Source organism: Cupriavidus sp. 05T42, assembly GCF_056396345.1.
Genome location: NZ_JBFTLH010000006.1, coordinates 171,468 through 229,138 on the forward strand (window position 1 = coordinate 171,468; position 57,671 = coordinate 229,138).

Genomic DNA, 57,671 nt, shown 5'->3' on the forward strand with positions numbered 1-57,671 from the left:
ACCGCGCGGCGGGCTGGCAGCAGGCAGTGGGCTCGTCGGGCACGGCACGCGCGCTGGCCGAGCTGATCGAGCTGAACGGCATGAACGACAACCCGGCCGAGCACGGCATCACGCGCGAGGGCCTGGAGCGGCTCAAGCGCGCGCTGATCAAGGCCGAGAACGCCAATCGTGTGAAGCTCGCGGGCCTCAAGGCCGACCGCATCCCGGTGCTGCCGGGCGGCCTGTCGATCATGCTGGGCGTGTTCGCCGAACTCGATGTGGACCGCATGGACGTGACCGACGGCGCGCTGCGGTTGGGCGTGCTGTACGACCTGCTCGGCCGTAGCCACCACGAGGACATGCGCACGGTCACCGTCGACCAGTTCATGCGCCGCTACGCCGTGGACCGCGCGCAGGCGAGCCGGGTAGGGCAGGCCGCGCGCGATCTGCTCGCCCAGTTCCCCGATCCGCCCAACGAGCGCCGCGACGACAACCTCGCGCTACTGGGCTGGGCGGCGAGCCTGCACGAGATCGGCATGTCAATCTCGCATAGCGGCTATCACAAGCATTCGGCCTATATCGCCACACACGCGGACATGCCGGGCTTCTCGAAGACCGACCAGGCGCGGCTGGCGACGCTGCTGCTGGGCCATGCGGGCAAGCTGGGCAAGCTCTCTGGCAGCGGCAAGTTCGTCGACTGGCGCATGCTGTTCAGCCTGCGTCTGGCTTTTGTCCTGTGCCGGCGCCGTGCGGACGTGAAGCTGCCCGAGATCGAGGTCAGCCAGCGGTCGGATGCTCTCGATGAGGGTTTCGAAGTGCGGCTGCCCAAGGTGTGGATCGATGGGAACCCGCTCGTCGAGTACAGCCTGGCGCAGGAGTCCGACGAATGGGAGCGCGTGGGCAAGCGCTACAAGGTGGTGTACGTCTGATTCGGCAGTCTTCCGAGCAGCCAGTAAAAAAGGCGACCCCGTTTCCGGAGTCGCCTTTTTTCATGCCGATGAAATGTGCCGTTTCGATCGGGGAGCCGACAGGCTTCGGTCGCGGACTCAGCCGCGGTTGAGGCCCAGGAAATGGCGGGCGTAGCGCGGGTTCATGTCGCTCACGCGCAGCAGCGTCAGGAAGTCGGCTACGTTGAAGTCGGGATCCCATGCCGGCTCGCCGCAGATCTTCGCGCCCAGGCGCAGATAGCCCTTGATCAGCGCCGGCGGTTCCACGTCGAGCGCCTGGTTCAGGTTTTCCACCGGCAGGCGAGTGCGCGGGAAGGCGTGGTACTCGATCGGTGCCAGGAACTTCTCGGAGAACAGACGATGGAGGCTGGCCGCGTAGTGGCCGCCGTCGCTCATCGGCACGCTGGCGCAGCCGAGCATCGACTCGAGGTTGTAGCGTTGCAGGTATTCGCCCAGCCCGGCCCAGAGCGCCATGATGACGCTGCCCGAGCGGTAGTCKCGGTGCACGCACGAGCGGCCCAGCTCCAGCATCTTGGGGCGCAGGTGCGCCAGGCGCACGAGGTCGAATTCGGATTCGGCGTAGAGGCAGCCGACGCGCTTGGCCTGGTGCGGCGGCAGCACGCGGTAGGTGCCCACCACGCGCAGCGTTTCCTGGTCGCGTACGATCAGGTGGTCGCAATAGGCGTCGAACATGTCGACATCGGTGCCATTGGACGACGACTGGAGCCGTGCGCCCATTTCTTCGGCGAAGACCTTGTAGCGCAGGCGCTGCGCCTCGGCTACTTCGTCCTGGTGACGTGCCCACGCCACACTGAAAGCAGGCGCTGGAGCTTGTGCATGGGTTTGGTGCTGTGCTGGCTGACGAGGAAGACGGCTCCGCGCCGACTGGCCGGAGCGGCCAGTGGGCAAAGCGTCAAACAGCGGCTGGGTAGGCGTCGGAAGGTCGCGCATGTATGTCCTTTCGGTGACGAAACGGCTTCGAAACAATGTAGAGAGGGCTGGTGACAGTGCCGTGAAGCAGTGATGACGCTTCCATGACGTCCCTCTGTTGGGCGGCGCACCGGCGACTCTAGCCAGCGGCCTCCCGTGTTTCCATCGTCGTTATCCGAAAAAAGGACCGGTATTGCAGTTTGAAAACCTTGCCTCGGAATTGAGGCAGATCCGTCGCGAATCTGCCGCATCGTCCTAGAGGAAATCGGGACCCGTGACGGCGCGCAGGACGACCTGGGCCTCGGTGTCGCGCGTGCGTGCGGACAGCCACCAGATGCCGCTCTTCTTCACGCTCCAGCTGATTTCGTGGCCCGCCAGCAACAGGCTGGCCAGGCGGCCGATCCATGGCTGGTGGCCCACGACCACGGTGTGCTCGTGGCCTTGCGGCCAGTCGATGGCGGCGAGGATGGCGCTGACATCGGCGCCGGGCGCGAGGTCGGGCAGGACTTCCACCTTGCTACTGAGTGCGCCAGCGGTCTCGCGCGTGCGCAGGGCCGGGCTGCAGACTACGCGATGATCGGCGGGCAGATGGGCGCGCAACCATGCGGCGGATGCCTCGGCCTGCTTGCGGCCACGCCGCGTGAGGGGGCGTTGCAGGTCAGCGCTGCGCGAGAGGCTGAGGGGGTCAGGCAAGTCCTCGGCTTCGGCGTGGCGCCACAAGATCAGATTCATGTTGGCAGGTATTCGTTGTGCCTTGAGTATGGTAAAGCGGGTAGCCCAAGGCAAGACGCGGGGCGCGCGTCGTCAAACGAATCGCCAGAAACAAAACGGGCCGCCCGAAGGCAGCCCGTCAGTGTCGGCGGGGGCGATGTCAGCCGCGTGACAGCGGCGCTCGCCCGATCGGCGCGAACTCAGGATTTGTGGCGGAAATTGATGCGGCCCTTGGTCAKGTCGTAGGGCGACATTTCGAGGGTCACGCGGTCACCGGCCAGAATGCGGATACGGTGCTTCTGCATCTTGCCCGAGGCGTATGCCCAGATTTCCACGCCGTTTTCCAGCGTGACGCGATAACGGTTGTCGGGCAGGGCTTCCGACACCACGCCGCCAAATTCAATGAGTTCTTCCTTAGCCAATCTGTTTTCCTTTGCGGCAGCCCCGAGAGCTGCGTAAGTTTTTAGGGAATACGTGTGAAGCGCCCGATGGATCATCGGGCTGGACCGTGCCATGGCGCGGTCCTGTGCGTCTCGGGACAGGCGGGCAAGGTGTTTCCGGGTCTGGCCGGCCGCGACATACCCCGAATCTGGGGGTGCGGCGCCGAAAAATCCAGTGTGCCTGGCAGCACGGACCCGGTTACAGGGCATGCTCAGATACCCCGGAACTGACGCGGGATTATAGCACGTTMGGCGGTGCAGCATGCCCTGCGGCCGTCGGCCGGGCGCCATGAAAAAAGGGCCTACGCCGAAGACGTAAGCCCTTGATTCCACCACTTGTTCTACTGCCTAAAACACCTTGCAAAACTGGTCGGAGCGATAGGATTCGAACCTACGACCCTCTGATCCCAAATCAGATGCGCTACCAGGCTGCGCTACGCTCCGAAGCCGGCGATTCTAGCCCGGGACGGCTCGTGCGGTCAATCACGGCGTGCAATAAGCATTCCTGATGCCAAAATGTGACGTCATCGCCGCTGCGCCCAACACCCCGCTTCAGCGGGGCGCTTTAGGCTTGACTTGGTTCCGGGCGCTGACATAATCCGCACACCGCAAAGGTCCGACCGGCGCACGTCGCCGGGTTGCTGTTCCCATCCGGACCCGGTCCCGACTATCACAACAATGGTGCGCCAGCCGCCGCGAGCGACGCGAGCGGCGCGGCAGTGCCTGAGCCACGCCCCACCGGTGCCCTTGCGGCCACCGGCTGCCCAGGGCGCCCGGAACCTGCGGAAACAAAACAGGACGGCCATCGCAGGCCGCAAACAGAAGGTGGTTTCCCAGTGCCGCGCGGAGCACTTGGCGATGCCTTTGTGAACGGGAAGGAAGATGTTTCAGTCGCAGGTGGTAGTGCTGATCGCAGGCCTGTTTGCGCTGCAGATGGCGGTCGTCTGTGCCGTGTTGCGGCGCGCGCCGGGCATGGAGCGCAGCGGGCTGACCTCGTGGGCGCTGGGGGACCTGATTGTCACGCTCGCGGTGGTGCTGCTGGCGGCCCATGCGTGGCGTCCCGAATGGCCACTCCATGGCCTGCCCGAGCTGGCGTTGAGCGTGGGATTGTCGATGATGGTCTACGGTACGCGCCATTTCGTCGGCAAGCCGGGCCGGGGCAGGGTGCTGGCCATCGCCAACCTGCCGGCCCTGGTCGCGGTGGGGGCCCATGCGGCCAGCCACCTCGCGCCGGCCACGCTGCCGGAGTCGGCGGCGTTCGGGGTGTCGCTCTCGCTGGCGGCCGCCTGTATTCAAATACTGTTGTCGATCGAGATCATCCGCATCACGGCGCCGTGCGTGGCGGAGAAGCGGGGCACCGGGCGGCTGGCCGCGCTGTGCCTCTGCTTCGTGGCGCTGGCCTGTGCCGCCCTGGCAGCCATGCAGGCGCTGCCGATGCTGGAGGCGCTGGGCCAGGTTCGCTCGCACGCGCCGGTCGATGCCGATGGCGGCGTCACAGTCTGGTTCGTGTTCGGCGTAGTGGGGTTGTCGGTCAGCTTCGCGCTGATGGCACACGACCGGCTGCGCCGCATGCTGGAGCGCCGTGCGCGGCACGACGACCTGACCGACGTGCTCTCGCGCGGCGCGTTCTGGGAGGAACTCGAGCTGGCCTGCAAGCAGGCGGAACGCACGCGCCAGTCGTTCACCGTGGCGTTCATCGACCTCGATCACTTCAAGGCCATCAACGACCTCTACGGCCATCTGGCCGGCGACAGCGTGCTGCGCCACTTCGCCGGCCTGCTGCGCAAGGCAGCGCCGGCGGGTGCGGTGCTGGGGCGACTGGGCGGCGAGGAGTTCGCCATCGTCCTGCCCGATACCGCGATGGAGGCGGGCCGCGCCGTGAGCCTGCGCCTGAACGCGATCGTGCGCGGCGCGCCGTGCCCCTCGGAACCGGACCCGATTGCCTACACCGTCAGTATTGGCATGGCCGAGCGGCAGGCGGGCGAGAATGCCGATGCCGTCATGCGTCGGGCCGACCGCGCGCTGTACGACGCCAAGCAGATGGGCCGCAACTGCGTGTCGTCGCACGACAGCGGCGAGCCGGTCGGCATGCCGCGCCGGCCCCGTGTGCGCGAACGCGAATCCAACTGATTTCGCGCGCGCGGTGGAGTAGAATGCTGGCCTTGCCGCCACGGCAAGGCTCGTGGCGCCCCGGCCGCCCTTAGCTCAGTTGGATAGAGCACTCGCCTTCTAAGCGAGCGGTCAGAGGTTCGAATCCTCTAGGGCGGGCCAAGTCTTCACGCGGAAGGGTTCACGGCGGCGCCGTGCTTTCCACCTCCAGGGCGGGCATCCAGCTACCGGGTGCCGGCGCCCGCCGTACCGTCCCTCTTACCGTTGCCCGTCGGCCCACCAGTGGCCGCGCCAGCGCGACGCTGATCCCGGTCAATTCCCATACCGTCTGATCGTCCACCTGCAGCACAGCCATGGGGTGGGGCGCATTGCCGATGATCCGAACCTCGCCCGTGAGCGCGATGCGCGCGCCCACCGCCGGAGGCGGCGTCGCCCCGACGCAGGCGGCGAGGCAACCGGCGGCCGCCATCACCAGAAGGCCGCGCTTCGTCACCCCCCTCATTGGATGATCACCGACAGCGCGGTGCCGGGCGGCACGCTCACCCGTTCGCTATAGATCCCATGCATCGCCGGCCGGACGATGGGAATGCTCGCATACGGCTGCAGCTGCGCCGGCACGGTTTGCGTCAGCGCGCGGAGTCCGGCCAGGTTCTGCGGATCGATCACCGGCAGTCGCAGCGCGCCATCGACGCGCGCCGGAAAGCCGTAGCCAGCGGGGCTGTCGGTGGCCCGCATCAGCGACCCGGCGGTCGCCGAGAAGCGGCGAAGCTGCTCGCCGAGTCCCGCGCCGGTAGCTTCGGCCCGGATCGCCGCATCAAGGACTTCCAGTGACTTCTCGCTGCTCACGTCGCGCAACAGCCGCGAGAAGAACCCAGCGCCAAGCTGGCGATTGAGAAACCCGCCCAGCGAGCCCGACACCGAATAGCTCTCGCACGTCTCCCCGAACGGCTCCCACGTGGTCAGGCTGCAGTTGTACATGCCGTTGCGGATCCTGACGTAGTCGCGGAACCGGACATCGCGAATATCGTTGACGGCCGGGTCGATGGCGTGCCCGGCGAAGTCCTCCATCATCATCGCGGTGGCTTCTTCGATCCAGATATCGAACAGATACTTCGGGCCGTGGCCAGCGCCCCGGCGGTAGAAGTTCTGCAAGTGCATGCCTTCGTGGGCCATGGTGCTGGCAGCCTGCTTCAGCGCGGCGTCGCCCGCCGCGTACAGCGATTCCGAATTCAGGAAGAAGCCCACCGCTTCGTTGCTATGAGGGAGTCCGGCGCTGCGCCGGATCACGTCGCGCGAATAGAAGTAGCCCATCAGCCGCGCGGACGGGTTGTCGCTCGTCAGCTTGAGGATGACGATATCGAGCGGCTGGCCGGCACCCGGGATCAACTCCGCATACCCATGCGCGCCCCAGAGCGGCCCGCCGACGTGCGTCAGCAGGTCATAGACCTTGCCCGGCCCCAGGAAACTGGCGGCAAGCGCGTCGATGGTGGCGTCACTGACTTTTGCAGGACCGCGCTCGGCATCCTCGATCCAGAAATTGACGACCGTGCCGTCGCTGGCCTGTGACTGGCGCAACAGCGTCGCCATATGCGGCTGGTCTTCAGCGTCATGCCAGGTGCGGGACTCGTTGAGCACGGCCTGCCGCGGGGCGATCCGAGCTTCCCGCGCCTCCAGCGCCGCCAGCGGACGTGTGGCCGCCAGTCGGGCCCAGCCATGGGCGTTGAATTCGCCGACGCGCCGCATGACGGCGCTGTCCTCTCCATCGAGACGCCACGTCTTGCCGATCGCCGACGCGGATGCCTTGGGCACCAGCGGGAGAGCCGGCATCGCCTGCGGCTCAGCGCCCTGATTGGTGAAAACCAGCGTGACATCGTGCCCGGAGAGCCCGCGGATACTGACCGGCACATCGACCGGCGCGGCGGTGGCGTTCACATGCCGCCAGACCCCCACACTGGTTCCGGCATACGTATTGGCGTCCAGCGCGCCACAGCCGGTGCACGCCACCGACAGCAGGTCAGCCGGGGGGTGGGGCGCCGTCGGGGCAGGTGGGGTGGGTGGGATGGGCGGCGCAGTGGGGTGGTCGGACCCGCCATCACCCCCGCATGCGGCAAGGCCGCCAACCATGCAGCACGCCAAGGCCAGCTTCTTCATCATGACTCCTTTCCTCTTCGTATGGGAAAGGAAGCTTTTTCCATGGACCGCCGGCTAGGCGCTTGATCTGAATCAGCGGGCCGCAGAGATTCGCAATTGTTCTATCCGAAGGCCCCCGCGAGACATTGCGGGTTGGAACATTTCCCACTTTTTCGCCTATTCTTGGGAGGCGCTTGATGCTCCGCATTGATGCCAATGTGACGCCCTATTGGCAGGACTCTCGGCAGGATGATTGGTAGGCAGCAGCGCGCAAGATCAACCCCTCACCCGGTTTCGGCGCTCATGGGTAACAGCCAAAGCCCTCAAATCCTGTGGCAGGACGGCGAGCACGTTTTCTGTCGAGGCCAGCGCCCGGGCAATGACGGCGCCGACATCGTCCTGATCGTCCGGCCCGCCGCCGACTATCCATCGTCCGCCAGTCTCGACCGCCTTGCTCACGAATTCAGGCTGAAGGATGAACTCGACAGCGCGTGGGCGGTGCGGCCCCTGGAGCTTCTGCGCGAGGATGGCCGGACCTCGCTGGTGCTGGAAGACCCGGGCGGCGAGCCGCTCGAGTTGCTGCTCGGCGCACCCATGGAGACGGGCAGGGTCTTGCGCTTCGCTGCCGCCATCGCGGCGGCGCTTGGCCAGTTCCATCAGCGCGGCCTGGTCCATAAGGACTTCAAGCCTGCCCATGTTCTCGTGAATGTCACGGACGGACGCGCGCGACTCACCGGCTTCGGCATCGCCTCGCGGCTGCCGCGCGAGCATCAGGCACCCGAGCCGYCCGAAACGATCGCCGGCACGCTCGCCTACATGGCGCCCGAGCAGACCGGTCGGATGAATCGCTCCATCGATTCGCGCAGCGACCTTTATTCGCTCGGTGTGGTGATCTACCAGATGCTCACCGGTGTCCTGCCGTTTTCGGCGAGCGAGCCGATGGAATGGGTGCACTGCCACATCGCCCGAAAGCCGATGCCGCCCAGCGAGCGCCTGACGTCGATACCGGCCCCGCTTTGCCAGATCGTCATGAAGCTGCTCGCCAAGACGGCGGAAGAGCGCTACCAGACTGCGGCCGGTGTCGAGCAGGATCTGCGACGCTGCCTGGCTGCCTGGGAGAGCCATCGCCAGATCGATGGTTTCCCGCTTGGCGAGCACGACACGCCCGACCGTCTGGTGATTCCCGAGAAGCTGTACGGCAGGGAGCGCGAAGTCAACAGGTTGCTGGCGGCCTTCAACCGCGTGATCACGCGCGGCGCACCGGAACTTGTGCTGGTCTCGGGATACTCCGGCATCGGCAAGACCGCCGTCGTCAACGAGTTGCACAAGGTACTGGTGCCGCCACGGGGGCTCTTTGCCGCAGGCAAGTTCGACCAGTACAAGCGCGACATTCCTTATTCGACCTTGGTGCAGGCGTTCCAGAGTCTGGTGCGGCCGCTGCTTGGTAAGCGGGACGCCGAACTGGCGAGCTGGCGCGCCGCGCTGCTGGAAGCCCTGGAGCCGAATGCACGGCTCATGACCGACCTCATCCCCGAGCTGAAGCTCATCATCGGCGAACAACCGCCGGTGCCGGAGCTTGAGCCGCAGCAGGCGCAACGCCGCTTTCAACTGGTCTTCCGCCGATTCATCGGTGTCTTCGCCCGGCCGGAACACCCGCTGGCACTCTTCCTCGATGATCTGCAATGGCTGGACACGGCAACGCTCGACTTGCTGGAGGATGTGCTGGCGCGGTCGGACTTGCAGCACCTGATGGTGATCGGCGCCTATCGGGACAATGAGGTGGATGCCGCCCATCCCCTGACGCACAAGTTGCAGGCGATCCGGAGCGCTCGCGGAACGGTGGAGGAGATCACCCTGGCGCCGCTTGGCCGTGAACACCTCGGGCAGCTGATTGCCGATGCCGTGTGCTGCGACACGACGCGCGTGGCATCGCTGGCGCAGCTGGTGCATGAGAAGACGGCCGGCAATCCGTTCTTCGTGATTCAGTTTCTCTACGCGCTGGCCGAGGAGCGCTTGTTCCACTTCGACCATGACACGAAGGGCTGGTCCTGGCATCTCGATCGCATTCATGCCAAGGGCTACACCGACAATGTCGTGGATCTGATGGTGGGCAAACTGAGCCGTCTGCCGAGCGAGACACAGCAGGCGTTGCAGCAGCTGGCCTGCCTCGGCAACATCGCCGAGATCACGATGTTGTCCACCGTGCTGGTKATTCCGGAGAAGGAGGTCCATGCGGTGCTCTGGGAGGCCGTCCGCCTGGAACTGGTCGAGCGGCTGGAGGGCGCTTACCGGTTTATCCATGACCGCGTGCAGGAAGCCGCCTATTCGCTGATCCCGAAAGCGATGCGCGCCGAGGTGCATCTGCGGATCGGCCGCTTGCTGGTCGCCCGAACGCCCATCGGGCAGCAGGAGGCCGCGATCTTCGAGATCGTCAATCAGCTCAACCGCGGCGCTGCGCTGATCACGGCGCAAGCGGAGCGGGACCAGCTCGCCGGGCTCAACCTGATGGCGGGGAAGCGTGCCAAGGGTTCTACCGCCTATGCATCGGCGCTCACCTATCTCAATATCGGCGTGGCGCTGTTGGGGGAGGATAGCTGGGAGCGCCAGCACGAGATGCTCTTCGCGCTGGAGCTGAACCGGGCCGAATGCACCTTCCTGACCGGTGAACTCTCGGTTGCGGATGAGGAATTGGCGGCACTGTCAGGTCACGCCGCGACTACGGTCGAACAAGCCATCGTGGCCTGCCTGCACATGGATGTCTGCCTGGTGCTCGATCAGAGCAGCCGCGCGATCAATGTCGGCCTCAATTGCCTCCGACATTTCGGCATCGATTGGTCACCCCATCCGGACGGCGACGAGGTACGGCGCGAATACGGGCGCATCGGGTCGGCGCTTGAGGATCGGGAAATCGAGGCGCTTATCGACATGCCGCTGATGGAGGACCCTGCCTCCCTGGCCACCGTCGATGTGCTGATGAAGCTCTGGACGCCGGCCTTGTACACCGATGAAAACCTGGCTTCGCTGACGATCTGCAAGGCGGTCGGCCTGAGCCTGGAGCACGGCAATTGCGATGCTTCGTGCTTCGCCTACGTCATCCTCATCCGCATTGCAGGGCCGCATTTCGGCGACTACAAGACGGGGTTCCGGTTCGGTCAGCTTGGCTACGACCTCGTGGAGCGGCGCGGGCTTAAGCGCCTCGAGGCGAGAACCTTTGTTTGCTTCGCGCTGTTTGTCGTGCCCTGGATGAAGCACGTGGGGGCTTGCCGTGATCTGCAACGCCGCGCCTTCGATGCGGCAAACCGCGTCGGGGATCTCCAGTATGCAACCTACACGCGCAACGATCTGAACTCGAACCTGATCTTCTCCGGCGATTCGCTGTGCGACGCGCTGGCCGAAGCCGAGCACGGCCTGGCGTTCGCCGAGAAATCGCGGTTCGGTCTCGCCATCGACATCATCGCCACGCAAGTCGCGCTGATGCGCACGCTGCGGGGGCTCACGCCCAAGTTTGGTTGCCTCGACGACGCGCAGTTTGATGAGGCGCGGATCGAGCGGCGTTTCTCGGAGAACCCGGATCTGGCGATTGCGGCGTGCTGGTACTGGATCCGGAAGCTACAGGCGCGCTGTATCGCCGGCGACCACGCGGCGGCCATGGACGCCGCTGCGAAGGCAAAAGGCCTGCTCTGGACCACGGCCTCGTTTTTCGAGGAAGCCGAATACTATTTCTATGGGGCGCTGTCGCACGCCGCCTGCGCCGATGCCACATCCGGCGATGCGCGGCAAGCGCACCTGACGGCGCTGGCTGGGCATCACGGGCAACTGACGGTCTGGGCGGAGCATTGCCCGGAAAATTTCGAGAGTCGCGCCGCGCTGGTGGGCGCGGAGATCGCCCGGATTGAAGGCCGCGAACTTGATGCGATGCGGCTCTACGAACTGGCGATCCGCTCGGCGCGCGCCAACGGTTTCGTGCACGTGGAAGCGCTCGCCAACGAGCTTGCCGCGCGATTCTACGCGGCGCGTGAGTTCGCGGTCATCGCCGAGACCTACTTGCGCCATGCGCACTACAGCTACCTGCGCTGGCGAGCCGATGGGAAGGCGCGGCAACTTGAGCAGATGCACCCGCACCTCAGAACGGAAGCGTTTGCCCCCGGCCCGACGGGCACGATCACGACGCCCGTCGAACACCTTGATCTCTCGACCGTGATCAAGGTGTCGCAGATGGTCTCCGGTGTGATCGTCCTGGAAAAGCTGATCGAGATGGTCATGCGTACGGCGATTGAGCAGGCGGGCGCCGAACGCGGGTTATTGATCCTTCCGGATGCCGGTGAACAGCGGATCACTGCGGAGGCAACGATCGACGGGGAGATGGTCGCCGTGCATCTCCACGACCAGCCCATGACCGATGCGGTGCTGCCGGAGTCTGTTCTCAACTACGTCCTGCGGACGCGGGAGAGCGTCATCCTCGACGATGCCGTGGCGGATCCCACATTTGCGGCCGATCCTTACATCGCACAGCATCGCGCCCGTTCCATTCTCTGCTTGCCGCTGATGAATCAGGCGAGGCTCACTGGCGCGCTCTATCTCGAAAACCATCTCACGACCCATGTGTTCACTCCCGCCCGCATTGCGATCCTGAGGCTGGTGGCCTCGCAGGCCGCGATTGCGTTGGAAAATGCCCATCTCTACCGCGAACTTGTGGAGCGTGAGGCGAAGATTCGGCGCCTTGTCGACGCCGACATCATCGGGATCGTCGTCTGGACTGTGGAAGGCGACGTTCTCGAGGCCAATGATGCGTTTCTTCGCATGGTGGGATACGCGCGTGACGATCTCATCGCAGGTAGCGTGCGCTGGACGGACCTGACACCACCGGAATGGCGCGAGGGCGACGAGCGCGTGCTGCAAGAGATCAGGGAGATGGGAAGCGCGCCGCCGTTCGAGAAGGAGTTTGTCAGGAAGGACGGCAGCCGCGTGCCCGTCTTGATCGGTGCAGCCACCTTCGAAACCGGCCGAAGGGAGGGCGTCGCTTTCGTGCTCGACCTGAGCGAGCGCAAGCAGGCGGAGGAAAGTATCCGGGAGGGCGAGCGACGCTATCGCGAGGCGCAGACGGAACTGGCCCATGCGAACCGCGTTGCCACAATCGGGCATCTCGGGGCCTCGATTGCGCACGAAATCAAGCAGCCGGTCGCTGCGACAGTGACCAATGCGCACGCAGCCGTGCGGTGGCTGAGGGCCGAGCCGCCCAACATCGACGAGGTCAGCGAGATACTGGGTCGCATCATCAAGGATGGCAATCGGGCGGTGGACATCATTGGCCGCATCCGTGAACTGGTGAAGAAGGCGCCGCCCCGGAAGGAGCCGCTGGACATCAACCAGGCGATCCGCGAGGTGGTCGAACTTACCCGTGCCGAAGCACGGAAGCACGACACGCTGGTGCAGACGCATCTCGCGGACCCGTTGCCGCTTGTGCAGGGAGATCGGGTCCAGTTGCAGCAAGTCCTCCTCAATCTGCTCATCAACGCCATGGAAGCGATGAGCGGCGCGAGCGACGGCGCGCGGGACTTGCTGATCAGTACGGAGAAAGCGGAGGGGAACTGCGTGCGCGTGGCGGTGAGTGATTCAGGGCCCGGCTTTGCGCCAGACGACCCCGAGCGCATCTTCGCTCCCTTCTACACGACCAAGTCCGCCGGGCTGGGGATGGGGCTGTCCATCTGCCGTTCGATCATCGACGCCCATGAGGGTCGAATGTGGGCGAGTGCGAACGTGCCCCACGGTGCGGTCTTTCAGTTCACGGTGCCCGCGGAGCCGGGCACGTCATGGTGATCCCCTGAACGGGTATCTCAGGCGATGACCGTCGGCTATGCGGCAGCCTCCTCGCGCAGGCGACGGGCTTCGTCGCGCAGGAATTGCTGGTAGTCGTCCAGATCGCCGTCGAAAGGCTCGACGCCGCCCTTGGTGACCAGCCAGAACTCATCGCATACAGCGCGCAGCAGGGCCCGGTCGTGACTGACCAGCATCACCGTGCCTTCGAATTCGTTGAGCGCCATGCCGAGCGCTTCGCGTGTGGCCAGGTCGAGGTGGTTGGTCGGCTCGTCGAGCAGCAGCAGGTTGGGGCGCTGCCACACGATCATGCACAACACGAGCCGCGCCTTTTCGCCGCCGCTCATCGTGTGCACCGCCTGATGCACCATGTCGCCACTGAAACTGAAGGTGCCGAGGAAGGTGCGCAGGGATTGCTCGGTGCCACTCTGGCCGGGGGCGCGCATGTGCGGCGGCGTGTCCTTGGCAAGGCGGATCATGTGCTCCATCGGCGTGTCGAGCGGGCGCAGCACGTCGAGTTCCTGCTGTGCGAAGTAGCCGATGTTCAGGCCCTTGCCTTCGCTGATTTCACCGGCAACCGGCGCCAGCGCGTGTGCCACCGTCTTCACCAGCGTGGACTTGCCCTKGCCGTTCGCACCGAGAATGCCGATGCGCTGCCCCGCCAGCACGGAACGGTTGATGCCCTTCACGATGACCGTGGGCGGCGTGCCCGGGAGTGCGTCGGTCGGCGCCGGGTAGCCGAAGCTCGCGTCCAGCATCGACAACAGCGGGTTCGGGACGTTGAGAGGCTCCTTGAACTCGAACGTGAATTCCGCATCGGCAAGCACAGGGGCGATCTTCTCCATGCGTTCGAGCGCCTTGACCCGGCTCTGCGCCTGCTTCGCCTTCGAGGCCTTGGCCTTGAAACGGTCGATGAATTTCTGCAGGTGGGCGATCTTGTCGGCCTGCCTGGCCACCGCGGCCTGCTGCAATAGAAGCTGCTCGGCGCGCATGTCTTCGAACTTGCTGTAGTTGCCGCCGTAACGCACGAGCTTGGCGTTGTCGACGTGCACCGTCACCTGCGTCACGGCGTCGAGGAACTCGCGGTCGTGGCTGATCACCACCATGGTGCCCTGATAGCGCTTGAGCCAGGCTTCCAGCCAGACCAGTGCGTCGAGGTCCAAGTGATTGGTCGGTTCGTCGAGCAGCAGCAGGTCGGACGGGCACATCAGCGCGCGCGCCAGTTGCAGGCGCATGCGCCAGCCGCCGGAGAAGCTGTTGACCGGCTGGCTAAGCTGCGCACCACTKAAGCCAAGGCCCAGGATCAGCGCCTGGGCACGTGCGGGGGCATCGTGTGCACCAGCGTCGTGCAGGGCCATATAGGCGTGCGCCATGCGCATGCCATCGTCGCTGGCCTCGGCGGCGTCGACTTCGGCCTGCGCGGCCAACAGCACGGTGTCACCCTCGACGACAAAGTCGGTAGCGCTCTGCTCGGTCTCCGGCATCTCCTGCGCAACCTGGCCCATCCTCCACGCAGCAGGAATCGAGAACTCGCCGCTGTCTTCGTGCAGCGTGCCGTTGAGAAGGGCGAAGAAGGACGACTTGCCGGCGCCATTGCGGCCGACAAGACCGATCTTTTCGCCGGGGTTGAATGTGACGGACGCGCGGTCGAGCACGACATTGACGCCGCGACGCAGCGTGACATTACGAACGGAAATCATGGGGAGCCACTTCGGAGAGGATTGCCATGATAGCCGACCGGGCGTGTGACGGTCGTTATTTGTTGCGGTGCAACAATAGCAATCGGCGGAAAATCGACGATGAACGCCCAAAAAAAAAGCGCCCCAACTGGGGCGCTCTTGATGGCCGCGGGCCGCGCGCCGGGATTACGCCCCCACGCCCCCCGCGCCGACGATGTTGAAGCCACCGTCGACGTAGGTGATCTCGCCCGTCACGCCGCTGGACAGATCGGACAGCAGGAAGGCGGCCACGTTGCCGACTTCGTCGATCGTCACGTTGCGGCGCAGCGGGGCGGCTTCCTCGAAATGCCTGAGGAGCTTGCCGAAGTCCTTGATGCCGGACGCAGCCAGCGTCTTGATCGGGCCTGCCGAGATGCCGTTGGCGCGGATCCCGCGCTCGCCCACGGCTTCGGCCAGGTAGCGCACGCTCGCCTCGAGCGACGCCTTGGCCAGGCCCATCGTGTTGTAGTTCGGAACCACGCGTTCGGCGCCGAGATAGGTCAGCGTGAGCAGCGATGCCTTGTCGGACAGCAGCGGCAGCGCAGCCTTGGCCAGTGCCGGGAAGCTGTAGGCCGAGATGTCATGCGCGATGCGGAAGCCTTCGCGCGACAGCCCGTCCAGGAAATTGCCGGCGATGGCTTCGCGCGGCGCAAAGCCGATCGAATGCACCAAACCGTCGAATTTTTCCCAGCGCTGCCCCAGAGCGGCGAAAGTCGCGGTAATCTGCTCATCGCTGCCCACGTCGCACTCATAGATCATGTCGGAGCCGAATTCCTTGGCGAAGTCGCTGATGCGGTCCTTGAAGCGTTCGCCGACATAGGTGAAAGCCAGCTCGGCGCCCTCGCGCTTGCACGCGGAGGCGATGCCATAGGCGATCGAGCGGTTGGACAGCAAGCCGGTGATCAGGATCCGCTTACCTGCCAGAAATCCCATAAATTCTCCAAGATATGTGAGGGTGGGGCGGGCATGTTTCATGCTCGGCCCCCGGGGCCGGTGCACGACGGGTAAAGTTCCCCGCAGTTTGTTGCGCCGCGCAGAGGGAATGTCCGGATGGCTGGGGGCCACCCGGACGCATGTAAAATTGTCGCACAACTTCGCCCGGCCACAAGACGCCGGGCATGTCCAGGTCAGAGTGGAGGTCTGCAACGGGATGCCTATTCGCGCACGTTGGCCGCTTCAGGCGGCAGGGCAGTGCTTTCGTCGTGGCGCGGTGCTGCAGAAGGTGCGGGGGCTGGCGCCATTGGCGCTTTGGATATGCGTGCTGGCCTCGGGTTTTCCCGCATTGGCGCATGCCGCGCACGGGATTGCCCTGCACGGCGACCTCAAGTATCCGGCCGATTTCAAGCAATTCGACTACGTCAACCCCGATGCGCCCCAGGGCGGCACGCTGACGCTGGCCAACCCGGACCGGCGCACGAGCTTCGACAAGTTCAATCCGTTCACGCTCAAGGGCACCTCGGCGCCCGGCCTGACCGCGCTGATGTTMGAATCGCTGTTGATCAGTAGCGCGGACGAAACCGCCAGCGCCTATGGCCTGCTGGCCGACGACGTCACCGTGGCGCCCGACGCGCTGTCCGTGACCTTCCGCATCCGACCGGAGGCGCGCTTCACCAATGGCGACCCGGTCATGGCCTCGGACGTCAAGTACTCGTACGACATGCTCATGAGCAAGTCGGCCAGCCCCGGCTACCGGAGCATGTGTACCGACGTGAAGGCCGTGGTCGTGACCGGCGAGCGCACCGTCCGCTTCGACTTCAAGCAGCGCAACACGGAATTGCCGCTGATCGTCGGTTCACTGCCCGTGTTCTCGAAGAAATGGACCGCCAAGGTGCCGTTCGACAAGCTGACCTTCGAGGAACCGATCACCAGCGGCCCCTACGTCATCGACCGCTACGACGCCGGTCGCGGCATCATTTTCAAGCGAAACCCGAGCTATTGGGGCAAGGATCTGGCGGTACGGCGCGGCACGTTCAACTTCGGCCGCGTGGTCTACCGGCTCTATAAGGACGAGACGGCCAAGCTGGAGGCGTTCAAGGCCGGCGAATTCGATGCCATTGTCGAATATCGGTCGAAAAACTGGGCGAAGAGCTATGTCGGCACGCGCTTCCGCAAAGGCGAGCTGATCAAGACCGAATTCCCGCACCGCAACGGCGCCGGCATGCAGGGTTTCGTGATGAACATGCGCAAACCGGTGTTCCAGGATGTACGCGTCCGCCGCGCGCTGATCCTGGCGCTGGACTTCGAATGGCTGAACCGCCAGTTGTTCTACGGCGCGTACAAGCGGCTGGACAGCTGGTTCTCGAACAGCGACCTGGCCGCCAGCGCCACGTTCGACAGCCGCCCCGGTCCGGGCGAGATGGCGCTGCTGGAGCCGCTGCGCGCCCAGCTGCCGGCGGAAGTGTTCGGCCTCGATGTGGTGCAGCCCACCACCAACGCACCGCGCTCGCTGCGCGACAACCTGCGCGAAGCCCGCCGCCTGCTGGCCCAGGCCGGCTGGACCTACGAGGACGGCGCGCTGCGCAACGCCAAGCGCGAGCCGCTGGTGTTCGAATTCCTCGATGACGGCGGGGCGATGAGCCGGGTGATCACCACCTATGTGCGCAACCTGGAGAAGCTTGGCATCGAGGTGCATCAGCGCACCACCGACTTTGCGCTGTATCAAAAGCGTCTCGAGGATTTCGACTTCGACATGGTGTCGATCCGCTTCCCGGACTCGCAAAGCCCCGGCAACGAGCTGCGCGACCGCTTCACGACCGAGGCCGCGACCACGCCCGGCTCGGACAACCTGTTCGGCGTGAAATCGCCTGCCATCGACAAGCTCGTGGACCACGTGCTGCACGCGCACACGCGCGACGAACTCGTCACGGCGGGCCGCGCGCTGGACCGCGTGCTGATGCACGGGTACTACATCGTGCCGAACTGGTACAGTGCCTCGCATCGCGTGGCCTATCGCAATACGATGTCCTACCCGACCCGCCTGCCGTACTTCTATACGGCGGAGGGCTGGGTCCTCTCCAACTGGTGGCGGAACGATCTGACGCCGAAGACCCAATGACGGCACTGACGGAACCCGGACGCGCATGATTGCCTACCTGCTCAAACGCATCCTGCTGATGATTCCGACCCTGATCGGGGTCATTACGCTKACTTTCGTCGTGATCCAGTTCGTGCCGGGCGGCCCGGTCGAGCAGATGATGCTCGAACTCAAGGGGCGCGGCGGTGGCGGGGAGGCCAGCGGTGGCGGGGCGGAATACCGCGGCCGGCGCGGCGTGGACCCGGACAAAATCAAGGAAATCCAGGCGCTCTATGGCTTCGACAAGCCGCCAATCGAGCGCTATTTCATGATGCTGAAGCGCTTCGCCCAGTTCGACCTGGGCCAGAGCTACTTCCAGCACCGCAGCGTCTGGGAGCTGGTGAAGTCGAAACTGCCGGTGTCGATCAGCCTCGGGCTCTGGACGTTTTTTCTKACTTATCTGATATCGGTCCCGCTCGGGATCTCGAAAGCGATCCGGGCGGGCAGCCGCTTCGATGTGATCAGCAGCATGATCGTGCTGGTTGGCTACGCGATTCCGGGCTTCGTGCTCGGGGTGCTGCTGCTGGTGCTGTTCGGTGGTGGCACGTTCGTCCAGTGGTTCCCGCTGCGCGGGCTGACGTCCGACAATTGGGACCAGCTCACGCTGATGGGCAAGGTCATGGACTACCTCTGGCACCTGGTGCTGCCGATCACGGCGTCGGTGGTGGGCAGCTTCGCCGTCATCACCATGCTGACCAAGAACGCGTTCCTGGAAGAAATCCGCAAGCAGTACGTGCTGACCGCGCGGGCCAAGGGCCTGGCGGAGCGGCGCGTGCTCTGGAAACACGTGTTCCGCAACGCGCTGATCCCGCTCGTCACCGGCTTCCCGGCGGCGTTCATCGGCGCGTTCTTCACCGGCTCGCTGCTGATCGAGACACTGTTCTCGCTCGACGGGCTGGGCCTGTTGTCCTATGAAGCCGTGCTGCGCCGTGACTACCCGGTCGTGCTCGGCACGCTCTACCTGTTCACGCTGATCGGGCTGGTGACGCGCCTGATTTCGGATGTCTGCTACGTGATGGTCGACCCGCGCATTCACTTCGAGGGCATGCACCGATGAGCATTCTCTCCCACGGCGCGGTGCCCAACGGGCTGCCGCACTCGCCGTCGCCGCGCCAGCGCGCGTGGCAACGCTTCCGCCGCAACCRGCTGGGCTACTGGAGCCTGATCCTGTTCGTGGTGATCTTCGTCCTGAGCCTGTGTGCCGAGGTGCTGTCGAGCGACCGCCCGCTGGTGGTGCGCTACAAGGGCGAGTACTACTTCCCGATCGTCAAGGTCTACCCGGAAACCACGTTCGACGGCGATTTCCCGACCCGTACCGACTACCTCGATCCCTTCATCCGCGAACGGATCACCACGCACGGCAATTTCGCGGTGTTCCCGGTGAATCAGTATTCCTACGATTCGCTGAACTACTTCGCCAAGGAGCCGAATCCGGCGCCCCCCTCGTCCGAGAACTGGCTGGGCACCGACGATCGCGGCCGGGACGTGCTGGCGCGCCTGATCTACGGCTTCCGCGTGTCCGTGCTGTTCGGCATGGCGCTGACGATCATCGGCGTACTGGTCGGCACGCTTACCGGGGCGCTGATGGGCTTTTTTGGTGGGCGTTTCGACCTGTTCTCGCAGCGCGCCATCGAGATCTGGAGCTCGATGCCCGAGCTGTACCTGCTGATTATCTTCGCGTCGATCTTCGAGCCGAGCCTGGCGCTGCTGATCATCCTGCTGTCGCTGTTCGGCTGGATGGGGCTGTCCGATTACGTACGGGCCGAGTTCTACCGCAACCGCTCGCTCGACTATGTGAAGGCGGCGCGCGCGCTGGGCCTGTMCAATGTCCAGATCATGTGGCGCCATATCTTGCCGAACAGCCTGACGCCGGTGATCACCTTCCTGCCGTTCCGTATGAGCGCGGCCATCCTGGCGCTGACCAGCCTCGACTTCCTGGGTCTGGGCGTGCCGCCGACGACGCCGAGCCTGGGCGAGCTGCTGGCGCAGGGCAAGGGCAACCTCGATGCCTGGTGGATTTCGCTGTCCACGTTCGCGGTGCTCGTTATCACGTTGTTGCTGCTGACCTTTATGGGCGACGCGCTGCGGGATGCCTTCGATACGCGCCTGGGGCTGGCCCAGTTGCGTGGTCGTGTGGAGCCTAAGGCGCCTGCGGGAAGTCCCGCTGCGGAGGCCGTGCAATGAGCCTCGCCGCAACGTTTCCTGACGCCGTGGCCCCGCCGGCGCCCGGCACGCAATTGATGTGTGTGGACCGACTGTCGGTGACCTTCGGCGAGGGCGAGCACGCCACGCGCGCCGTGCGCGAGGTCAGCTTCGACCTGCGCGCTGGCGAGCGCTACGCGCTGGTGGGTGAGTCCGGCTCGGGCAAGACCGTGACCGCGCTGGCCATGCTCCGGCTGGTTGGCGACGCCCACTACCAGGGCGCCATTCGCTTCGAAGGCCAGGACCTGCTGCGCGTGTCCGGCMGCGAGATGCGGCGCATCCGCGGGTCCGAGATCGCCATGATCTTCCAGGAACCGATGACGGCCCTGAACCCGCTTTACACCATCGGCAACCAGATCGTGGAGACGCTGGCGCTGCACGAGGGCCTGGACCGCCGCGCCGCGCGCGACCGTGCCATCGCGCTGCTCGAGCGAACCGGCATCAGCGACGCCGCCAACCGTTTCAACAGCTTCCCGCATCAGCTTTCGGGCGGCCAGCGCCAGCGCGCGATGATCGCCATGGCCCTGGCCTGCCGGCCCAAGCTGCTGCTGGCCGACGAGCCGACCACGGCGCTCGACGTGACCATCCGCGCCCAGATCCTGGATCTGCTGCGCGACCTCCAGGCCGAGTTCGGCATGGCGGTGATGCTGATCACCCATGACCTGAACCTCGTGCGGGCGTTCGCGCAGCGTGTGGGGGTGATGGAGAAGGGCGTGCTGGTGGAGTCTGGCGAGACGGCCGAGGTGTTCGGCAATCCGCGCCATCCGTACACGCGCAAGCTGATCGACAGCCGCCCGCGCCGCGAGGTGCTGCCGCTGGTGCCACTGGCGCCGGTGCTGCTGGAGACCGATGCGCTCTGCGTCAACTACGCCAAGAAGCGCGCCGGGTTTGCCGGCTGGTTCTCGAAGGAGCAGTTCGCGGCCGTGAAGGACGTGAACCTGCAATTGCGCGAAGGCGAGACTGTCGGCATCGTCGGCGAGTCCGGCTCCGGCAAGACCACGCTGGCTCACGCCGTGCTGGCGCTCCAGCGCCAGAGCAGCGGGGCGATCCGCTTCCTGGGGCGTGCGTTCGACGCCTGCACGCACAAGGAGCGCAGTGCGCTGCGGTCGCGCATGCAGGTGGTATTCCAGGACCCGTTCGGCTCGCTGTCGCCCCGGATGACCATCGAACAGATCGTGGGGGAGGGCCTCGCCCTCCATCAGCCGGGGCTGTCGCCCGAGGCGATGCGCGAGCGCGTGATCGAGGCCCTGCGGGAGGTCGGGATGGACCGGACGGCGCTGGGCCGTTATCCGCACGAGTTCTCTGGCGGACAGCGGCAACGCATCGCCATCGCGCGAGTTTTGATCCTCAAGCCGCAGGTTCTGGTGCTAGATGAGCCGACTTCTGCACTTGACGTCTCGATCCAGCAACAGGTGCTGGCGCTGCTTTCCCAGCTCCAGCACAAGTACAACCTCAGCTATCTGTTCATCAGCCATGATCTAGCGGTGATTCGTGCGATGGCGCACCGCGTCGTCGTGATGAAAAATGGTGAAGTGGTCGAAGCGGGTGAGACGGAAACCGTACTCGGCGCACCGCAGCATCCGTATACGCGCAAGCTGATGGCGGCCGCACAGTTAGGGGTCGTCTGAATGATGTGCGGCGCAGCACGCATGCCGCACTAGCATGACAGCGCGATGTATCACATCGCCGTTATGCGGAATACGAGAAAAAAGATACGTTTTTCACGCTAGCTCATTGATTTGGCTGCGATTTCGGGCGAATTTGTAACCATCTTTGACACGATAATGACAGTCATTTACTATCCCGCGATACCTATTTTTGGGGGTGGTCTGTCGGTCGCATKCTGACCTTTGGGAAGGTCAACCACGCATGCGAATCGTGCACGGTACGCTGGCATATGTCTTGCGTACATACCGCCCTGATGTCTAGCGTTTGTCCGGCAATGTCTGACATGCCGGTCAGATAAGTCCGATTATCAGGAGAACCAATGCAACGAACGGTACTTCATTCCCTGGCGCGCGCCGCTATTGGAATTGCCATTGCATGCGGTGCGACTGTGTCGAATGGAGTGCTGGCGGATACGGTGTTCAAGGACCCGGACGCCCGGATCGATGCCCGCGCGGAACTGAGCGCGGATGCCCATCCGGAAGGCAAGCGTGGCTTGCTGTCGTCGGTGATGAACTCCACCAGCAACGTTGCCAGCAAGGCTGGCGACCTGGTCATGAACGCGCTGGGCCTGATTGGCGTGCGTTACCGCTTCGGCGGTAACAGCCCCGAATCCGGCCTGGACTGCAGCGGCTTCGTCCGCTACGTGTTCAACGACACCTTCGGCTTCGTGTTGCCGCGTCGCTCTGTCGAAATCAGCAAGGTTGGCACCACTGTGGCGGTCAACGAACTGCGTCCGGGTGACCTGGTGTTCTTCAACACCATGCGTCATACGTTCTCGCACGTCGGCATCTATATTGGCGACAACAAGTTCGTGCACGCGCCGTCCACCGGCAGCAAGATCCGCGTGGACGACATGCGTGCCAGCTACTGGGTGACACGCTACAACGGCGCGCGACGCATCGACGATGCCCAGCGCGGCGACGCCGACAACGGCATGGGCAACATGGTCGAGACGCTCAAGCGCTTCGACCCGGCTGCCCAGGGTCGGTCGCTGTACGGCGGCTGAACCGGCTGCTCGCCAAACAAAAAGGACTGCCTCGGCAGTCCTTTTTTATCGGGCTCGACATACAAATAAGACAAATACCCCACTAAAGGGTGACATGATGCGTCACATGAAGTGACACGAATTGTCACGAAGCGAGCCCATGTCCTGACAAGGATTGTCGTTTTACCCCACTATTGGGTGGTAACAATGCCGGTTGGCAGCTGGCGCGTACGGACGAGAGCGAGCTTGTCGCGCAGGCTCGCCAGTACTGCCGCCGTGGCTTGCTCGCCGGCCAGGATCGCGCGGTTGCGCGCCGTGAAGTCGCTGCCGCTCATGTCGGGCAGGTCAGGGCGGATCACGATGTCCGCGCGCGCCAGCGCCATCTTGTTGATCKACTGGCCCATGATGGCCGTGGTCTGCAGCAGCACGCCGCTCTGGCCGCCATTCTTTTGGCTCGACGGATCGGCCGAGATATTCACCGCGATCACGAACTCGGCGCCCATCTCGCGCGCCGCATCCACTGGCACCGGCTCCACCAGCCCGCCATCGACATAGTCATGGCCCTGGATCGACACCGGCTGGAACACGCCCGGCACGCTGCTGGACGCGCGCACGGCCTGGCCGGTATTGCCGCGCCGGAACAGGATCCGCTCGCCGGTCTTGAGATCGGTGGCGACGATGCCCAGCGGCAGCTTCATCTGTTCGATGGTGCGCTGCTTGACCAGCCGGTTCACATAGTTCTGCAGCGCCTCGCCCTTGAGCCAGCCACCGAACTTGGTGCCGAACGGCAGCGCCCAGTCGGCGATGGACGCCTCGTCCATGGTCAGGGCGAGCTTGTTCAGCGTGAAGCCATCCATGCCGGACGCGTAGAGCGCCGCCACCACCGACCCGGCACTGGTACCCGTGACGATATCGGGATGGATACCCTGCGCCTCGAGCGCCTTGATCACGCCGATATGTGCAAAGCCGCGCGCCGCGCCGCCGCCCAGCGCCAGGCCGATGCGCACCGGGCGCGGCGGCAGCGTGGCCACCGGCGGCGTGACGACGGGCTGGGTCGGCAGGGTGGGGGTCGGCTTCGGGCCGGTGGAGCAGGCCGCCAGCAGCATCGCCGCGGAGGCGCCCAGGAAATGGCGTCGTTTCATCGAGGAACGGGAATCTACGGGAAGTGATGCCGGCGCCGTGCGAGGCGGCATCCGAGGTCTCAGACCGGTGGCAGGATAAATGATTCCGGCCGGCGCGTAGCGAAAAAGCGGCGGCGGGCAGGGCGTATAATGCGCCATTCCTCGAATCTGGCCTGCGCGCCGCTGTGCGCGGGCCTTTTTGTTTCTCTCCGCCATGACACAACGCGTCCGCACCCGCTTCGCGCCGAGCCCGACCGGGTTCATCCACCTCGGCAACATCCGCTCCGCGCTCTATCCGTGGGCCTTCGCCCGCCGCATGCAGGGCGATTTCATCCTGCGCATCGAGGATACCGATGTCGAGCGGTCGTCCCAGGAGGCCGTCGACGTGATCCTGGAGTCCATGGCCTGGCTCGACATGGACATCGACGAAGGTCCGTTCTACCAGATGCAGCGCATGGACCGCTATCGCGCGGTGGTGCAGCAGATGATGGAGACCGGCCTCGCGTACCACTGCTACATGAGCACCGAGGAACTGGACGCGCTGCGCGAAGCCCAGCGCGCCGCCGGCGAGAAGCCGCGCTACAACGGCTTCTGGCGCCCCGAGCCGGGCAAGGTCCTGCCCGAGCCGCCGGCCGGCGTGCAACCCGTCGTGCGTTTCAAGAACCCGATCGGCGGCAGCGTGGTCTGGGACGACGCCGTGAAGGGCCGCATCGAGATCTCGAACGACGAGCTGGACGACCTGGTGATCGCCCGTCCCGACGGCACGCCGACATACAACTTCTGCGTCGTGGTCGATGACCTCGACATGAAGATCACCCACGTGATCCGCGGCGACGACCACGTCAACAACACGCCGCGCCAGATCAACATCATTCGTGCGATGGGCGGCCACGTGCCGGTCTACGCGCACCTGCCGACCGTGCTGAACGAGCAGGGCGAGAAGATGAGCAAGCGCCATGGCGCGATGCCCGTGACCGGCTACCGCGACGAGGGCTACCTGCCCGAGGCCGTGCTGAACTACCTCGCGCGCTTGGGCTGGGCGCATGGTGATGCCGAGATCTTCTCGCGCGAGCAGTTCATCGAGTGGTTCGACCTGGAGCACCTGGGCAAGTCGCCGGCGCAGTACAACCCTGAAAAGCTGGCTTGGCTCAACAACCACTACATCAAGGTGGGCGATAACGCCCGTCTGGCCGATCTGACGCGCCCCTTCATCGAGGCGCTGGGCGGCAAGGTGGAAGGCGCGAGCCTGGCCGACGTGATCGCGCTGGTCAAGGATCGCGCCAATACGCTGAAGGAAGTGGCCCAGGCCGCGATGCTGTTCTATCGCGGCGAGCCGCAGGCGGATGCCGCGCTGCGCACAGAGCACCTGACCGACGAGATCCGCCCGGCGCTGCAGGCGCTGGCCGCGCAACTGGCCGCGCTGCCTGAGTGGAAGCGCGAGGGCATCAGCGCCACGTTCAAGGCAGTGCTGGCCGAATTCGGCCTGAAGATGCCGAAGCTGGCTATGCCGGTGCGCCTGCTGGTGGCGGGGCAGTTGCAGACGCCGGGCATCGACGCGGTGCTGGAACTGTTCGGCCGCGAGACGGTGCTGCGCCGCCTTGCGGCAGCCTGAGAAAAGTGCGGAAAAATCTCGGCAGGGGCTTGCGCTCGGGCCGGGATTTCAGCATAATCTCCTTCTCCCTGCCGCGCGGCAAAAACCACGCGGATCGGTTGAAAGGCCGAAAAGGGACTTGCAAAGCGGTTGGATTGCTATATAATCTCGGCTTCGCCGGAATCGTAGTAAATCCCGCGACAGCAAGAAGCAGTAAATGACAGTAACATTGGGGCTATAGCTCAGCTGGGAGAGCGCTTGCATGGCATGCAAGAGGTCAGCGGTTCGATCCCGCTTAGCTCCACCAAGTTTCTGTCCCCTTCGTCTAGAGGCCTAGGACATCACCCTTTCACGGTGAGTACAGGGGTTCGAATCCCCTAGGGGACGCCAAAACAGTAGGGCGTAATCAAACGTCCAGCTAGTCGTCCGAAGCAATAGCTTCGAGCGGCGAACCAACACGGAGCGGTAGTTCAGTTGGTTAGAATACCGGCCTGTCACGCCGGGGGTCGCGGGTTCGAGTCCCGTCCGCTCCGCCAAAACTGAACCCGCTTGGGTAAAACCAAGCGGGTTTTTCTTTGGGTGAGAGGTTGATTATCTGATAATCGCCTCGCGGTTTTTGGCGAAAGCAAATGCCACATGGCAGTTGCACTTCGAAAGAAAATCGTAATATAATCGCGGCTTCGCTGAAACGCGATTATGCAGTACTGGTAGTAAAGGGCAGTACCACGGGGCTATAGCTCAGCTGGGAGAGCGCTTGCATGGCATGCAAGAGGTCAGCGGTTCGATCCCGCTTAGCTCCACCAAGGATTTCGAGGCACCGACCCAGCAAAAAAGGTGCCTCAGTCGTTGAAAAGTCTGTTACAGTTACGGACTTCGCAGCGCAGACGGAAACGTTGCAACAAGTTTCTGTCCCCTTCGTCTAGAGGCCTAGGACATCACCCTTTCACGGTGAGTACAGGGGTTCGAATCCCCTAGGGGACGCCAAAACAGCAGGGCGTAATCAAACGTCCAGCTAGTCGTCCGAAGCAATAGCTTCGAGCGGCGAACCAACACGGAGCGGTAGTTCAGTTGGTTAGAATACCGGCCTGTCACGCCGGGGGTCGCGGGTTCGAGTCCCGTCCGCTCCGCCAATATTAAAAATGCCTGCGCAAGCAGGCATTTTTTTTATCCTTCGCTTCCCGTTATTGCATTGCGTGACCCGCCTTTAAATCATGCGGGTTTGCTCACCCGCATGAAATACCGTACCAGCAGCGTGCCGGCCAAGGCCAGGCTGATACTGTTGCCGAACCAGAAACCGGCGGCGCCGCGTGTCCACTCGGGTAGCGCGTCGATCAAGCCGAATCCCATCACATACCCACTACCCAGCCCCACGCCCCACAGCGATCCTGCGTAGATCAACGTCGGAATCAGGGCGATCTTGTACGCGCGCAGGATGAAGGCGGTCATGACCTGCACCGCGTCAAATGCCTGATAGAACGCGACGAACAGCATCAACGGCAGTGCCTTGGTGACTACAGTCGGATCCTTGGCGTAGGCCTGCAGCAGCGGCTCGCGGAGCAGCCACAGCAGGGCGCCTGTCAGCAGCGCCAGCCCGGCCCCGAAGCGGATGCCGCGCCACGCCAGCCGGCGTGCCCCAGCCAAGTCACGCGCGCCAATCGACTGGGCCACCAGCGTGGACGTGGCAATCGCCAGAGAGAGCGGCATCATGTACGCTACCGCGCTCAGATTGGCGATGATCTGATGCCCGGCCAGCGTCTCGGTACCGAGTCGTGTGATGAAGATCGACATCAGCGTGAACGAGGTGATCTCGATCAGATAGGTCAGCCCCATCGGCACGCCCAGCCGCAGCAGCGGGCGGATCTTGCTCCAGTTTGGCCACTCCCAGCCGGCAAAAAGCGCCAGCGGCCGGTAGGCGGCGCCGGTGCGCAGGATCAGCAGGCCGGCGATGCACCAGGTCCAGCTGATCAGCGTGGAGGCCAGTGCGCAGCCCGGACCGCCCATCGGCGCCAGCCCCAGTCCCCCATGAATGAACCACGCGTTGAGCGGCACCTTCATCGCCAGCCCGGCGATCTGGAGCACCGTCACCATGATCGGCCGCGACAGCGCGTTGTTCAGCGCCATATAGATGCGGAAGCTCAGCGCGGCCGGCAGGCCGAACGCCACGATATGAAGATAGTGCGAGGCCTTCTCGACCAGCTCAGGCGGCGCCTTGGCAAACGTGAGCAGCGGCCCAGGGAACAGCAGCAACAGCATGCCCGGCACGGCCAGTGCCACACCCAGCCACGCGGCCTGGCGCACTTCGCTGCCAATCTCGGCGGTGCGGCCCGCGCCATAGAGTTGGCCGGCGATGGGTGCCAGCGCCTGGAGCACCCCCATCAGGCTGATATAGATGGTGATGTAGATGGAGCCGCCCAGGCCCACGGCGGCGAGGTCGGTAGCGGAGGCGCGCCCGGCCATCACCGTATCGATGACGCCGAAGGCCACCACCGCGAGTTGTCCGACCAGGACGGGCGCGGCGAGGTGGAGGATGCGGCGAATGTCTTGCAGCGCGCTGCTCATTGTTCTTGTCGGAAAGCATGGCGCGCCGGCTCAGTCGTGAGTCCGGCGCGTGAGGGGGGCGAGGGGCGTCCTGCGCGGAGGATTAAGGCTGGCGCGGCAGGCGGCGCGGCACCGTGGGCCGGGGCGGCGCAGCGCGGCCAACATCGACCAGCCGGTACAGGCGGAAGCGCTCGTCCCGGTCCGCAGGCCGGCGGCCTTCCCAGACCAGCCGCCATTCGAAGTGCGAAATGTTGCCGGGCGGGCCGTAATCCACGGCGTCGTGGCGCAGCAGCACGTCGCAGCCGTCATCGGGCCCGCCAAAGCGGATATGGCCGTAATACGAGAACGACGCCAGTTGCGCATTCCCCATGCGGATCGGCTGCACGCAGGTATAGGTCGACGGTAGCGCCATCGAGGCGGCTTGCGCCACATCGCGATAGGTCTTGGCGTAGTTGATGGCGGGCAGCCACAGCGTCATGGCCATCACCCACATCAGCGTCGTGCCGGCGGCCGAGATCACCACCGGGCGCCAGATCTGCTTGGGCGCACGCGACAGCCGCCAACGCACCACCAGTACCCAGGCCAGCGTCACCGCCAGCGCGATCACCACCGCGCTCCAGGTGAACGAGTGCTGGAAGCCCGGAATCAGCCGGTACACGTTGTTGGCGATCTTGGGCGGAAAACCGGTCGTGCGGGCGATCCACATGAACCAGAGGAAGCCGCAGAAGATCGTGAAGAACAGCAGGGCGAACCAGTCGATCGCGTTGATTACGCCACGCGCCAGCGTGGGCAATGCGAAGGCAGCCAGCACGGCCATCGGCGGCAGCAACAGGATGAACTGCACGTCGCCGGGGCTGCGTTGCAGCACCAGCAACAGGAGCAGTGTCGTCAGCATCGACAGCGGCAGCGCTACGTGGGCCGCGCGCCGCATGCCACGCCACGACAACCACGCCCAGACGGCCACCGGCCAGACCGGCCACGCGAACAGGAACAGATTTCGTGCGATGAAGCCGGCCGCGGCCAGTGACGGCCCGCCATAGGTGCGACGGTCGTAGCGGGCCCACTCGCGGATGAAGGTGACAGCCTCGTCGCGGTCGGCCGCGCCCAAGTACACCATCGCCATCCACGCGCCGACGATGGCCAGCGCCAGCGGCAGGCCAATCCCCGCCAGCCACTTCGCGGGCAGCGGCCGGCAGGCCACGGCGGCAAGGGCCGTGGCKAGCAGCAGGGCGGCGGCCAGGATCGGCCCGCTGGACAGGCACAGCGCGCCCAGCCCCACGCCGTACCAGAGGCTGCCCTGCACGGGCTTGTCCAGGCTGCGCACCAGCCCGTACAGCATGAAGGCGATAAAGCAGACCTGGCCGACCTGCGCCGTGGTTTCGTGCCCGCGCATCGCCAGCCCCACGCATGCCAGGAACAGCAGCAGCGCGCCATCGGCCAGCGCACGGCCATAGGAGCGCGCATCGGGCTGGCCGCCGAACGCGAACGCGAACGGCTGCACTTCGTCGCGCCGGCCGAGCAGGTAGGTGGAATACCAGATGAAGGCGCAGGTGCCGAAGTAGAACAGCGCCGTGGCCAGCCGCGACGCGTCCGGGGCGCCGAGCCAGCCGCCAAACAGCCGGATCATGATGCCGCCGAGCCAGAACACCAGCGGGCCGTCCTCGCTGAACGGCCGGCCGGCGATGTTCGGCATCAGCCAGTCCTGTGTACCGCCGGTGGCGAGCTGCCACATCACGCCGAAGCCCGCGGCATCCTCGTTCTTCCACGGATCGCGGCCGAACAGGCCGGCCAGCCCGTAGATGATGCAGATGGCCAGCAGCAGGGCGCGCGGCAGCGCGCCGGTGGCGGCGGCGGTCAGGTGGACGGGAGAGGTCTTGGCTTGACTCATCGGCGGTGAAATCGTAGGCAGCAACAATCGGCTGCACAAAAGCAAAGAGGCAGCCGATGCTGCCTCTTTGTCAGGTCGCGCGCGGCGGGAGCATCTGTTCCCTCGTGCGCGGCATGCTCGCGGCTCCGCGAGATTACTTCTTCATCGTGCTCAGCTTGCTGCCGAACTTCTGACGGAACTTCTCGACGCGGCCGGCCGTGTCCATGATCTTCTGGGTGCCGGTGTAGAACGGGTGCGATTCCGACGACACTTCGATCTTGGCCAGCGGGTAGGTCTTGCCGTCGTGTTCGATCGTGTCCTTGGTCTGGATCGTCGAGCGGGTCACGAACTTGAAGTCGTTCGACACGTCGTGGAACAGGACTTCGCGATAATTCGGGTGAATGCCTTCTTTCATGGTGCTTCCTTTCAGGTTGGGTAGCCAGTCCGCTCATGTCTGCCGCGTGCGTGCATCGGATGACGAATGCTTGCGACGAGCGAACCACTTGCCGATAACGGGCAAACCGGGATTATGCCAGAAAGACAAGCGCTTGGACAACAATACGCGCGCGGCTGTKACCATGTCGTCGGGTGTTCGGAAGTGCATTTTGCGTCATTTTTTGGCCGGGTCCTGACGATAGAACGTGGCCAGCGCTTCGTATAGCGTAGACCAATGCCGGCGCAGGCCTTCGGGCTCCACGAAAAATGCCTCGGACGCCACTGCGAAGAACTCGCTGGGCGCCTCGCATCCGTAGGGGTCGATCACCCGCAGCCGGGGCGGCAGCCGCTCGGGGTGGTTCCATGCACTGTCCGGTACGGCCTCGCAGGCATCGGCGAAGGCATCGTACTGGCTCAGGAACGCCTCGGCCCACTGTTCGGCATCGACGCCCGGATGCAGCACGCGCGAGAAGGGCGGCACGCCGTCGGGCTCGCCGTCGAGCATGTCGAGCTTGTGGGCGAACTCGTGGATCACCACGTTGTAGGTGTCCGCCGGCAGCGCGTGGTCGGAATCGAGCCCGGCGCCGGGCGTGCTCACGTCCTGCCAGGACAGGATGACGGGACCATGCTCCCACGCCTCGCCGCTCGCCTCCTCCTCCACGCCGTGCACCAGCCCGATCTCGTCCTCCACGGTGCGCCGGATCAGGAATTCGCCCGGATACAGCACGATGCCGTGCCAGCCGCGATACCACTCGATACCGAGCTTGAGGATCGGCACGCAAGCCTGCACGGCCACGCTGACCACCATCTMATCGGTCAGCGGCAGGTCGTGGGCAGTCGAATATTCCTTGCCGGCGATGAACAGCGTGGCCAGCTCGCGCAGCGCGGCCTGATCCTCGGCGCCGTAGCGCTGCAGGTAGGGCAGGGCAGCCACGGTGCGCGTCCAGAGGTCGTCCGGAATGGCGTAGTGCTCGAGCTTGCGGGCGCGTGAGCGCGAGCGCAGGTAGCTGGTCAGTTTGCCGAACATGGGCGGAGGGTCGTCGGATCGATTGGCAGAGACAAAAAAGGCGCACCCAAGGGTACGCCTTTCCTGCCTGATGCACTACCGGGGCGGTTAGCCGCCGCGGCGCATCATGTCGAAGAACTCCGCGTTGTTCTTCGTCGGCTTCATCTTGTCGAGGATGAATTCCATCGCCTGCACTTCGTCCATGTCGGAGATGAACTTGCGCAGGATCCAGATCTTCTGGAGGATTTCCGGCTTGATCAGCAGTTCCTCGCGGCGCGTGCCCGACTTGTTCAGGTTGATGGCCGGGTAGACGCGGCGCTCGGCCAGACGGCGCTCGAGGTGCACTTCCATGTTGCCGGTGCCCTTGAACTCTTCGTAGATCACGTCGTCCATGCGGCTGCCTGTTTCGATCAGCGCCGTGGCGATGATGGTCAGCGAACCGCCTTCTTCCAGGTTACGCGCGGCGCCGAAGAAACGCTTCGGGCGTTGCAGGGCGTTGGCGTCCACACCGCCGGTCAGCACCTTGCCGGAGGCCGGCACCACGGTGTTGTAGGCGCGTGCCAGACGGGTGATGGAGTCCAGCAGGATCACCACGTCGCGCTTCAGTTCCACCAGGCGCTTGGCCTTCTCGATGACCATTTCGGCCACCTGCACGTGACGGATGGCCGGTTCGTCGAAGGTCGACGCCACCACCTCGCCGCGCACCGAGCGCATCATTTCCGTAACTTCTTCCGGGCGCTCGTCGATCAGCAGCACGAACAGGTCAGCTTCCGGATGGTTGTTCGCAATCGCATGCGCGATGTGCTGGAGCATCACGGTCTTGCCCGACTTCGGCGAGGCCACCAGCAGCGCGCGCTGGCCACGGCCGATCGGGGCGATCATGTCGATCACGCGGCCGGTGATGTTCTCTTCGGCGCGGATGTCACGTTCGAGCTGGAGCGGCCGGTTCGGATGCAGCGGCGTCAGGTTCTCGAACATGATGCGGTTCTTCACCGCTTCGGGCGCCTGCCCGTTGACCTTGTCCACCTTGACCAGCGCGAAGTAGCGCTCGCCGTCCTTCGGGGTCCGCACTTCACCTTCGATCGAATCGCCGGTATGGAGATTGAAGCGGCGGATCTGCGAAGGGCTGATGTAGATATCGTCCGTGCTGGCCAGGTACGAGGTTTCCGGCGAGCGGAGGAAGCCGAAGCCGTCGGGGAGGACTTCCAGCGTGCCGTCTCCGTAGATGGTTTCGCCCATCTTGGCGCGCTTCTTCAGGATCGCAAACATCAGTTCCTGTTTGCGCATCCGCTGTGCATTGTCGATCTCGAGCGTTGCCGCCATTTCGAGAAGCGCAGACACGTGAAGCGATTTGAGTTCTGTCAGGTGCATAGACGAGGGGTACAGAAGTGGCCCGGACGGGCGAGACCAAAGGGAAGGGGGAAAGAATGAGCGAACGCTCGGGGAAGTTGTTGATGGCATCTTAGCACAATCCGGCCGGCGCGCCAGAGCTGGCGCACGCGAAGCCGGATCATGCGGTGCCGCAGCCAGCCATGCCGGGCTGGCCGCGGGGTCTGGCGTCAGGCCAGGGCCGGGACGTTGTTCTTCAGGAACGCGGTCAGGTCCGACTTGGACAGGGCGCCAACCTTCTGGGCGACAACCTTGCCTTCCTTGAACAGGATCAACGTGGGAATGCCACGGATGCCGAACTTGGCCGGCACCTGCTGGTTCTCATCCACATTGATCTTGGCGATCTGCACCTTGTCGCCGAAATCGCGTGCCACTTCGTCCAGGATCGGGGCGATCATCTTGCACGGACCGCACCACTCGGCCCAGAAGTCCAGCAGGACGGGCTTGTCGGACTGGAGGACGTCGGCGTCGAACGATGCGTCGCTCACATACTTGATTTGTTCGCTCATGGCGTGAAACCTCTGGGGCTCAGTTGATGTTGAAGGCTGACCGCTACCTTACACGAGAATCCGGCGATCGGTTTGCGATGGCGCCGGAGGCAGTCAGGTCAGACAGGTCGTGCCGTTGATGCCGATATGTTACCAGCTTGCCGAATTTCAATACCCCCTCGGAACGGGGTGCCGACAGGGCCGGGGACAGGTGCAATTGTGCCCCTGCGCGGTAATACCTGCTCAACATTGTGTTAATCGCGGCAAGAGAATCGCTCAATCGGCATCGGGTTATCCAGTACTCAAATGGATTATCTTTGTGCCCGGGGAATTCCCCCAATAAGGGTATCCGGCATGACCTGAAAAGCACTTTGAGAATCCTCCCCATGCCGGCCGACCGGCCGCGCGCGTAGAATGATATGGATTGCCAACCCCGCAGGCACCACAAGGCCACCGACCATGACTGCCGATCCCCGCAAGCCCGATCCCGCCGACGATCTGCCCGACACGCCACCGGACGTGGATCACCTGAGCGACGCCCTGGCGCACCTGAACAGCGCGGTGGAGACCAACAGCATTGCCACTGGCGCGGCCCGTGGGCTCGTCTACAGCGTGATGGAGACGCTCGGCACGCTGGTTGGCGATCCGGACCTGCCCGAGCACGCCCGCTCCGGCTACGAAGGGTTGCTCGAAACTGCCCGCGAGTTGCGTGCGCGGCTGGAGCGCGGTGATCACTGACCCGCGCCCGCCCGGGCTGCCGGGCGGCCCCGGCCAACGCCATCGTATTTCCTTGACTGACTACGCCGTGGCGCCCTGGCGCGCCACGGCCCCGTGCCCCCATTTGCGCCTGACCCGACGCGGTCGGGCGCGCCATCCATGACCCGGCTTTCGTTTTCTCCCGGCCCCGCCTTCCTTGAGCAGGCCGCCACCGCGACGTGGTATTTCCTTGACCATTGCGGACCGGCCGCCGCCGGCGCACACGTGGTCGTGCCCACGGCCGCGCAGATTCCGGGTGTCAGGCTGGCGCTCGACGCCGCCGCGCGCACCGCCGGCACGCCCCGGCTGCTGCCGCGCGTGCTGACGCTGGGCCACTGGCTGCTGGACCTCCCGCCCGACCTGGAAGCCGAGCCCAGGCCGGTGCGCAGCCATGCCGCGCGCCTGCTGGCCGTGCAGCAGGCCATCCGCGAACAGGACTGGCTGCGCCGCGCGTTCGGCGCCCAGACCGAGGGCGCCGCCTGGGGGCTGGCGCAAACGCTGCTGTCGATCAGCGACGAACTGAGCGCGCGCTGGCTGGAGGACGCCGCCGTCCGCGACGATGACGATATCGATGGCGAGGATCGCGCCGCGCTGCTCCAGGGCGCGTTGCAACGCACCTATGCGCACCTGTCGGAACAATTTCTTGGTCAGGAGGCGCAGATTGTTCTGGCGTTCTGGCAGATGCTTTCCGGTCCGGACGATCCGCTGCCAGCCCGGCGCCGCGCCCTGCAGCGGCTGGCGCAGCAGGTGGCCGGCCCAGTGGTGTGGATTGGCCCGACGCCGCCCGAACCCGTCGAGGCCCGCTTCCTCGCCCAGGCTGGCGAGCAGGTGCCGACGCTCGAAGTGGGCTACGACTGGTCCGGCGGCGCGCACGATGCCGAGGCCACGCCCGACTGGTACGGCACGCTGCTGGCACTGTGGCCCGAGGCACGGCGGATCGATGCAGTGGCAGACGAAGACGAATCTGATGCGTCAGACGATTCCCTGACCCGTCAGTCGCAAAATGCATTGCCTGATCAGCTCCCCGAACATCGCCCCCGCATCCGCGTGGTMGGCAGCGCGCGCTTCGAGGACGAGGCGACCGCCGCCGCCGACCAACTCGTGCAATGGCTCAACGAAGGCCGCCGCCACGTCGCGCTGGTCGCGCATGACCGCGTGGTGGCCCGCCGGGCCCGCGCGCTGCTCGCCCGCGCTGGGGCGCCGGTCCGCGACGAAACCGGCTGGAAGCTCTCCACCACGCGGGCGGCCGCCGCGCTGATGCGCTGGTTCGACGTCCTGGCGCGCGATGGCGACACCGCCGCGCTGCTCGACCTGCTCAAGAGCCCGTTCTGCCTGCCCGGCTTTGCCCATCGCGGCGGCGCCATCGCGCTGATGGAACGCCAGATTCGCCGCGAAGCCATCACCGGCGGCTGGGCGCGCCTGCGTCATCTGTTTGCCGAGCGGCGCGCCAACGCCACGCTGGTCGATGCCGAGACGATGGACGCCGACGAGGCCCAGCAAGCCACCTGCGCCGGCGCGCGCGCGTTGATCGCCACGCTGGCCGACGAGGCCGCCGCGTGGCCGCGCGGCCTGGCGCAGAAGCCCCTGACGGTCTGGCTGGCGCGGCTCGACGCCACGCTGGACGCGCTCGATATGCGCACGCCCCTCGCCGCCGACGACGCCGGCCGGCAGATGCTCGACGCCCTCGCGCGGCTGGCCGAGTTGCCCGACGACGAGACCGGCGCCCACGCCACGCTGAGCCAGCAGGAATTCCGCGCGATGCTGTCCGCCTTGCTCGAATCGGTGGCGTACAAGGAGCCGTCCGCGCAGAGTTCGTCCCGCATCACGATCCTGCCGCTGAACGGCGCGCGCATGCGGCGCTTCGACGGCGTGGTGATCGTCGGCTGCGACGATGCGCAACTGCCGTCCAGCGCCGCCGAACTGATGTTCTTCTCGAACCAGATGCGCCGCGAACTGGCGCTCGAAGACCGCGAGGCGCGCTTCGCCCAGCAGGCGCGCGATCTGGCCGAAGTGCTATTGAATAACGACGACGTGGTGATGACCTGGCAGCGCTTCGGGGGGCGGGGCGAGCCGCACCACGTGTCGGGCTGGATCGAGCGACTGTCGGCGTGCTGCGCGCGCGCCGGGGCGCCGATCGAGGCCAACATCGCCCCGCGCCTGCACGACACCTTCGCCCAGCCCGGCTATATGCCGGTGCCGACCGCCCCCGAGCGCGTGCCCGCCCGCTGGAGCGCGCAGGCGTACAACATGCTGCGGCGCTGCCCGTACCAGTTCTTCGCCGCGCGGATGCTCGGGCTGGCCGGTCTTGAGGCGGTAAATGACGACCTAGAGAAGCGCGATATCGGCAATCTGCTACACCGCGTGCTGCTGCAATACCACGCCGAAATCGCCGAAGCCGACGAACAGGACGCCGCGCGGCGGCTGGCCCGGCTGCGCCAGATTTCCGACACCGTGTTTGGCGCGCTGATGGCCGAGGACGGCAACGCCATCGGCTACTACCGCCGCTGGCTGGAGGTGCTGCCGTCCTATATCGACTGGCAGGCCGCGCGTGAGGCCGAGGGCTGGCTGTGGCGCGCCGGCGAATTCGACGTGAGCGTGGATGTGGCGATGCCGGACGGCTTGCCGCTGCGGCTGGCGGGCCGCATCGACCGGCTCGACAAGGGCCCGGATGGCGCGCACGCGGTGCTCGACTACAAGACGCAGCCGGCCAGCCGCCTGCGCCGCAAGGCCGGCGATGCCGAGGAAGACTGCCAGCTGCCGTTCTACGGCCTGCTGCGCGCCGATGCAGTGGCGGGAAGCTGGGTCGCGCTGGAAGGCGTGAAGCACGGCGGGAAAGACAGCGCCGCCGCCGCGCAGCGCGAAGTGGAACTGCCCGACTTCGCCGCCGCCGTCACGTGGCTGGAGCGCCAGCTGCGCCACGATGTGGGCCGCCTGCGTACCGGCGCTAAGTTGCCGGCCTTCGGTGACGCCGCCGCCTGTACCTATTGCGAAGCCCGCGGCCTGTGCCGCAAGGGCTTCTGGGAATCCACCGCCTTGCCAGATCTGCAGTCATGACCGACGTCCACGCCTACCTTCGCGATGGGCACCCCATCGAAGAGGCCGATTTCACGCGCGCCGCCTGCGACCCCGCCCGCTCGGTGGTGGTGGAGGCGTGCGCCGGCAGCGGCAAGACCTGGCTGCTGGTGGCGCGGCTGGTGCGCTTGCTGCTGGCCGGTGCCGCCCCGCACGAGATTCTGGCGATCACCTTCACGCGCAAGGCCGCCGAGGAGATGCGCGAGCGCCTGCTGGAAGTGCTCTCGCAACTGGCCAGCGGCACCGACGCCGAGGTGCTGGCCGCCCTGACCATGCGTGGCCTGACCCCGGACGCCGCCCGGGCCGCGCTGCCGCGTGCGCGCGGGCTGCACGCGAAGGTGCTCGCCTCGCCGGGGCGCATKGCCATCGACACCTTCCACGGCTGGTTCGGCACGCTGCTGCGTGGCGCACCGCTGGCCTCCGGCATCGTGCCGGGCGCATCGCTGCGGGAAGACGCCCTGCGCATGAAGCGGGAAGCCTGGGCGCCGTTCTGGCGTGCGTTGGCCCAGCCCCAATTCGCCGAATTGCGGGCATCGTACGAACAACTGGTCGATGCCATCGGCGACTTCCAGGCGCGCAGCCTGCTGGACCGCATGTTCCACGCGCGCAGCGAATGGTTTGCGATGCGCGAGGCTGGCGACCCGGCGACGATGCTCGCGGAACACCTCGGCGACGATGCCACGGCGGACGTACTGGTGGAGGCGCTCTGCGAGGGCGAATGGCTCGACGACTGCACGGCCCTCGCAAAACTGCTAGGGCAGGGCGGCAAGACCGAGCACGGCCATGCTGCCCGGATGATCGACGGCCTGACCGCCATCCGCACCTGGCGCGAGGCGGGCGGCGCGCCCGGCGACGCCGCCGCGCAAGCCTTCCACCGCCTGCGATCGGCGTTCTTCACGGCGGCGGGCGAGCCACGTGCGATGCGTCGCACCACGGCGCTGGTCAAGGCCGCGGGCGGCGAGTCCGCCGTGGACGATCTGCTAGCCCGCCATGCCGAACACTGCGCCCGGCTCGACGAGATCGCCGCGCGCCGCTGCGAGGCCGCCGTGCTGGCCATCAACCTCGCGCTGTACCAACTCGGCGATGCCCTGCTCGAGCGCTACCAGCGCTACAAGAACGACCAGCGCGCGATGGATTTTGCGGATCTCGAATGGCTCGCCGCCCGGCTGATGGCCGACGAGGAGACCGCCACCTACCTCCAGGTGCGGCTGGACGCGCGCTACAAGCACCTGTTGCTCGACGAGTTCCAGGACACCAATCCGCTCCAGTGGCGGATCCTGCAGGGCTGGCTGGCCGGCTACCAGGGCCTGGGCGAGAAGCCGACTGTCTTCCTGGTGGGCGATCCAAAGCAGTCGATCTACCGTTTCCGTCGCGCCGACGCCCGCCTGTTCGGCGCGGCGAGCGCCATGCTGCAGGCCGATTTCGGCGCCACCGTACTGCGGACCAATCGCACGCGGCGTAACCGTCCGGAGGTGCTCGACTGGGTCAACGCCGTGTTCGACCATGCGCGCGCCGAGGGCCGCTATCCGCTGTACGAGACCCAGACCACGGCGCTGCGCGAGCCCGGCGGGCCGGTCTGGCTGCTGCCGCTGGTCGAGGAGCCGGCTGAGGACGAAGCCGAGGTTCCGGCTGACGCCCCATCCCACCGCKACACGCTGACCCAGCCGCGCACGCGGCAGGGCGATTCGCTGCGCTACGAAGAAGGCCGGCGCGTGGCCGCCTGGCTGCACCATGTGCGCGACCACGTGCCCGTGCGGGAAGGCGACACCACGCGGCCTGCCTGCTGGCGGGACATGCACCTGCTGGTGCGCCGCAAGACCCATCTGGCCGATTACGAGCGCGCGCTGCGCGAGGCCGGCATCCCGTGCCTGAGTCCGCGCCGGGGCGGCCTGCTGGCGACGCTGGAGGCGCTCGACATCTCCGCGCTGCTCGCCTTCCTGATGACGCCGGAGTCCGACCTCGACCTCGCGCACGTGCTCAAGAGCCCACTGGTGGGCGCCACCGACGATGACCTGCTGCTGCTGGCCGGCCTGGAAGGCGAGGGCGGCTGGTGGGCGCGCATCCACGCGGTGGGCGTGCCGCCCGAATGTTCCGATGCGCTACGTGGCGGCGTGGCCCGGCTGCGCGCCTGGCTCGCGCTGGCGCCACAGCGACCCGTGCATGACCTGATCGACCATATCTATGATGCGGGCKAGGTGCGCCGCCGCTACGCCGAGGCCGCGCCAGCCGCCATCCGCGAGCAGGTGCTGGCCAATCTCGACGCCTTCCTGAAGCTGTCGCTGGACCTCGATGGCGGTCGTTATCCGAGCTTGCCGAAGTTTATCGACGAGTTGCAGGAAATTCGGCGCGGCGACGAGGACGAGAGCCCCGACGAGGGCGGCATGGGCGAAGGCGTGGAGGACGGCGAGGCGGAGCCGGAAGATGACGGCGAAAGCCAGCTTGATGCGGTGCATATCCTGACCGTTCACGCCGCCAAGGGGCTCGAGGCCCCCTTCGTGGTGCTGCTCGACGCGAACCACAGCGACCCGGCGGCGGACCGCGGAGGCATTCTGGTTGACTGGCCGCCTGAGTCGCCGGTGCCCCGGCATTTCTCGGCCTACGGCAAGCGCAGCGAGCGCGGCCGGGCCCGCCAGCCCCTGTTCGAGGCCGAAGCGGCGCTGGCCGAGCGCGAGAACTGGAATCTGCTCTATGTGGCGATGACGCGCGCCCAACAGGGTTTGCTGGTGAGCGGCGTGAAGGGCCGTGCGAGCAAGGCCGAGAAAGAGGGCGCGGCGGCCGAGATCGCGGGTAGCTGGTACGTGCGACTGGCGGCGGCAGGCGTGGGCGAAGCGGTGGACGGCTACCCGGAAACCGAAGCTGCCCCAGGCGATGCCGCGCTGACGCCAGTGAGCGAGCGCGTGCGCTACGCGGACTTCCGCCTGCGCTATCGCGACGCGGCGCCACTCCCGCAAATTGACGAATTCGATGAGTTCGACGACAAAGACCAGGAAGAAACGGTGGTGTTCGACGCCGCAGCGGCGGCCCATGGCGAACTGGTCCACGCCTTGCTGGAACGGGTGACGCGCTATCCGGAAGCCTTCGGCGCCTTGCCGGACGTGCCCACGGTCATGCGCTGGTTCCCGCTGACCGGCGCCGGGGCGCCGCAGGCGCGCGAACGCTGGCAGGCCCAGGCCGAAGCGGCCGTGGCCGACGTCCGCACGATGCTGACCGCACCGGCGCTGCGCCMGCTGTTCTTCCCCGAAGCGGCGCTATCGTCGCGCAACGAGGTGGAACTGTACGACGGGCGCGGCCGGCTGCTGCGGATCGACCGACTCGTGGAATTCACCGACCGCGTGGTCGTGATCGACTACAAACTGCGTTTGCTGCCGCAGGAACATGCCGCCTATGGCGCCCAACTCGCGCGCTACGTGGCGGCAGTGGGGCCGATGTTCCCCGGCAAGCGCATCGAGGCCGGCGTGGCCACGGCGGCCGGGGAGTGGATCGACGCGGGCAGTTTGCGCGCGCCGGTTCCGGCAATGCAGCAGGGGTCGTTGTTCTGAGCGATTGGGGGCATGCGCCCCCAATCGAAAAATGGGAGCAGAATAGGCGGCATTGCAGGGCGTTGCCGACGCTKTTGCCTGATTGTGCGGGGAGTGTGTGACGTGTAACGCGAACGGCTACGAAGATGTGCCGCGAAGGAATGCAGCAAAAGAATATGGGGGACGAGCCTGACCCTCGGCACTGATGGAAAACGGCTGTGGCTGCTTCGTTCCCGACCTGACCAGGTTGACCGCGCCACCATGCGAGGAGGCCCGTCCGACCGGCATTGTATCGCAACCGGCCGGCGGCGTCCCGAAATTAGTTGGAATACGATTTGTTCTAGCTAGTTTGATCTGACGCAGGCTGTGCGCCGGAGGATCGCTGGCAGCATGGCGGACTGGAAAAATCGTTCCATCTKAATGAGCCAGGACATGAACGCAAACGACCAGATCTTGCGCGGCGCGCTGGCGCCGCAGGACATCTCCACCGAAGTGCTGCTGGAGAAGTACGCCAAGGGCGAGGAAAGCACCATTGCCGATGTGCGTGCCCGCGTGGCGCGTGCGCTGGCGGAGGCCGAGCCGGCCGACCGGCGCGAGATGTGGGGCGCGCGCTTCCTCTGGGCGCTGGAGAACGGCTTCGTGCCGGCGGGGCGGATCAATTCCGCCGCTGGCACGGGTATCCAGGCCACGCTGATCAACTGCTTCGTCCAGCCCGTGGGCGACTCGGTTTCCGAGGCGCGCGACGGCAAGCCCAGCATCTACGCGGCCGTGGCCCAGGCGGCCGAGACCATGCGGCGCGGCGGCGGGGTGGGCTACGACTTCTCGGCCATCCGCCCCGGCGGGGCGCTCGTGCGCGCGACGCACTCGCGCGCGTCCGGGCCGGTGTCGTTCATGAAGGTGTTCGATGCTTCCTGCGCCACCGTGGAGTCCGCCGGCGCCCGGCGTGGCGCGCAGATGGGCGTGCTGCGCTGCGACCACCCCGATATCGAGAGCTTTATCCACGCCAAGGACCAGGGCGACCTCACCAACTTCAATATCTCGATCGGCGTGACCGATGCGTTCATGCAGGCCGTGGAGGCAGATGGCGAGGTGGAACTGGTCCACGAGGCCGAGCCGGGCATGGACATGATCGCCGCCGGCGCCTATCGGCGTGATGACGGCCAGTGGGTCTACCGCCGCGTGCCGGCCCGCCAGCTCTGGGACCAGGTCATGCAGGCCACGTATGACCATGCCGAGCCGGGCATCCTGTTCCTGTCGCGGATCAACGCGGACAACAATCTCTATTACTGCGAGACCATCGAGGCGACCAACCCGTGCGCGGAGCAGCCGCTGCCGTCGTATGGCTGCTGCTGCCTCGGGTCGATCAACCTGACCGGCTTCGTGCGCCAGCCGTTCACGGCCGAGTCCTATTTCGATTTCGAGGCCTTCGCCGAGGTCGTGCGGGTGTCCACGCGCATGCTGGACAACGTGCTGGACGTCACGTTCTGGCCGCTGCCCGAGCAGGAGGCCGAGGCCCGCGCCAAGCGCCGCATCGGCCTGGGCTTCCTGGGGCTGGGGAGCGCGCTGGTGATGCTCGGCCTGCGCTACGACGGCGATGCCGCGCGCGAGCTGGCCGGGCGGATTTCGGAAGCCATGCGCGACCATGCCTACCTGGCATCGGTGGAGCTGGCCGACGAGAAGGGCGCCTTCCCGCTGTTCGAGGCCGACCAATACCTGGCCGGCGGCTTCGTGAGCCGGCTGCCCGAGGCCGTGCGCGACGCCATCCGGGCGCATGGCCTGCGGAACTCGCACCTGCTCTCCATTGCCCCAACGGGCACGATCACGCTGGCATTTGCCGATAACGCGTCGAATGGCATCGAGCCGGCGTTTTCGTGGACCTACAACCGCCGCAAGCGGATGCCGGACGACAGTTACCGATCGTTCGAGGTGGCCGATCACGCCTGGCGACTGTATCGCCACATGGGCGCCGACATGGAGCGGCTGCCGGAGAGCTTCGTCACCGCGCTCCAGATGTCGGCGCTGGACCATATGCGCATGCTGGAGGCGGTGCAGCCCTATATCGACACCAGCATCAGCAAGACCGTCAACGTGCCGGAGGACTATCCGTACGAGGCCTTCCGCAACCTCTACCTGGAGGCCTGGAAGGCCGGCCTGAAGGGGCTGGCGACCTATCGGCCCAACAGCGTGCTGGGCGCCGTGCTCTCGGTCACGCCTGCCGCCGCCCCGGCGACGGCCTCCACCGCCACCACGGCCACCCCKGACGACGATCCGCTGACGCGCCCGTTCAACAGCCGGCCGCTCGGAGACCTGGAAGGCGTGACGTCCAAGGTGGAGTATCTGACCTACGAGGGCCACAAGACCGTCTACCTGACCGTGAACTTCATGCGGGTCTCGGGCGTCATCGATGGCAAGCCGGTGACGGTGGAGCGGCCGCTCGAGTTCTTCATGCCGGCGGGCCAGCGCACCGAGGGGCAGCAGTGGATCACCTCGACCATGCGGCTGCTGTCGATGGTGGCGCGCTCCGGCGGCCCGGTGGCCAAGGCACTGGCGGACATGCGCAACGTGGTCTGGGACAAGGGCACGGTCCGATATGGTGCATTGGTGCGCCAGGACGGCACCGAGGTGCCGCGTTTCCATGATTCMGAGGTGGCCGCCATCAGCTACGCGCTCCAGCGCATCCTGATCAAGCGCGGGTTCCTGGACGAGGACGGCGCCCAGGTGCCGGCGGCGGCGCTGGCGGCCCGGCTGGCCGGGCGGGACGCGTTCCAGGCTGGCGAGCCGGCCCTGGCGCTGGCCGGCAACCCGACGCGGCCGGCCCCGGCCGGCCACAACCCCGGCGTGGGCACCGGCAAGCCTTGCCCCGAGTGTGGCGCCCACGCCMTGCACAAGGTGGATGGCTGCGCCAAATGCGCCAATTGTGGCTACGTGGGGGAGTGCGGTTAATCGGCGCCATTCGGGGCGGCGCGTTTTGCTACAATCGCCGCMATGAGTTATCAAGTTCTAGCGCGCAAATGGCGCCCCAGGGATTTCACCACGCTGGTGGGCCAGGAGCACGTGGTCCGCGCGCTCACGCACGCGCTGGAACAGCAGCGGCTGCATCACGCCTACCTGTTCACCGGCACCCGTGGCGTGGGCAAGACCACGCTCTCCCGGATCCTGGCCAAGGCCCTCAACTGCACCGGCATTGACGGGGCGGGCGGCATCACGGCCCAGCCGTGCGGCCAGTGCAAGGCCTGCCAGGAGATCGACAGCGGCCGTTTCGTCGACTACATCGAGATGGACGCGGCGTCCAACCGGGGTGTGGACGAAATGGCGCAACTGCTGGACAAGGCGGTCTACGCGCCGACCGTGGGCCGATTCAAGGTCTACATGATCGACGAAGTCCACATGCTGACCAACCACGCCTTCAACGCGATGCTGAAGACGCTGGAAGAGCCGCCCGGACACGTCAAATTCATCCTCGCCACCACCGATCCGCAGAAGATTCCGGTCACGGTGCTGTCGCGCTGCCTGCAATTCAACCTGAAACAGATGCCGCCGGGGCATATCGTCTCGCATCTGGACCATATCCTGGGCCAGGAAGGCATCGGCCATGACGGCAACGCGCTGCGGCTGCTGGCCCAGGCGGCCCATGGGTCGATGCGCGACGCGCTGTCGCTGACCGACCAGGCCATCGCCTATAGCGCCGGGCAGGTCTCCGAGGAGGCCGTGCGCGGCATGCTCGGCGCCATCGACCAGAGCTACCTCGTGCAATTGCTGGACGCGCTGGCAGCCGAGGACGGCGCCGCCATGCTCGGGATTGCCGATGCGATGGCGGACCGCAGCCTGTCGTTCGCCGGCGCGCTGCAGGATCTGGGCTCGTTGCTGCACAAGGTGGCGCTGGCGCAGGCCGTGCCGGCGTCCGTGCAGGACGAATGGCCCGAGGCTGACGAAGTACGACGGCTGGCCGGCGTGTTCGACGCCCAGGAAGTGCAGCTGTTCTACCAGATTGCCAATATTGGCCGCAACGAACTGGCACTGGCGCCGGACGAGTACGCCGGCTTCACCATGACGCTGCTGCGCATGCTGGCCTTCCGGCCGTCCGCCAGCCCGGCGACGGTGGGCGGGCAGGGCGGTGGCGGCCAGCAGCAAGTTGCCCGACCGCGCCCCGCCGCGCCGGCAGCACCCGCGCCGCGTGTGGCGGCTGCGCCGGTGGCGATGGCCCCGGCTGCTGTTCCGGTTGCTGTGCCCACGCCTGCCGCTGTTTCGGCTCCGGTGGCGCCAGTCGCTCCGGTGCAGGCCGCCGAGCCGGTTCGACCCGCACCCGTGGCACCTTCTGTCCGCGCCGCCGAGCCGGTGACACCGGTCCGGGCCGAAGCGCCCGTGCCATCCGCTCCGGCGCCGGTAGCCGATGCCGCCGCGATGTCGCCCGCCAAGGCCGCCTTGCTGGCCGCCCGCCAGGCCACGGCTGGCCGTGGCGGCGCGCGGMCGATGTCGGCGCCCGCTGCGGCGGCAGCGCCGAGCCCGCGTCCTGCTGCCCAGCCGTTGCGTCCGCCTGCGGCGGCGCGCCCGGCCACGGCCGTCACGCCGGCACGGGAAGCGCCGGCTGCACCCGCCGCCCAGCCGCTCAAGCCAGTCCAGACGCCCCAACCGGTGCCATCCGCCCCGGCCGCGAAGTCGGCCAKCGGCGAAGTGCCGCCTTGGGAGGAATTGCCCCCCGATTTGCCGGTGATCGGCCCGTACGACAGCGATCCGGGCTATGACCCGAGCTTCGGCGGCTACGACAGCGGTTTCGAGTCGGACTCGTTCGAACCCGCGCCGCGCGCCAGCCGCGCCGCACCACAGGCCAAGCTGGCTCGCCGGCCGGAGCCGGAGGCCGCCGCACAGCCCGCTCAGCCGGCTGTGCAACTGGCGCCTGCGATTCCGCCCGTGGCGCCGAGTGCCGCCGATGACGGCACGCCGCCCGTGTTCACCGACGACTGGCCGACGCTGGCCGCCACGCTGCCGCTCAAGGGCTTGGCCCAGCAGTTGGCGTTCCAGAGCGAGTTGCACCGCGTGGTCGGCCGCACCCTGCACCTGCGCGTGCCGGTGGCGGCCATCGCCGAAAACAATGTCGCCGAACGGCTCCAGGCCGCGCTGGTCGAGCAATTCGGCGTGGAAGTGCGCGTGCAGTGCGACATTGGCGCTGTCACGCACACGGCGGCTGCTGTCGATGCAGCGGCACGGGCCGAGCGCCAGCGCGAGGCCGAGTCCACGATTGACGGCGATCCGTTCGTGCAGGGGCTGTTGCGCGAGTTCGGCGGGCAGATCGTGCCCGGCTCCGTCCAGCCACGCGCCGCCTGACAACTATTCCCGGGGCGGCCAGACCAGCACCACCGGCGCCGCCCCGCCATCCACACATATTGATTCAGGAGTATCCCCATGATGAAAGGTCAACTGGCCGGGCTGATGAAGCAAGCCCAGCAGATGCAGGAAAACATGAAGAAGATGCAGGAGCAGCTGGCCCTGATCGAGGTTGAGGGCCAGTCCGGCGCCGGTCTCGTGAAGGTGCTGATGACCTGCAAGAACGACGTGAAGCGCGTGACCATCGACCCGAGCCTGCTGGCCGACGACAAGGACTTGCTGGAAGACCTCGTCGCCGCCGCGTTCAACGACGCCGTGCGCAAGGCCGAGGCCACCACGCAGGAGAAGATGGGCTCGATGACGTCCGGCCTGCCGCTGCCCCCGGGCTTCAAGCTGCCGTTCTGATGACGCATCTGACAGGGGCGCGCCGATGAGAGCGGCGCCGCCCACCTCGCTGCAGGCGCTGATCGAGGCGCTCAAGGTGCTGCCCGGCGTGGGGCCGAAGTCCGCCCAGCGCATGGCCTATCACCTGCTGCAGCACGACCGCGACGGCGCACGCAAGCTTGGCGACGCGCTGCGCGGTGCTGCCGACGGCATCCGCCATTGCGAGCGCTGCAACACCTTCACCGAGCAGGAGATCTGCGAGACGTGCCGTGACACCGCGCGCGACGCCTCGCTGCTTTGCGTGGTGGAGACGCCGGCCGACCAGGTGATGATCGAGCAGACGCTGACCTATCGCGGCCAGTATTTCGTGCTGATGGGGCGGCTCTCGCCGCTCGACGGCATCGGCCCGAAGGACATCCACCTGGACCGGCTGCTGGCCCGCGCCACGGACCCCGAACTCGGCGGACCGGTGGGCGAGGTCATCGTGGCCACTAATTTCACGAGCGAGGGCGAGGCCACTGCGCACTACATCGGCGAGATGCTGAAGTCGCGCGGGCTCAAGGTGTCGCGGCTGGCGCGCGGCGTGCCCGTGGGCGGCGAACTCGAATACGTGGACGCGGGCACCATCGCTCGCGCCGTCATGGACCGGCGTAGCCTGTAGGTATCGGACTTCCTCGGACAAACATGAATCTGGCGCGCTTCGACCTCGTGACGCTTGGCCTGTTCGTGGCCGTGGCCCGACAGGGCAGCATCTCGGCCGGCGCGCGCCAGTCGCACCTGGCCGTGGCGGCCGCCAGCAAGCGGATTTCAGATCTCGAAGCCGCCGTGGGCGCGCCGCTGTTCTTCCGCCACGCCGCCGGCGTGCAACTGACCGAGGCCGGACAGGCCTGCTACCACCATGCGCTGACCATCCTCCAGGACGTGGAACGGATGGCTGGCGTGATGTCGGACTACGCGTCCGGCGTGCGCGGGCAGGTGCGCGTGTGCGCCAACACCTCGGCCATTACCCAGTTCCTGCCGGACGACCTCGCGGCGTTCATGCGCCAGCATCCGACCATCCGCATCGAGCTGGAGGAGCAGAACAGCAGCGAGATCGTCGCCGCGCTGGTCGAAAACCGCGCCGATGTCGGCATCTTCGCCGATCGCACGCCAAGCTCCGGGCTGGTGACCGTGGAATACCGGCAGGACGAGTTGGTCATCATCACGCCGCCCGGGCATCCGCTGTCCGAGCGCGGGCCCGTGCATTACGCCGATACGCTCGAATACGACTTCGTGAGCTTGCCTCAGGTGACCTCGCTGGCGGCGCGGCTGCTCGAGGAAAGCAGCCGGCTGGAGCGGCAGTTCCGGCTGCGCATCCAGGTGCGCAGCTTCGACGCGATGTGCCGCATGGTCATGGCCGGGCTGGGCGTGGGCGTGCTGCCGCGCATCGCGGCCGAGCCGCACGTGAAATCGATGGGGCTGTCGCTGGTGCCGCTGCAGGACGCCTGGGCGCGCCGCTCGCTGCTGATCGGCATGCGCGATCCGGCCGGGCTGACCGTGTCGGCGCGGCTGCTCATCACCCATCTCTGCGGCGACCGCGCGCCGTTCTAAGGCGATCTCCGCGCCATCCCCCGGGATCCCCGGGCGAACTCCGGGTAAGCCCGCCCCTTCGCGTTCCGAGAAAGCCCGCTTGCCGGAATGCCGATTCCGTCGCCCGCGCCGCTGGTGCACACTCCGACCCAACATGAAAAGCCAGTCCCGCAGATCGATGCGGCGCGGCAGCCACGGTCATCACGGAGACACCTCACATGGCGCAACAGATTCTCGAAGGCATTCGCGTCCTGGAACTGGGACAACTGATTGCCGGCYCCTTTGCCGCCAAGACCCTCGCGGATTTCGGCGCCCACGTGGTCAAGGTGGAGCCGCCCGGCCAGGGCGACCCCCTGCGCAAGTGGCGCATGATCCACGAGGACACCTCCGTCTGGTGGGAAGCGCAGTCGCGCAACAAGCAGTCCATCGCCATTGACCTCCGTCAGGCGGAAGGCCAGGCGCTGGTGCGCAAGCTGGCCACCGAGGCCGATGTCCTGATCGAAAACTTCCGCCCCGGCACCATGGAAAAGTGGGGTCTGGGCTGGGACGTGCTCCACGCCGCCAATCCGAAGCTGATCATGGTGCGGGTGTCCGGCTACGGCCAGACCGGCCCGCGMCGGGACGAACCCGGCTTTGCCGCCGTGGCCGAGGCCATGAGCGGCCTGCGTTACCTGACCGGCGAGCCGGGCCGGCCGCCGGTGCGCGCCGGGCTCTCGCTGGGCGATACCATCGCCGGCCTGCATGGCGCCCTCGGTGTGCTGCTGGCCCTGTACGAGCGCGATGCGCGCGGCGGGGTGGGGCAGGTGATCGACGTGGCGCTCTATGAGTCGCTGTTCAACCTCAGCGAAAGCCTGCTGCCCGAGTACTCGGCCTTTGGCGCCGTGCGCCAGCCGGCTGGCGGCGCGCTGCCGGGCATCGCGCCGTCCAACGCCTATCCCTGCGGTTGCGGCGAATATGTGCTGATTGCCGCCAATGGCGACGCAATCTTCCGCCGCCTGATGGCTGCGATGGGCCGCGCGGACCTCGGCGAAGATCCCGCGCTGGCCCGCAACGACGGCCGCGTGAAGCGCGTGGACGAGATCGACGCCGCCATCGCCGCCTGGACCCAGACCCAGACCGTCGAGTCCGCACTGGTGGTGCTGCGCGAGGCCGACGTGCCGTCCGGCCGCATCTACACGGTCAAGGACATCGCCGAAGACCCGCACTACCGGGCGCGCGGTGTGATCGAAACCGTGACGTCGGCCCGGGGGCTGAGCGTGGAAGTGCCGGGCATCATCCCGAAGCTGTCCGCCAACCCCGGGGCCATCCATGACCGCGCGCCCACGCTGGGCGAGCATACCGATGCCGTGTTGGCCGAATCCGGCTTCGACGCGGCCGCCATCGCCGACCTGCGCGCCCGAGGAGTGATCGCATGAGTGCCCAACGTTATCCGCTGGCCGGGCCGGCCAAGATCGAAATCAACGATGTGGCGCCGCGTGACGGCCTGCAGATCGAGCCGGTGGTCGTGCCGACCGAAGGCAAGGTGGCCTTCGTCAACGCGCTGGCCCACTGCGGTTTCGCGCGCATCGAGGCGACGTCGTTCACATCGGCCCGCGCCATTCCCGCGCTGGCCGATGCCGAGGCCGTGATGCACCAGATCGAACGCGTGCCGGGCGTGGCCTACACGGTGCTTGTGCCGAACCTGCGCGGGCTGGAGCGCGCGCTGTCGTGCCAGCCGGACGAGGTGAACCTCGTCATGTCGTGCAGCGAAACCCACAACCGCGCCAACCTGCGCATGACGCGCGAGCAGTCCAAGGCGCAGTTGACGGCGATGATCGACGAGGCCGGCAAGGCTGGCGTGCCGGTGAACGTGTCGCTTTCCACGGTGTTCGGCTGCCCGTTCGAGGGCGATATCCCCGAGGCCGATGTGATGGCCCTGGCGCGCCGATTTGCCGATGCGGGTGCTTCGGGCATCACTTTGTGTGATACCACGGGCATGGCCTATCCGAACCAGGTGGCGGCGATGTGCGAGGCATTCCAGCGCGCGCTGCCGCAGACCGGGCTGACCATCCACCTCCACAACACGCGCGGCATGGGCCTGGCCAATGCCATCGCGGCCTGGCAGACCGGCGTCACGCGCTTCGACGCGGCCGCCGGCGGCCTGGGCGGCTGCCCGTACGCGCCCGGCGCGAGCGGCAATGTCAGCACGGAAGAACTCGTCCACATGTTCGCGTCGATGGGCGTGGACACCGGCGTAGACCTGGACGGCCTGCTGGCCGTGGTCGGGGGCCTGCCGGCACTGGTTGAGCGCGAAATTTCCAGCCAGCTGCTGCGCGCCGGCCCGCGCCTGCGCACCCATCAACCCCCGGCCTGGATGGCTGAGCACTTCGCCGGGCAGTAACGCCAGAGATTCAGATCCCTTCGCTTCCCTATATAACAAGCACGGAGACAACCATGAACCGCAAGACTCAACTGACGGCCGCCGCGCTGCTGGCTGGCATGACACTCGTACCTGCCGCCCAGGCGCAGGACAGCACCTATCCCAACAAACCGGTGATGCTGGTGGTGTCCGCCGCGGCCGGTGGCACGACGGACATCGCCGCGCGCCTGATCTCGGAGCCGCTGTCCAAGGCACTCGGCCAGTCGGTCGTCGTCGACAACAAGCCGGGCGGCAACGGCACCATCGCCGCGCAGGCCGTGCAGCGCGCCAAGCCGGATGGCTACACGCTGCTGGTGCAGTATTCGGGCTACCACGTGATCACGCCGCTGCTGACCAAGCAGCCGTGGGATCCGGTGAAGGACTTCGCGCCCGTGGCGAACCTGCTGTCCGCCCCGCAGGTGCTGGTGGTGCGGCCGAGTCTGCCGGTCCACTCGCTCAAGGAACTGGTGGCCTACGCCAAGGCGAATCCGGGCAAGCTCAACTACGCGTCGTCGGGCAATGGCTCGCTCCAGCACGTGTCCACGGAATTGCTGAACCTGCAGGCCGGCACGAAGATTACCCATGTGCCATACAAAGGTACCGGCCCGGCGATGACCGACCTGCTGGGCGGCAACGTCGACCTGACCATCACCACGCCGCCGCCGCTGATGGGCCATATCGCCGCCGGCAAGCTGCGCCCGCTGGTGGTGACCAGCAAGACGCGCCTGCCTAGCCTGAAGGACGTGCCGTCGGCACCGGAGGCGGGCTATCCCGACCTGGACGTGTCGTCGTGGTTCGCCATGTACGCGCCGGCCGGCACGCCGAAGCCCGTCATCGACAAGCTGACTTCGGAGATCGAGAAGATCATGAAGTCCGATGCCTTCCGCAAGAAGGCCGAGGAACTGGGCGCCGAGGCGCGCTACATGAACCCGCAGCAGCTTGATCAGTACCAGCGGGCCGAACTGACGCGCTGGGGCAAGGTCATCAAGTCCGCCGACATTCACGCGGAGTAAAGCGGAGGAGGTCACGGAGCCAGACATTCCGACCATGGCAAGGTGATCGAAAGGCGGCGCACGTACACTGTGCGCCGCCGCGCTGCGTTTACGGCCGGCATTGCGTTGCGTTGGCAATGTCCGCCAAATGTCTGCATCGTCCGGTAGGTGTTGATCCCGATGCGGGCACCGGCCGCGGCCGGTAGCATCGCAATTTGCCGCAAGGCGGCACGCAACGAACAAAAACAGGTAGTCAGGTAGGAGAGCATCTCATGTACGACAAGACATTCTGGAAGCGGGCGCTGATCGCACTGGCCCTGTTCCTGGCCGGGTGGTTCACCTTCAGCAGCGCGCAGGCGCAGGGCAAGCCCGAGAAGACCAAGGTGACCATCGCCGTGGGGGGCAAGAATCTCTTCTATTACCTGCCGCTGACGATTGCCGAGCGCCTGGGCTACTTCAAGGAAGAGGGCCTGGACGTGGAAATCGTCGACTTCGCCGGCGGCGCCAAGGCGCTCCAGGCCGTGGTCGGCGGTAGCGCGGACGTGGTGTCCGGCGCCTACGAGCACACCATCAACCTGCAGGCCAAGGGCCAGCAGTACCAGGAATTCGTGCTCCAGGGCCGTGCGCCGCAGATCGTGCTGGTGGTGTCGAACAAGACCATGCCGAACTTCAAGTCGATTGCCGACCTGAAGGGCAAGAAGATCGGCGTGACCGCGCCGGGTTCCTCGACCAATATGATGGCCAACTTCGTGCTGGCCAAGTCGGGCCTGAAGCCGTCGGACGTGTCGTTCATCGGCGTGGGCGCCAGCGCCGGCGCGGTGGCCGCCATGCGCTCGGGCCAGATCGACGCGATGGCCAACCTGGATCCGGTGGTGTCGATGCTGACGCAGAAGAACGAGGTGAAGATCGCCTCGGACACCCGCACGCTCAAGGAAACCCAGGCGGTGTTCGGCGGGAATATGCCGTCGGGCTGCCTGTATGCCTCGACCGCCTTCATCCAGCAGAACCCCAACACCACGCAGGCGATGACCAATGCCATGGTCCGCGCGCTCAAGTGGCTGCAGAAGGCTGGCCCGTCGGACATCGTGAAAACCGTGCCCGAGAGCTACCTGCTGGGCGACCGCGCGCTCTATCTGGCCGCCTGGGAGCAGGTCAAGGAAGCCATCTCGCCGGACGGCACGATGCCGGCTGATGGCCCKAAGACGGCGCTGAACACCTTGCAGCAGTTCGATCCTGAGCTGAAGGGCAAGTCGATCAAGCTCGAGAACACGTTCACGAACACGTTCGTCCAGCGCGCCAACGCCAAGTACAAGTAATCGACAAGTCAGCGCACCCGCCTTCACACCGCCCGCCGCGCGCGCAACGCTCGGCGGGCTTGTGTTTTCTCTGAGTCCAGTTTTTCGACGAGTTTTCTTCGAGCAATGAGCACGCCCGCACTTTCCCTCGAGAACGTTACCTGCACCTTCGTCTCGCGCGAGGACCGCAGCCAGCGCTACACCGCCGTGCGCGATGTCACGCTGTCCATCCAGCCCGGCGAGTTCGTCTMGGTGGTGGGCCCCACGGGCTGCGGCAAGTCCACGCTGCTGAACGTCGGCGCCGGCCTGCTGGAGCCTTCCAGCGGCACCGTGCGCGTGTTCGGCGAGCCGCTGGTCGGCATCAACCGCCGCGCCGGCTATATGTTCCAGTCCGAGGCGCTGATGCCGTGGCGCAGCGCACTGGACAACGTGATTGCCGGCCTGGAATTCCGCGGCGTGCCGCGCGCCGAGGCCGAGGCGCAGGGCGAGGAATGGCTACGCCGCGTGGGCCTGGGTGGGTTTGGCGACCGCTATCCGCACCAGCTCTCGGGCGGCATGCGCAAGCGCGTGAGCCTGGCGCAGACGCTGGTGCTGGACCCGGACATCATCCTGATGGACGAGCCGTTCTCGGCGCTGGACATCCAGACCCGCCAGCTGATGGAAAACGAGGTGCTGGACCTCTGGGCCGCCAAGCGAAAGGCCGTGCTGTTCATCACGCACGACCTGGACGAGGCCATCGCCATGAGTGACCGCGTGGTGGTGCTGTCGGCCGGCCCGGGCACCCATCCGATTGGCGAATTTGCGATCGACCTGCCGCGTCCGCGCGACGTGGCGGAAGTCCGCAACCATCCGCGCTTCGTGGAGCTGCACGCCGCCATCTGGGACGTGCTGCGCGAGGAAGTGCTCAAGGGCTACGCGCAGCAGCGCAAGGTCGCCTGACCCTCTGACGATACAAAAACTCGTAGAACAACGATATGGCATTTCGAGCGGATTCTAAGGGCATGCTGCGTGTGTGGCAGCTGCTGGTGCTGGTGGTGATCCTGGGGGTGTGGCATGCGGCCACGCGCTCGCAAGAGGTGGCGTTCTTCTTCGGCGAACCGCTGATGGTGGCGAAGCGCATCTGGACCTGGTTCGTCGTCGAGCGTGACATCTATATCCACCTGGGCGTGACGCTGCTGGAGACGGTGCTGGCGTTCGGCATCGGCACGGTGGCCGGGCTGGGCGTGGGGCTGTGGCTGGCGTTGAGCCCGTTCACCTCGGCCGTGCTCGACCCGTATGTGAAAGCGGCCAACTCGATGCCGCGCGTGATCCTGGCGCCGATCTTCGCGGTCTGGTTCGGGCTGGGGATCTGGTCGAAGGTGGCGCTGGCCGTGACGCTGGTGTTCTTCATCGTCTTCTTCAACGTCTACCAGGGCGTGAAGGAAGTGAGTCCGGTGGTGCTGGCCAACGCACGCATGCTCGGCGCGAACCAGAAGCAACTGCTGCGCCACGTGTACCTGCCCAGCGCCACGAGCTGGGTGTTCTCGTCGCTGCACACGTCAGTGGGTCTGGCGTTCGTGGGCGCGGTGGTGGGCGAGTACCTGGGTTCCGCGCGCGGCGTGGGCTACCTGATTCTCCAGGCCGAAGGCACGTTCGACATCAACACGGTGTTCGCGGGCATCGTAGTACTGACCGCGTGCGCGCTGGTGCTGGACTGGATGGTGACGGTGGGGGAGAAGCGGCTGATGAAGTGGCAGCCGAGTTCGGGTGAGACCGAAAAACTCTGAAATACTGCGTTAAACGTTGTTGAATTCGCCCTCTCCCGGCCATGTCCAGACAAAGGACAGGCCGGGGAAGGGCGGAGAAGCGTTACGGCATGATGACGATCTTGCCGGTCACCTTGCGCGCTTCCATGTCCTTCAGCGCCTGCGGCGCCTGCTCCAGCGGGTAGCGTGCCGAGATGTGCGGGCGAATCTTGCCTTCCTTCATCCAGCCCAGCATCTGCGCCATATTGGCCTGATTGTTACGTGGCTCGCGACGGGCGAAATCGCCCCAGAACACGCCGACCAGCGACGCGCCCTTGAGCAGGGCCAGGTTCAGCGGCATCTTCGGGATCTCGCCGTTGGCGAAGCCCACCACGAGGTAGCGGCCACGCCAGCCGATCGAGCGGAAGGCCGGCTCGGCATAAATCCCCCCAACCGGGTCATAGATGACGTCCGGGCCCTTGCCGTCGGTCAGCGCCTTGACGCGCTCGCGCAGGTCTTCGGTGCTGTAGTTGATCAGCGCGTCGGCGCCGTGCTCCTTGCAGACCGCCAGCTTCTCGTCGGTAGACGCCGCCGCGATCACCCGCGCGCCAATCGCCTTGCCGATCTCGATGGCCGCCAGGCCCACGCCGCCGGCCGCGCCCAGCACCAGCATCGTCTCGCCAGCCTTCAGCTCGCCCCGGTCCACCACGGCGTGGTGGGAGGTGCCGTAGGTCAGCGTGAAGGCGGCGGCCACGTCGAAGTCGATGCCGGGCGGCATCGGCACCACGGCGCTCGCCGGGGCCTTGGCCTGCGTGGCGAAGGCGCCGTTGCCGAGATAGGCGATGACCTTGTCGCCGGGCTTGACGTGCGTCACGCCCGCGCCCACCGCGTTGACCACGCCGGCCAGCTCCGAACCGGGCGAGAAAGGCAGCGCCGGCTTGGCCTGGTACTTGTTCTGGATGATCAGCACGTCGGGGAAGTTGACCCCGGCGGCCTTGACGTCGATGACGACCTCGCCATCGCCGGGCACGAGGTCCGGGAGGGTGTCGAGCGAAAGGGAATCGGGCGGGCCCCAGGCTTTGCAGAGTACGGCTTTCATCTTGTCTCCGGTGGTGGTGTTGTGGTGTGGCGATGGTCTGCGCTCCGGGAAGTGTAGCGCAAAAAAGCACGATCGTTCTGTTCGCGTCGGGCGGCGGTTCCACGCCGTTTTGGTGCCGCGATGGCCGCTTTGCTCGGGTACAATCGCGGCCATGCATATCCTTCTCGCCAACGACGACGGTTATCTCGCGCCGGGCCTTGCCGTTCTGCATGCCGCGCTCGCCCCGCTTGCGCGCGTGACGGTGATCGCGCCCGAGCAGAACCATAGCGGTGCGTCGAATTCGCTCACGCTGCAACGTCCGCTCTCGGTTTTCGAGGCGCGCGAGGGCGTGCAGAAGGGTTTCCGTTTCATCAATGGTACGCCCACCGACTGCGTGCACGTGGCACTGACCGGCCTGCTCGAGGATCGGCCCGACCTGGTAGTGTCCGGCATCAACCAGGGCCAGAACATGGGCGAGGATGTCCTGTACTCGGGCACCGTGGCCGCCGCCATCGAGGGCTATCTGTTCGGCATCCCGTCCATCGCGTTCTCGCAGGTGGACAAGGGCTGGGAGCACCTGGACGCCGCCGCGCGCGTGGCGCGCGAGATCGTGGAGCGTGTGATCGCCCGCCCGCCCCAGGAGCCGTTCCTGCTCAACGTCAACATCCCGAACCTGCCGTTCGAACATCTGAAGGGCCAGCGCGCCACGCGCCTCGGCAAGCGCCATCCTTCGCAGCCGGTCATCACGCAGGTGAATCCGCGTGGCGATACCAACTACTGGATCGGCCCGGCCGGCGACGCGCGCGACGCGAGCGAAGGCACCGATTTCCACGCCACCGCCAATGGGTTTGTCTCGCTGACGCCGTTGCAGCTCGACCTGACCCATCGCGCGCAGCTCGAACAACTCGGACAGTGGCTGGGGTAGGCGTGTCGTTCGCGTCGGCCCTCCAGTCTTCGATTCCGGTATCGCGCCGATGAGCACCACGCCGCGCCGATCCCGCTTTCCGCTGCCGCTCGATGCGGTAGTCGAACGCAAGCCCGCGCCGAAGCGCACGGCCGGCCTGCCCGCCGTGGGCGGGCGGCATGTGGCCGCGCCCGCGCCGGCGACCGTCAAGCCACGCAAGCCGTCCGCACCGCCTGCGGCCCCGCCGCCACCGGGCAGTGCCGTGGAGGCGCGTGCCTCGGCGGCCACGGCGGGCGGGGGCGGCATGGCGTCCGATCGCGCCCGCACCGCGTTGGCTGCACGGCTGCGTGCCGGCGGCATCCGCGACGAGCGCGTGCTGAGCGCCATCGCCACGGTGCCACGTCATCTGTTCATGGAGCCGGGGCTGGCCTCGCAAGCCTATGAGGACGCCGCGCTGCCGATCGGCCATCAGCAGACCATTTCCAAGCCGTCGGTGGTGGCGCGCATGATCGAACTGCTGCGCGAGGGCCTCACGCCGGACCAGCCGATCCCGCGGGTGCTGGAAATCGGCACCGGCTGCGGCTACCAGGCTGCCGTGCTGAGCCTCGTCGCGCAGGAAGTGTTCTCCATCGAGCGGATTCGTCCGCTCCACGAACAAGCCAAGGCGAACCTGCGTCCGCTGCGCGTGCCGAACATCCGCCTGCATTACGGCGATGGCATGCTCGGGCTGCCGCAGGCCGCACCGTTTTCCGCCATCATCCTGGCCGCGGCCGGGATGGACGTGCCCGAGGCGCTGCTCGGGCAACTGGCGATTGGCGGCCGGCTGATCGCCCCGGTGGTGGCATCCGCACCGGGCGGCCCCGGCCAGACCGTCACCCAGCAGCTCTTGCTGATCGAGCGCCTGAACCGTCATCGGTTTCACAGGACCGCGCTTGAAGCCGTTTTCTTTGTGCCCTTAAAATCGGGCACCATCTGAGTCGAACTATGCACAACATCGTGAAATCGGAACATTTCGCACGTTTGGGACAACGTTTCACCGTCACCGCGCTCGTCGCCCTGCTGGCTGCCTGCGCCAATTCGCCCATGCCCGCCCCGGTGGTGGACCGTACCTCCACCGCAGGTGGACAGGCCGCCGCGTCCGTGGAGCCGGCGCCGCCTGGATACTATCGGGTCAAGCGAGGCGATACCCTTTACCGTATCGCGCTCGAGAACGKGCAGTCGTATCGCGACGTGGCGTCGTGGAACAATATCGGCAATGCGAATCAGATCGAGGTCGGACAACTGCTGCGCGTTGTGCCGCCGAGCGCCGACGCTAACGTAGCCCCGGGCGTCGCCACGGTGCCGGTGGCGCCTGGCACGGTGCAGTCGCAGCCGATTGACGCGGCGCGCCCGGTCGGCACCCCTGTCGGGACCCCCTCCGGCACCACGGCAGCGGCCTCGGTGCCGGCCGCCACGCCCTCGGCCGGTGCATCGGCAGCAGCGGCGGCTTCGGCCCCGGCTGGCGACGTCCGCCTGTCC

Annotated in this window: 41 protein-coding genes, 8 tRNA genes and 1 other RNA gene (2 of these 50 cut by a window edge); 33 read left to right on the forward strand and 17 right to left on the reverse strand. The window is 66.3% G+C overall.

Going from position 1 to position 57,671, the window contains the following annotated elements; genetic code table 11:
- On the forward strand, nt 1-908 hold the 3' portion of the coding sequence (ppx, locus tag AC1EJR_RS10455) for an exopolyphosphatase (RefSeq protein ID WP_477147027.1). Its footprint begins 625 nt before the window's first position; 908 of the gene's 1,533 nt are visible here — the last part of the coding sequence; its start codon lies off the left edge, out of view; its stop codon occupies nt 906-908.
- 117 nt (nt 909-1,025) lie between these two features.
- On the opposite strand, the gene AC1EJR_RS10460 is transcribed toward ppx, so the two are convergent.
- The 4 genes from AC1EJR_RS10460 to AC1EJR_RS10475 form a co-directional block, all read right to left on the reverse strand.
- A complete protein-coding gene (locus AC1EJR_RS10460) occupies nt 1,026-1,877 on the reverse strand; it encodes a GNAT family N-acetyltransferase (RefSeq protein ID WP_441590501.1) in 852 nt (283 codons plus the stop codon).
- 234 nt (nt 1,878-2,111) lie between these two features.
- Complete coding sequence (locus tag AC1EJR_RS10465; protein ID WP_092289777.1) at nt 2,112-2,588, reverse strand: SixA phosphatase family protein; 477 nt, start codon at nt 2,586-2,588, stop codon at nt 2,112-2,114.
- Nucleotides 2,589-2,767: 179 nt separating this feature from the next.
- Complete coding sequence (gene infA, locus AC1EJR_RS10470; RefSeq protein WP_477147067.1) at nt 2,768-2,989, reverse strand: translation initiation factor IF-1; 222 nt, start codon at nt 2,987-2,989, stop codon at nt 2,768-2,770.
- Nucleotides 2,990-3,374: 385 nt separating this feature from the next.
- Nucleotides 3,375-3,451 (reverse strand) — tRNA-Pro (locus AC1EJR_RS10475).
- A 438-nt stretch (nt 3,452-3,889) separates the two neighbouring features.
- Here AC1EJR_RS10475 and AC1EJR_RS10480 point away from each other — a divergent pair.
- Both AC1EJR_RS10480 and AC1EJR_RS10485 read left to right on the forward strand, forming a co-directional pair.
- Nucleotides 3,890-5,137 (forward strand): sensor domain-containing diguanylate cyclase, encoded by a 1,248-nt coding sequence (locus AC1EJR_RS10480; RefSeq protein ID WP_441643944.1) that lies wholly within the window; start codon nt 3,890-3,892, stop codon nt 5,135-5,137.
- A 64-nt stretch (nt 5,138-5,201) separates the two neighbouring features.
- A tRNA-Arg gene (locus tag AC1EJR_RS10485) sits at nt 5,202-5,278 on the forward strand.
- A gap of 19 nt (nt 5,279-5,297) precedes the next feature.
- Here AC1EJR_RS10485 and AC1EJR_RS10490 read toward each other — a convergent pair.
- Together AC1EJR_RS10490 and AC1EJR_RS10495 are read right to left on the reverse strand one after the other, a co-directional pair.
- Nucleotides 5,298-5,609 (reverse strand): hypothetical protein, encoded by a 312-nt coding sequence (locus AC1EJR_RS10490; RefSeq protein WP_255370656.1) that lies wholly within the window; start codon nt 5,607-5,609, stop codon nt 5,298-5,300.
- A 5-nt stretch (nt 5,610-5,614) separates the two neighbouring features.
- The gene (locus AC1EJR_RS10495; RefSeq protein WP_477113317.1) at nt 5,615-7,270 is read right to left on the reverse strand and encodes a M30 family zinc metallopeptidase; all 1,656 of its coding nucleotides are present in this window, start codon (nt 7,268-7,270) and stop codon (nt 5,615-5,617) included.
- Between the two features lie 279 nt (nt 7,271-7,549).
- On the opposite strand from AC1EJR_RS10495, the gene AC1EJR_RS10500 reads away from it, so the two are divergent.
- Nucleotides 7,550-13,063 (forward strand): trifunctional serine/threonine-protein kinase/ATP-binding protein/sensor histidine kinase, encoded by a 5,514-nt coding sequence (locus tag AC1EJR_RS10500; RefSeq protein WP_477147028.1) that lies wholly within the window; start codon nt 7,550-7,552, stop codon nt 13,061-13,063.
- Between the two features lie 35 nt (nt 13,064-13,098).
- On the opposite strand, the gene AC1EJR_RS10505 is transcribed toward AC1EJR_RS10500, so the two are convergent.
- Nucleotides 13,099-14,760 (reverse strand): ABC-F family ATP-binding cassette domain-containing protein, encoded by a 1,662-nt coding sequence (locus AC1EJR_RS10505; protein ID WP_477147029.1) that lies wholly within the window; start codon nt 14,758-14,760, stop codon nt 13,099-13,101.
- 165 nt (nt 14,761-14,925) lie between these two features.
- Nucleotides 14,926-15,711, reverse strand: coding sequence for an enoyl-ACP reductase FabI (fabI, locus tag AC1EJR_RS10510; protein WP_092289767.1), 786 nt, complete (start codon nt 15,709-15,711; stop codon nt 14,926-14,928).
- Between the two features lie 217 nt (nt 15,712-15,928).
- Here fabI and AC1EJR_RS10515 point away from each other — a divergent pair, with 217 nt between their 5' ends.
- From AC1EJR_RS10515 to AC1EJR_RS10535, 5 genes are all read left to right on the forward strand, one after another.
- A complete protein-coding gene (locus AC1EJR_RS10515; protein WP_477147030.1) occupies nt 15,929-17,833 on the forward strand; it encodes an extracellular solute-binding protein in 1,905 nt (634 codons plus the stop codon).
- 25 nt (nt 17,834-17,858) lie between these two features.
- Nucleotides 17,859-18,908, forward strand: coding sequence for a microcin C ABC transporter permease YejB (locus AC1EJR_RS10520; RefSeq protein ID WP_092289763.1), 1,050 nt, complete (start codon nt 17,859-17,861; stop codon nt 18,906-18,908).
- Nucleotides 18,905-20,035 (forward strand): ABC transporter permease, encoded by a 1,131-nt coding sequence (locus tag AC1EJR_RS10525; protein WP_477147031.1) that lies wholly within the window; start codon nt 18,905-18,907, stop codon nt 20,033-20,035. Before AC1EJR_RS10520 ends, AC1EJR_RS10525 begins: the two co-directional genes overlap by 4 nt.
- Complete coding sequence (locus AC1EJR_RS10530; protein ID WP_477147032.1) at nt 20,032-21,681, forward strand: ABC transporter ATP-binding protein; 1,650 nt, start codon at nt 20,032-20,034, stop codon at nt 21,679-21,681. Before AC1EJR_RS10525 ends, AC1EJR_RS10530 begins: the two co-directional genes overlap by 4 nt.
- A 359-nt stretch (nt 21,682-22,040) precedes the next feature.
- Nucleotides 22,041-22,727, forward strand: coding sequence for a C40 family peptidase (locus AC1EJR_RS10535; RefSeq protein ID WP_092289758.1), 687 nt, complete (start codon nt 22,041-22,043; stop codon nt 22,725-22,727).
- A gap of 170 nt (nt 22,728-22,897) precedes the next feature.
- Here AC1EJR_RS10535 and AC1EJR_RS10540 read toward each other — a convergent pair whose 3' ends face one another.
- Nucleotides 22,898-23,848 carry a patatin-like phospholipase family protein gene (locus AC1EJR_RS10540; protein WP_477147033.1) on the reverse strand — a complete coding sequence of 317 codons (951 nt, stop codon included), beginning with the start codon at nt 23,846-23,848 and terminating at the stop codon, nt 22,898-22,900.
- 193 nt (nt 23,849-24,041) lie between these two features.
- On the opposite strand from AC1EJR_RS10540, the gene gltX reads away from it, so the two are divergent.
- The 7 genes from gltX (at nt 24,042) to AC1EJR_RS10575 (ending at nt 26,548) form a co-directional block, all read left to right on the forward strand.
- Nucleotides 24,042-25,439, forward strand: a complete 1,398-nt coding sequence (gltX, locus tag AC1EJR_RS10545; RefSeq protein WP_441643940.1) for a glutamate--tRNA ligase — start codon at nt 24,042-24,044, stop codon at nt 25,437-25,439.
- Between the two features lie 210 nt (nt 25,440-25,649).
- A tRNA-Ala gene (locus AC1EJR_RS10550) sits at nt 25,650-25,725 on the forward strand.
- A 7-nt stretch (nt 25,726-25,732) separates the two neighbouring features.
- A tRNA-Glu gene (locus AC1EJR_RS10555) sits at nt 25,733-25,808 on the forward strand.
- A gap of 69 nt (nt 25,809-25,877) precedes the next feature.
- Nucleotides 25,878-25,954: transfer RNA gene (locus tag AC1EJR_RS10560), tRNA-Asp, on the forward strand.
- Nucleotides 25,955-26,145: 191 nt separating this feature from the next.
- Nucleotides 26,146-26,221, forward strand: a tRNA-Ala gene (locus AC1EJR_RS10565).
- Between the two features lie 105 nt (nt 26,222-26,326).
- Nucleotides 26,327-26,402 (forward strand) — tRNA-Glu (locus AC1EJR_RS10570).
- A gap of 69 nt (nt 26,403-26,471) precedes the next feature.
- Nucleotides 26,472-26,548 (forward strand) — tRNA-Asp (locus AC1EJR_RS10575).
- Nucleotides 26,549-26,627: 79 nt separating this feature from the next.
- On the opposite strand, the gene AC1EJR_RS10580 is transcribed toward AC1EJR_RS10575, so the two are convergent.
- The 6 genes from AC1EJR_RS10580 to trxA form a co-directional block, all read right to left on the reverse strand.
- Complete coding sequence (locus AC1EJR_RS10580; RefSeq protein ID WP_092289752.1) at nt 26,628-27,977, reverse strand: MATE family efflux transporter; 1,350 nt, start codon at nt 27,975-27,977, stop codon at nt 26,628-26,630.
- 82 nt (nt 27,978-28,059) lie between these two features.
- On the reverse strand, nt 28,060-29,844 hold the full coding sequence (locus AC1EJR_RS10585) for an ArnT family glycosyltransferase (RefSeq protein WP_441590497.1): 1,785 nt from the start codon (nt 29,842-29,844) through the stop codon (nt 28,060-28,062).
- 133 nt (nt 29,845-29,977) lie between these two features.
- Nucleotides 29,978-30,238 carry a type B 50S ribosomal protein L31 gene (locus AC1EJR_RS10590; protein ID WP_092289748.1) on the reverse strand — a complete coding sequence of 87 codons (261 nt, stop codon included), beginning with the start codon at nt 30,236-30,238 and terminating at the stop codon, nt 29,978-29,980.
- Nucleotides 30,239-30,433: 195 nt separating this feature from the next.
- Nucleotides 30,434-31,285, reverse strand: a complete 852-nt coding sequence (locus AC1EJR_RS10595; protein ID WP_477147034.1) for a M90 family metallopeptidase — start codon at nt 31,283-31,285, stop codon at nt 30,434-30,436.
- Nucleotides 31,286-31,372: 87 nt separating this feature from the next.
- On the reverse strand, nt 31,373-32,635 hold the full coding sequence (gene rho, locus AC1EJR_RS10600) for a transcription termination factor Rho (RefSeq protein WP_092289745.1): 1,263 nt from the start codon (nt 32,633-32,635) through the stop codon (nt 31,373-31,375).
- Between the two features lie 188 nt (nt 32,636-32,823).
- Entirely contained in the window at nt 32,824-33,162 is a 339-nt protein-coding gene (trxA, locus tag AC1EJR_RS10605; RefSeq protein ID WP_092289743.1) for a thioredoxin TrxA, read from the reverse strand.
- Between the two features lie 438 nt (nt 33,163-33,600).
- Here trxA and AC1EJR_RS10610 point away from each other — a divergent pair, with 438 nt between their 5' ends.
- From AC1EJR_RS10610 to AC1EJR_RS10620, 3 genes are all read left to right on the forward strand, one after another.
- On the forward strand, nt 33,601-33,879 hold the full coding sequence (locus AC1EJR_RS10610) for a hypothetical protein (protein ID WP_092289741.1): 279 nt from the start codon (nt 33,601-33,603) through the stop codon (nt 33,877-33,879).
- Nucleotides 33,880-34,017: 138 nt separating this feature from the next.
- Complete coding sequence (locus tag AC1EJR_RS10615; protein ID WP_477113321.1) at nt 34,018-36,951, forward strand: PD-(D/E)XK nuclease family protein; 2,934 nt, start codon at nt 34,018-34,020, stop codon at nt 36,949-36,951.
- Nucleotides 36,948-40,508 (forward strand): UvrD-helicase domain-containing protein, encoded by a 3,561-nt coding sequence (locus AC1EJR_RS10620; RefSeq protein ID WP_477147035.1) that lies wholly within the window; start codon nt 36,948-36,950, stop codon nt 40,506-40,508. The genes AC1EJR_RS10615 and AC1EJR_RS10620 overlap by 4 nt, the downstream gene beginning before the upstream one ends.
- Nucleotides 40,509-40,666: 158 nt before the next feature.
- On the opposite strand, the gene ffs is transcribed toward AC1EJR_RS10620, so the two are convergent.
- Nucleotides 40,667-40,765: signal recognition particle sRNA small type (gene ffs, locus AC1EJR_RS10625), an RNA gene on the reverse strand.
- Between the two features lie 154 nt (nt 40,766-40,919).
- Here ffs and AC1EJR_RS10630 point away from each other — a divergent pair.
- The 11 genes from AC1EJR_RS10630 to AC1EJR_RS10680 all read left to right on the forward strand — a co-directional run bounded on the left by AC1EJR_RS10630 (nt 40,920) and on the right by AC1EJR_RS10680 (nt 54,213).
- The gene (locus tag AC1EJR_RS10630; protein WP_477147036.1) at nt 40,920-43,430 is read left to right on the forward strand and encodes an adenosylcobalamin-dependent ribonucleoside-diphosphate reductase; all 2,511 of its coding nucleotides are present in this window, start codon (nt 40,920-40,922) and stop codon (nt 43,428-43,430) included.
- A gap of 42 nt (nt 43,431-43,472) precedes the next feature.
- Nucleotides 43,473-45,809 carry a DNA polymerase III subunit gamma/tau gene (locus AC1EJR_RS10635; protein WP_477147037.1) on the forward strand — a complete coding sequence of 779 codons (2,337 nt, stop codon included), beginning with the start codon at nt 43,473-43,475 and terminating at the stop codon, nt 45,807-45,809.
- Nucleotides 45,810-45,887: 78 nt separating this feature from the next.
- Entirely contained in the window at nt 45,888-46,214 is a 327-nt protein-coding gene (locus AC1EJR_RS10640) for a YbaB/EbfC family nucleoid-associated protein (RefSeq protein ID WP_092289733.1), read from the forward strand.
- Nucleotides 46,215-46,239: 25 nt separating this feature from the next.
- Nucleotides 46,240-46,854, forward strand: a complete 615-nt coding sequence (recR, locus tag AC1EJR_RS10645; protein ID WP_092289731.1) for a recombination mediator RecR — start codon at nt 46,240-46,242, stop codon at nt 46,852-46,854.
- Nucleotides 46,855-46,877: 23 nt separating this feature from the next.
- A complete protein-coding gene (locus AC1EJR_RS10650) occupies nt 46,878-47,783 on the forward strand; it encodes a LysR family transcriptional regulator (protein WP_092289729.1) in 906 nt (301 codons plus the stop codon).
- A 197-nt stretch (nt 47,784-47,980) separates the two neighbouring features.
- Nucleotides 47,981-49,177 (forward strand): CaiB/BaiF CoA transferase family protein, encoded by a 1,197-nt coding sequence (locus AC1EJR_RS10655; protein WP_477147038.1) that lies wholly within the window; start codon nt 47,981-47,983, stop codon nt 49,175-49,177.
- The gene (locus AC1EJR_RS10660; RefSeq protein WP_092289725.1) at nt 49,174-50,142 is read left to right on the forward strand and encodes a hydroxymethylglutaryl-CoA lyase; all 969 of its coding nucleotides are present in this window, start codon (nt 49,174-49,176) and stop codon (nt 50,140-50,142) included. The genes AC1EJR_RS10655 and AC1EJR_RS10660 overlap by 4 nt, the downstream gene beginning before the upstream one ends.
- 53 nt (nt 50,143-50,195) lie before the next feature.
- Nucleotides 50,196-51,173, forward strand: coding sequence for a Bug family tripartite tricarboxylate transporter substrate binding protein (locus AC1EJR_RS10665; protein ID WP_092289723.1), 978 nt, complete (start codon nt 50,196-50,198; stop codon nt 51,171-51,173).
- 251 nt (nt 51,174-51,424) lie between these two features.
- Nucleotides 51,425-52,468, forward strand: coding sequence for an ABC transporter substrate-binding protein (locus tag AC1EJR_RS10670; protein ID WP_092289721.1), 1,044 nt, complete (start codon nt 51,425-51,427; stop codon nt 52,466-52,468).
- A 105-nt stretch (nt 52,469-52,573) separates the two neighbouring features.
- Nucleotides 52,574-53,386 carry an ABC transporter ATP-binding protein gene (locus AC1EJR_RS10675; RefSeq protein WP_477147039.1) on the forward strand — a complete coding sequence of 271 codons (813 nt, stop codon included), beginning with the start codon at nt 52,574-52,576 and terminating at the stop codon, nt 53,384-53,386.
- A 35-nt stretch (nt 53,387-53,421) separates the two neighbouring features.
- A complete protein-coding gene (locus AC1EJR_RS10680) occupies nt 53,422-54,213 on the forward strand; it encodes an ABC transporter permease (RefSeq protein WP_441593546.1) in 792 nt (263 codons plus the stop codon).
- A gap of 82 nt (nt 54,214-54,295) precedes the next feature.
- Here the strand turns inward: AC1EJR_RS10680 and AC1EJR_RS10685 are convergent, their stop codons facing one another.
- Complete coding sequence (locus tag AC1EJR_RS10685; protein WP_092289715.1) at nt 54,296-55,270, reverse strand: NADPH:quinone oxidoreductase family protein; 975 nt, start codon at nt 55,268-55,270, stop codon at nt 54,296-54,298.
- 151 nt (nt 55,271-55,421) lie between these two features.
- On the opposite strand from AC1EJR_RS10685, the gene surE reads away from it, so the two are divergent.
- The 3 genes in view from surE to AC1EJR_RS10700 are tightly spaced (at most 49 nt apart) and all read left to right on the forward strand, a layout consistent with a single transcriptional unit that may run on beyond the window.
- Nucleotides 55,422-56,174: a 5'/3'-nucleotidase SurE gene (gene surE / locus AC1EJR_RS10690; protein WP_441593547.1), complete on the forward strand. Its 753-nt coding sequence runs from the start codon at nt 55,422-55,424 to the stop codon at nt 56,172-56,174.
- Nucleotides 56,175-56,223: 49 nt separating this feature from the next.
- Nucleotides 56,224-57,129 (forward strand): protein-L-isoaspartate(D-aspartate) O-methyltransferase, encoded by a 906-nt coding sequence (locus tag AC1EJR_RS10695; RefSeq protein WP_092289711.1) that lies wholly within the window; start codon nt 56,224-56,226, stop codon nt 57,127-57,129.
- Nucleotides 57,130-57,137: 8 nt separating this feature from the next.
- Nucleotides 57,138-57,671, forward strand: the 5' portion of a protein-coding gene (locus tag AC1EJR_RS10700) for a peptidoglycan DD-metalloendopeptidase family protein (protein ID WP_477147040.1). It continues 348 nt past the right edge of the window; 534 of the gene's 882 nt are visible here — the first part of the coding sequence; it begins with the start codon at nt 57,138-57,140; its stop codon lies beyond the right edge, outside the window.

What these genes read in the sequence shown, in the direction of transcription:
- AC1EJR_RS10465 (WP_092289777.1), bottom strand. Translation starts at nt 2,588, where the DNA reads ATGAATCTGATCTTGTGGCGCCACGCCGAAGCCGAGGACTTGCCTGAC.
- surE (WP_441593547.1), top strand. Translation starts at nt 55,422, where the DNA reads ATGCATATCCTTCTCGCCAACGACGACGGTTATCTCGCGCCGGGCCTT.
- AC1EJR_RS10650 (WP_092289729.1), top strand. Translation starts at nt 46,878, where the DNA reads ATGAATCTGGCGCGCTTCGACCTCGTGACGCTTGGCCTGTTCGTGGCC.
- AC1EJR_RS10680 (WP_441593546.1), top strand. Translation starts at nt 53,422, where the DNA reads ATGGCATTTCGAGCGGATTCTAAGGGCATGCTGCGTGTGTGGCAGCTG.
- AC1EJR_RS10685 (WP_092289715.1), bottom strand. Translation starts at nt 55,270, where the DNA reads ATGAAAGCCGTACTCTGCAAAGCCTGGGGCCCGCCCGATTCCCTTTCG.
- fabI (WP_092289767.1), bottom strand. Translation starts at nt 15,711, where the DNA reads ATGGGATTTCTGGCAGGTAAGCGGATCCTGATCACCGGCTTGCTGTCC.
- AC1EJR_RS10695 (WP_092289711.1), top strand. Translation starts at nt 56,224, where the DNA reads ATGAGCACCACGCCGCGCCGATCCCGCTTTCCGCTGCCGCTCGATGCG.
- AC1EJR_RS10640 (WP_092289733.1), top strand. Translation starts at nt 45,888, where the DNA reads ATGATGAAAGGTCAACTGGCCGGGCTGATGAAGCAAGCCCAGCAGATG.
- AC1EJR_RS10665 (WP_092289723.1), top strand. Translation starts at nt 50,196, where the DNA reads ATGAACCGCAAGACTCAACTGACGGCCGCCGCGCTGCTGGCTGGCATG.
- AC1EJR_RS10480 (WP_441643944.1), top strand. Translation starts at nt 3,890, where the DNA reads ATGTTTCAGTCGCAGGTGGTAGTGCTGATCGCAGGCCTGTTTGCGCTG.
- AC1EJR_RS10660 (WP_092289725.1), top strand. Translation starts at nt 49,174, where the DNA reads ATGAGTGCCCAACGTTATCCGCTGGCCGGGCCGGCCAAGATCGAAATC.
- AC1EJR_RS10590 (WP_092289748.1), bottom strand. Translation starts at nt 30,238, where the DNA reads ATGAAAGAAGGCATTCACCCGAATTATCGCGAAGTCCTGTTCCACGAC.
- AC1EJR_RS10580 (WP_092289752.1), bottom strand. Translation starts at nt 27,977, where the DNA reads ATGAGCAGCGCGCTGCAAGACATTCGCCGCATCCTCCACCTCGCCGCG.
- AC1EJR_RS10535 (WP_092289758.1), top strand. Translation starts at nt 22,041, where the DNA reads ATGCAACGAACGGTACTTCATTCCCTGGCGCGCGCCGCTATTGGAATT.
- AC1EJR_RS10495 (WP_477113317.1), bottom strand. Translation starts at nt 7,270, where the DNA reads ATGATGAAGAAGCTGGCCTTGGCGTGCTGCATGGTTGGCGGCCTTGCC.
- trxA (WP_092289743.1), bottom strand. Translation starts at nt 33,162, where the DNA reads ATGAGCGAACAAATCAAGTATGTGAGCGACGCATCGTTCGACGCCGAC.
- AC1EJR_RS10610 (WP_092289741.1), top strand. Translation starts at nt 33,601, where the DNA reads ATGACTGCCGATCCCCGCAAGCCCGATCCCGCCGACGATCTGCCCGAC.
- gltX (WP_441643940.1), top strand. Translation starts at nt 24,042, where the DNA reads ATGACACAACGCGTCCGCACCCGCTTCGCGCCGAGCCCGACCGGGTTC.
- rho (WP_092289745.1), bottom strand. Translation starts at nt 32,635, where the DNA reads ATGCACCTGACAGAACTCAAATCGCTTCACGTGTCTGCGCTTCTCGAA.
- recR (WP_092289731.1), top strand. Translation starts at nt 46,240, where the DNA reads ATGAGAGCGGCGCCGCCCACCTCGCTGCAGGCGCTGATCGAGGCGCTC.